This is a genomic window from Denitromonas halophila (assembly GCF_007625155.1).
Classification (GTDB): domain Bacteria; phylum Pseudomonadota; class Gammaproteobacteria; order Burkholderiales; family Rhodocyclaceae; genus Nitrogeniibacter; species Nitrogeniibacter halophilus.
The window spans coordinates 112327-166642 of record NZ_VMNK01000003.1 but is presented as its reverse complement, the minus strand read 5'-3'; the positions used below and the strand labels follow the sequence as shown (position 1 = coordinate 166642).

Below are 54316 nucleotides of genomic sequence, written 5' to 3'. Positions count from 1 at the left end.
CGCATCTCGGGGTTGTCGGTGATCCAAGCCGGCTGCGGCACTTCACGGAAGAATTTGACCCAGCCGTAGACGCCGGCGGCGATGCCGATGATGAGCAGCAGGCCGAGCACGGCGAGCCAGGTGCGGCGGGGTTTGGGTTGGGTGCTCATGGGCGGCTCCTTGGGGCGTAGCCCGGATGCAGCGTAGCGGAATCCGGGATCGGCGTATCGAGCGCCAATGGTTCCTGGAAGATCCGACTGTCCGCGTCAGACCGTAGCCCGGATGCAGACCGAAGGCCGGAATCCGGGAGCCGCGTGCCGAGTCCCAAAGGCTTTTGGGTCATCCGATGCCTTGCGTTGACAGCGGGTGTGCCCGCTCGGGCGGATGCTCCCGGATTGCGCTGCGCTGCATCCGGGCTACGTTTTTGTGGGAGGGTGTTCATTCTCCGGCCCTCAGAAGGTCTTCAGATATTCGACGATGGCGTCCTTGTCCTCGGGCGCCAGCGTGGTGCCGTAGGCCGCGCCTTCGTGGCCGCCGTTGCCGTTGCCGGGTTCGGTGGTGTCGAACAGGAAGTAGCTGCGGGCGGGTTCGGCGGCCACGTCGGAGACAAAGCCGAGGCGGTCGCGGTCGATGATGTCGTTGCCGCGCCAGAAGGTGGTGGGGCGCAGGGTGGCCGGTTCGAGCAGGTCGCGCACGGTGGGCACCGAGCCGTTGTGCAGATAGGGGCCGCGCAGCCACAGGCCGTCGAGCGGCATGTTGGCGTAGCCATGGGTTTTGCGGAAATGCTGGAAGCGGTGCGGGTAGCCGGCGTAGAGCGTGCTCTGGTTCACCGCCAGGGTGTAAGTGTAGGAGTCGAGTCGGGCGCGATCGGTGGCGATGTGGGCAATCGGCGTGACATGGCCGACATACTCGCCCGCAAAATCGCGCCCGCCCGCGCCATGGCAGGCGGCGCAGGTGGCGGTGTAGAGGGCTTTGCCGCGTTCCGCCTTTTCGGCGTCGATGGCATAGGGCCAGGGCGGCGGGGAGAGATTGAGTAGCCACTGCTCGATACGGCCGATGGCGCGCAGGTCGAGGGTGGGCGGGGTGGTGCCGGTGCCGAAGGCGGCGCTCTTGTTGCGCTCTTCGGTGCGGGTGTTGTTGCCGTCCCAGTGCAACTCCATGCGCTGGCCGTCGTCACGCTTCATGCGTGGGCCTTGCAGCCAGATGGAGGGGAAGTCCGAGGCGCCGAGCAGCTCTTTTTTGGGCAGCTGGTGCATGGGGAAATTGAACAGGATCTTGGCCGAGTTGAAGGTGTCCACCCGGCCCGGCCCCCAGTCGGGCTGCGCGAAGGCGAAGGCGAAACGCTCGCGGAGCATCAGCAGGCGCTCGCGCATCAGGCTGATCGCCACCGGGTACACCACGTAGCGGTCGAGCGGGCTGAGGCCGCCGGCGGCTTCTTCGATCTCGGGGACGATGAACTCGCTGCGAAACTTCGGCCCCGCCGCACAGTTGAAGAAGAAGGTCTCGAAGCCTTTCAGATCGAGCCGGTGTGCCGGCATGCCGAGGTAGATGTTGGGCGCGGCGCCCGGCGCATCGCGCACGGTGCTGGCGTGGCAGGCCGCGCAGTTGAGGAAGACGCGGTCGATGCCGAGGTTGAAGCGCTTCGATACGCCAATGGGCAGATCCTTGCCCGGCTCGTAGGTGAAGCCGATCGAACGGTAGCCGTCGCCGGGCAGGTGCTCGGAGCAGACCTTGGGCAACACCTTCCAGATCCAGTACGGAAAGCCCGACTCGCGCTCACCACCGGTCGAGCCGTACTTGAAGTGGCTGGGTGCGTCGGCATAGGCGACCGGGATGTCGGCGGTGAAGCGGCCGAGCGCGTAGATGCCGCCGACCAGACCAAGCACCCAGGGCAGCCACAGCAGGCTGCGGCCGAGCCAGTGGGGGCGGCGGGGCGGGGTATCAGTGTCGAGATGGGCCATCGCGTCGTCTCTCAGAAGACCGCACAGTCGGGCAGGTCGGCATAGGGGCGGGTGGCCAGTTGTGCCGGGTTGTGGCCGTTGGCCTGCAGCCGGCCGTCAAGCCATTGGCGCATCGAGGCCAAGTCGCCGCTGTGCTGGATGTCGCCGGCCTGCGGGGTGGCTGGTGGCGGCATGGGGGTTTTCTCGCGTGCGCCGGCGGCGGCCGACCACATGGCCAGCCGGCGGGCCATGCGTGGCGCACAGCGGTCGACCGCCGCGCGCACGGCCTCGCGGGTGCCGTGCAAAAAGCCGGGCGGGAAGGCCTCGGTGCTGTCGTGGCACAGGCCGCAGTGTTTGTAGAAGGGCGCCAGTTCGGGGTCGTCCGGGCTGCTGCGTTCGGCCAGGGTGGGCACCGGGGCGGGGTGTTCGACTGGCATGGGCAGCAGCGGCGAGAGCACGGCGGCGCGGCGCAGCGGGGCGTCGGCCAGTGCGTCGCTGCGCCCGGCGAGGGTGTCGGCGACGAGGCGGTCCACATGGGCGCGGACGGTGGCGAGGTCGTCGGTCAGCAGCACGCGCACGCGCTCCGGCGTGATCTCGATGCGCCGCAGCGCTGCGCCCTCGGGGGTGCGCGGGGCGGCGCCGGTGGGGTGAAAGTGGCCGTCGGCGCCACGGCGAAATGGTGCGGCGTTGCGGGCCGGGCCGGCGCCGAGTACGAGGCGGTCGATCTTGAGCAGCTCGGCGCTGCGCCGGGCGCTGAGGGCGAGACCGCTGGCATGGTGGCAGTCGAGGTCTTCGCGGTCGGGGCGGGGGCGGCGGCTGCACTCGAGGGTGAGGGCTTCGGCGTGCATGCCGGCCGCACCGCGCAGTGCGTTATCGAGTGCGGCGATGTCGACATCGGCAATGAACTGGCCGAGTGCGTGGATGACATTGGGCAGCGTGGCGGCATCGTTGGCGCGCCAGTGGCCCAGCGGTGGGCGCAGGGCGAGCGGGTCGAAGCGCTCGGCCACGTCGGCGACGCGGCGCAGCTCGGCGGGATCGGTCGGCAGTGCCTGCCAGGGCAGGGTGGCGGCGAAGGGTTGGCGGTTGGGGATGTCGGGGTTCGGCACCGGCAGGCCGTCGGGCCAGTGTTGGGTCCAGTGGGCGGCCAGCGGGCCCAGCGCGGGATCGTCGGCGATCCGTCCGCTGGCTCGGCTGCCGAGGCGGTCGAGCAGGGTGCGCCACAGCAGGCGGGCGCGGCAACGCACGGCGGTGGGGCGGTCGGTGTGGGCGCAGCCGTGTTGCCAGACGGTTTGCGCGATGGACAGCAGGTTGGCGCGGTCGGTGGCGTCGTCGATGGCATTGGCCACGTCCACGCCGTGACGCCAGGGCAGACCGTAGAAGTCGCGGCCGGCGGCAGTGAGTAGGCGCGCGATGGCGGCGTTGCCACTGGTTTCGTCCCAGGTCTGGCGCGAGAACAGCGGCGCGGCGTTCTGATGGCAGGCCAGGCACAGGCCGCGATTGCTGGCGCGCAGGCGGGGCGTGGCGCCGTCGCGGTAGTCGTCCACGATCTCGAATTCAAAGCGGCCGGCGCTGTCGTTGTAGCTGATGACCTCGAGCACGCCGGCGGCTTCGTGATAGCCGAGGTAGAGCCGGTCGCGCAGCAGGGGGCGGTCGGTGCGCGTGGGCTCGCCGGTGACGGCGACGACCACGCGGGGGGCTTCGAAATAGTGTGCGGCACCGGCGGTGTGGCGTTGCAGCGAGCGGCCGAGCGGAATCAGCACCAGCGGCAGGCCATCGCCGGCCTCGCCGCCACCGCTCGAGACCTGCCCGCGCAGTTGCGCGACCAGTGCTTCGATCGGGTAGGTGATGCGCGCGACGGGCTGGCCGGGCGGGGTCATCAGTTGCGCGAACAGCGAGGCGCCCTCGGCCCAGGCGGCGGACGGCGCCAGCCACAGCCAGCACAGCACCGGGAGGCCGAGCGTTCGCCACGCGCTGCGCATGGGCGCGGCCTCATTTCGCCGCGGCGACGAGTTGCCGGTGCTGGGTGCCGGTCCAGCAGTCTTCCGCCGTCTTGCCTGTGGCCAGGTAGCCGGCCTTGCCGGCCTCGTCCACGGCCTTGTTGTAGAGCACGAAGTTCACCACGAAGGCACGGTCGATATAGGCGCGGCCAAGGTACAGCCCGGGGCGGATCATGCGGATTTCGTCGCGGATGGCAAAGCCGTCGCGCCCGGCCATCATGTCGGGCATGCGGCGGTAGCCGGGCAGCTGGTCGGTGAAGGCGTAGTCGATGATGATGGACTCGCGCCGGCCGTCGAGCAGGCTCTGGCCGCAATACAGCTGCGCGGGGAAGAGCAGCCACTGGTCCTTGCCGTTGACGGTGATCTCCTGCAGCGGGTTGGCGTCGCTCTCTTCGATCAGGCCGACGGCCTTGAGGGTCTTGAGGTCTTCGATGCGGTTACGCAGCAGACGCTCGTCGCGGTAGAAGACCTTGCCCTTCCACAGGATCTCGCCCATCAGGTCGAGCTTTTTGCCGGCCACGTTCACCAGCAAGCCCTTGAGCCCGCCGCCGGCAATCTCCGACAGGCGCAGCTTGCCGCTGCCGCCCTTGGGAAAGAACAGGTCGCCCTCGTACGGACCCTCGGGGATCGGTCCGGCGGACAGGCGCGCGTAGATCTGGTCGACCTGTTCCTGCTCGAGCAGGGCGAGGTTCTTGGGTGTGATCTTGTACAGCTCTTCGACCGACAGCGGGTGTTGCGCTTCGAGTTCGGCGAAATCGGGCTTGGCGTTGTGGGCCTCGCCGTAGGGCGCGAAGCTGATCGCTGGCGGGGTCTTGTCTTCCTTGGCGCCGCAGCCGGCGAGCAGGGCGAGGGCGGCGGCGATGGCGAGGAGGCGGGCGGTGCGGTGCGTTGTCATGGCGATCCTCCTCGCTTACAGGGTGGCCAGGAAGGCGGTGAGTGCCTTCTTGTCGGCGTCGGAGAGGTCTTCGCCAAAGCGGTGACCGGCGTTTTCGATCTCGGCAAAGCAGGAGGAGTAGATCTGCTTGACCAGGTAGGGCCGCTTCTTCAGCGCCTCGACCAGACCATTGGGCTGGCTGCTCACCTCTTCGGTGATGCCCTTGAGGTCGGTGAAGATGCGCTTGCCGGCATCCGGCCCCCATTGCTTGACCAGCCGTGCCTCGACCTCCTTGGGCTTGAACTTGGCCTGCACCAGGTCGACCACGAAGGTCTTGTGCTGGAAGTTGCCCACCGTGCCGGCATTGACGCCGCGCCCGTCGATGACCGCCGGGATGGTGAGCGAGAAGCCGACCAGCTTCTCCTTCTCGGTGCCGTCCCACAGCCGCGGGCCGACGCGCAAGGTCACGTCTTCATTGAGCAGCGTCACCTTGGGGATGCGCTTGGCTGGGTTGAGCAGCTCGTCCATGCTCGCCTTGTAGAGTTTGTAGCGACCCTCGACGCTGGGGTCGTACTCCCAGCAGGCCGGTTGCTGGTCGGGCGGCAGCAGCGACAGGGTGTCGCCGTCGACATAGCGCGGGCGCATGGCGTAGAAGGCGTTGGCCTTGTTGGCCGGCTTGCCGCACAGCTCGGGGCCGAGCGCGTTGTTGTGCAGGAAGGGAGCGTGCGCCCACAGGTTGAGCAGCGAGATGTTGCGGTAGTAGCTGCGCCCGCCGTCGGCCGGCTCGGCCAGGTTGGGGTCGGGCGGCTGGGCGCGCAGGGTCTCGGAGCCGTACTCCTGCCAGATCTTGCCGGTCATGTGATTGCTGTGCAGGGCGCGGCAGCGGAAGGTGCCGACCTCGGAGACCAGCGTGGGCGCGTCATTGCCCAGCCAGTCGGTGCGCAGGCCGCTCTTCTCGTCCATCTTGTAGAAGTCCAGCGCGTCGAACTGCCCGGCCGCCGCTTCGGGCTGGCTGGAGTGGCAGCGTGCGCAGGTGGTGGCAAACACCTGTTGCCCGCGGGCTACGGCGCCGTCGCCAAACTCTTTTTCCAGGTCGGCGATCAGGTCTTGCGTGGCGTAGGTGGCGGCCGGGTCGGCCTTGCGCAGGCCGGTCTCGCGCGCTTCGCGCAGGTCGGTGTTGCGTGCTTCGGCCGACATGAAGAAGTCGAGGATATTGCCGAGCCGGTCTTCAATCGCGCGGAAATTCGGGCAGTCACGCCGGCACTGGCCAATGTTGAAAGGCGTCTGGCCAAAGCCGCGTTGCTGCGGGTCGGCCACCCGCAGGTCGGTCAGGTGATTGACCCAGCATTGCTCCGAGCACGAGCCGATGTTGAAATACACCCGCTGGATGGCTTCAAGCGCGCCGATTGAATCCTCGCCGCCCTTGAGGATGTGATGCACGGTTTCCTCCTTGAGCGACTTCTCCCAGCACTTGCCCTCGCGCCCCGGCTCGCACCAGCAAGTCGCACCCGCCTTGCCCTCGCAGCTGTTCGTCTTGCGCCATTTGAGCACCTTCTCGCCCATGAACACCGGCCGCTGCGGGATGTTGATCAGCGCGTTCATGGAGCCAGGGTTGTTCACCTGGTCGTTGGGGATGGCGGAGGTGTCGGAGGTGCCCGGCCTGGCGTGGGCAAACATCTGCCATTCGAGCGTGTTGCTGGCCATGCCCGAGACCATGATCTCGGAGATGCGCGAGTACTGATTGCCGAGCAGGCCCTTGATGTTTTCCCACTTGGGATTGGCCGGGTCAGCCGGCGGGTTGAGCGGGTCGAAGGAAATATGGCAGGAGCCGCAGGCGGTGCCAATCAGGTAGGGTGGCTCGACCGCGCCGTCGAGCAGGCGGCTCTTGGCCGGTTCGTCCGAGCCGCCGGCGGCCGGGATCTTGCGGTTGTAGCCTTCCCAGCTGCCGGCGCTGCCGTTGAGTTTGACCCACTTGTCGCGGTCGAAGCGCGGGTTGGGAAACTTGCGGATGCCGAGCATGCCGGTGGAGGTGCCGAACTTGAGGTCACAGGCGCTCTGGCGCTGGTCCTTGGGGCCGTGCACATCGCCCTCGGCCAGCGGCGCGTCGTGAAAGTCGCAGGCCGGGTCGGTGTAGCCGGCCTTGCCCACATACTTGAGCAGTTCCTCGTCACCTGGGCACCAGTCGAGGCCATAGGTCTCGTCCAGGCTCTTGGCTGGGCAGTTGGCGTCGCCCGGCGTACAGCAGCTCGGGTCGTTGATGCCGCCCCAGGCGCGGAAGCGTTCGCCGCGCTCATCGGAGCGCAGCACGCGGAACCAGTCGATCAACACGCCCACGCGCTGCTGGAACACATAGGTGTGGAAGCGATCGTTGCCTGCGGTGGCCTTGAACCAGATCAGCCGGCCGGCGCACTCCGAGGCGTTCAAACCCTCGCGTGCACAGGAATCGAAGTAGGGAATGTCCTGCTCGTGCACCACCGGTGCGGCATGAGCGAGGCGGCCCACAGGGGCAATGAAGCTGGCAGACAGGGCGATGACAAGCAGAAACAGGCGGACCATGTCGGGCCTCCGTGACACGCGGTGACGACCGGCCCAAAACGGCGCGCGCAGTGAAGCGCTTTGCCGCGAACCCCCGAAAACGTTCGGGGTAAAGGGGCTCTGATCGGGAGATGGCGCCGCCTCGCAGCAAAGTCGCGCGCCATCGTCATATTTTTCTGGTTCTGTGTACTTGGTGTAGCACCCCAGCGGTCGATTGCAAGACGGGCGTGGTGTCGTCCGTGCCGCCCGGCGGGCCGTTCCTGGCGGTTTTTTGCCTTGGACGCGCGACTCGAGGCCACCGTATGATGTGGCCATGCGTCCGCTCGAAATCCCCCTGCCCCGACTCGCCCGTTCATGCCTCTGTCTGGTGTTGCTTGCAGCCCTCGCCGCGTGCCAGAAAACCTCGCCGGAACAAGCCATTGGCGAGGCCATTGGCCGTATCGAACAAGGCATTGCCGAGCATCAGAACGCCACTGTCCGCGCCGAACTCGCCGACGCCTTTCGCGGCGGCCCCAGCACCGATCCCGGACAGCTCGACAAGAGCGGCGTGCAGCGCCTGCTCGCGGGCTATTTTTTGCGCTACAAAAATATTCACGTGGTGATCACCGGCGTGACGGTCGAGCCGCTCTCGCACACGCCCGACCAAGCCTGGTCGAATGCGTCGGTGGTACTCACTGGCGCCGACGGACTGATCCCCGAGGCCGGGCGGATCTATCAACTGCGGGGCTTGTGGGTGCGTGAGGATGGCCAGTGGCGACTGCGCGAGCTGCAGTGGGAGTGAGGCGCGCGCGATCACAGCCCGCCGGCCATGTCGACATGCGCGCCGCAGACATACGACGCCGCCTCGGAGAGCAGCCAGACGATGGTCGCGGCCACTTCCGCCGGCTGCCCACCACGGCCCATCGGTAGTTGCGGCGCGATGCGCGCAACCCGACCCGGCTCACCGCCGCTGGCGTGCATTGCGGTCTCGATGAAGGCCGGGCGCACCGCATTGACGCGGATGCCCTCCGGCCCCACCTCCTTGGCCAGCCCGGTGGTCAGCGTGTCGATGGCGCCTTTCGAGGCGGCGTAGTCGACATACTCGCCGGCCGAACCCAGCCGCGCCGCCGCTGAGGATACATTGACGATCACGCCGCCGGCACCGCCGTGGCGGATGGACATGCGGCGGATCGCCTCGCGGCAGCACAGGAAGCTGCCTATCACATTGCAGGCGAGCACCCGCTGCAAGCGCGCCGCGTCCATGTCGGCCACACGCATCTGCGTCTCCAGCACGGCGGCGTTGTTGACCAGGTGGGTGAGCGGGCCGAAGCGCTGGTCGATGGCGGCGAACATTGCCACCACCGCGGCCTCGTCGGCCACGTCGGCGGCGTGGATCATGGCCTCGCCGCCGCATGCCGCGACGCGCGCCTGCACCGCTTCGGCGGCTGCGCGGTTGCGTTGGTAGTTGATGCAGATGCGGTAGCCGTCGATGGCGGCCCGTTCGACCACCGCGGCGCCAATGCCGCGGCTGCCGCCGGTGACCAGTAGTATCTTGTCGTGTGCCATGGGGCGTCTCCCGTCGTGCGATAGTGTCAGCCTAGTAAATGAGCAGCACGCGCACCTCGATGCTGCGCCGCGGCGGCGTGCCTGCGGGGATGTCCGGCTCGTCGAAGGCGGCGTGCGGGGTGAAGCGCGCCACGTCGGTGGCCGAGTCATAGGACTTGAAGGCCAGTACCTCGTGGCGGCCCATGCGCGGGGCGTAGTACCAGCGGTGGGCGGGTGAATAGGTGTGCAGGTAGATCTCGCCGCTGCGCTGCGGGTAGTGGATGTCGGCGGCGACGCGTTCGGTGGCGCGCACGCTGCGCGCATCGCACACCGCCAGCGGGGTGTCGCGCACCTCATCCACCAGTGGCCGCCATAGGTTGACGATGGCGAAGCGGCCGGCGAATTCGCCGGCGTCCATGCCGCGGCACTGGCGTTCCAGCCGGCGCCGGCCGGAGGCGTCGGTGTAGTCGTTGTGCACCCGGCCGACGGCGGCCGGCGCCGCGCCCTCGCGGCCGAAGCCCAGCGCCGGCCGGTCGGGCTCGCGCTCGCGCACCAGATGGTCGAAGACCATGGCCAGCCGGGCACCGGTCAGGGCGCGCGCCAGCAGGGCGCATTCGCGGTAGTAGGTGTCGGTGAGCTCGCGGGTGTCGAGGAAGTCTGCCATCTGGCTGTGGTGCTCGATCAGGCGGAAGCCTTCGACGTCGAGCGAGGTGGCGCCGGCGCGGCGCAGATCGGCCACCGGGCAGCGTTGCTCGACATAGCGGCCGTTCTCGCGTGCCACGCCGGCTGGCGGCGGGTACAGATAGGCATAGGGTTTGTCGGCCATTGCGTGCAGATAGCTGAAATGGGCGTGGTCGGTCATGGCGTGTCCTCCGGATCAGGCCTGCGCGTGGCGCAGTGCGGTGTCGAGGCGGTCGGTGCCCCAGAACAGGGTGTCGCCGGCGAAAAAGCTGGGCGCGCCGAACACCCCGCGCGCGACGGCCTCGCCGGTGGCAGCGCGCAAGCGTGCGCGGATCGGCGGCGCGCTGGCGTCGGCCAGGATGGGGGCGGGGTCGAGGTCCAGATCGCGCAAGACGCGGGCCAGGCCGTCGGTCGTGGCGATGTCGACGTCCTCGCCGAAGTTGGCCCGATACATTGCCATCACGAAGCGCTTGCCCCAGCCGGCATCCAGCCCGACCAGGGCCACGCCGGCCGACAGCACGCTGTGGCGCGGGAAGCGGCTCGGCCGTTGCAGCGGCAGCTGGCGCTCGGCGCACAGGCGGGCCAGATCGCGCCACATGTAGTCGCCCTTGGCGGGGTAGAGATTGAACGGCGAGTCGGCCCAGCCCTGGCGGGCGAAGATCGGCCCGAGCAGGAAGGGGCGGTAGTCGACGTGGGCGCGCCCCTCAGCCTCCAGCCGGGCCACGTCGGCCGCCGCGATATACGAATAGGTGCTGGCCGGGTCGAACCAGAATTCGATGCGCGGCAGCTGCGCTTGTGCAGATGTCATGGGGCCTGCTCCGTCAGTGTCGGTGACAGGCATGGTGCCGTCGGTGGCGCCGCCTCAAGTGAGAACTGCTGCGTGCGCGCCCAGCAGAATTCAATGCTCGGCCGACGGGCATGTTTAGTCTGGCCTTGTCCCATCCCTCCCTTGGCGTTTCGCCTTCGGGTGCGTCAGCAACGGCCCGGACCCGCCCCCACGGGGGCGGCCTTTTTCCGGCACCGGGACGATGGGATCTCGTGGAGGACAAGACAATGCTTGCCAGAGATGATGTGCAATGGACGGTCGAGCTGAACCCCGGCGCGGTGCTGCGCTTGCCGCCGGGGACGATGGTGGAATGCCGGGCGGGCAGCGTCTGGCTGACCGAGTATCGCCCCGGCCGGGATGTGCTGCTGCGTGCGGGCGATGTCCACACGGCCGGCGGCGCCGGGCCGGTGGTGGTCTCCGGGCGGGGCGAGGCCTGGCTGGTGCTTGGCGTGGCCGATGATTCAGTCGGGCGGCAGATCCTGCGCGCTCTGGGGGAGGCCTGTGTCCGACTCGGCAACGGGCTGCGCCAGCGCGGCGAGCGCGTCGGCACAGGCCTGCACCACCGGCCGGGCCTGCCCGCGCGCTGACACCAGCAGCACATAGCTCTTGTCGGGCAGGCGCAGCGGGTGCACGGTTTTGAGGCCGTGGCGGGCGCAGAAGTCCTGCGTCAGCTGCACTGGCATCAGGGCCAGTCCGTCGCCGCGCGCGCAGGCCAGCAGTGCGGCGTACAGATCATGACAGACCAGCACCGGCTGGCGCGGCAGTTCGGCAAGCCCGAGCTGCCGCGCCAGCCGCGTCCACGGCAGGAAGGCATGCTCGATCAGCGGCTCGCTGGCCAGCAGTTCAGGCAGGGCACGCAGCCCAAGCGCCAGTGCGCGGCTGGCCGGGGCGAGCACGCCGAGCGTTTCTTGCCACAGGATGCGGCTGTCTTCATGGTCTGCCGGATGACAGTAGCGAATGGCAATGTCACACTCGCTGCGATCGAGGTCGGACAAGGACTCGCTCGCCGACAGGGTCAGCGCCACGCCGGGGCAGGCCGCGCGCAGGGCATCGAGCTTCGGTGCCAGCCACAGCCGCGCCACGCCCGGGCTGGCGGCGATGCGCACCTCGGTGGCAAAGCCGCTGCCCAGCCCGTGCAGCCAGTCGGCCGCGCCGCGCGCAAAGGCCGCCGCCGCATGGTAGTAGGCCAGGCCCTCGTCGGTCAGCTCGACGGTCGGGCTGTGGCGGATCAACAACTGCATGCCGGTGCGCGCTTCGAGCAGCGCCAGCGAGCCGGTCAGCGCGGCGCGGCTGACCCCCAGCTCGCTCAGCGCCCGCGCCACGGAGCCGTGGCGCACCAGCGCTTCGAAGGCGGCCAGCGCATGCAACGGTGGCAAGGGGGCGGGCGGTGTCGACATTCAAGGAGGCTCCAGTCGATGAGTCGTTCATTATTGCGTGATCTGCCCTTGCGGGAACTGCTGGCACTCGAGGCCAGCCTGCGCCTGGGCTCGCTGGCGCGGGCGGCCGACGAGCTGTCGGTGACGCCCTCGGCGATCAGCCATCGCATCCGCCAGCTCGAGCGCACCCTGGGCATCGCCCTGCTGGCGCGGCGCGGGCGTGGCGTGGCGCCAACCGCTGCGGCCGCCGCCTGCCAGCATGAACTGAGCGCGCTGGTGGCGGAGTTTCGCCGTGCCACCCACGCCCTGCGCCACAATGCCCAGCAGACGCTGCACATCGATGTCACGCCGGTGCTCGGCGCCACCTGGCTGACCGCCCAGCTGGCGGCCCTGCGCCAGGCCCTGGATCTGCCCCGGCTGCAGGTGGAACTGAGCGCCACGCGATTGCCCAATGCCCCGGCCGACCCGCGCACCGACATTCTCATCGAGCTGGTCGCCGATCCGCTCGCGTCCGGCCTCACCCGCCTGTTCGGCGCCCGCATTGGTGCGTATGTCGACGCCCGTTCACCGCTGTCCAGTCCGGTGAGCCTCGGCGAGCTCCAGCAGCAGACGCTGCTGCGGCAAACCGTGGTCGAGTGGTCCGATTGGTGTGTCACCGCCTTCGGCCACAGCGCGCCGCTGCATTACGGCGTGATGCTGGACGACCCGCTCAGCGCGCTCGAAGCCTGCCTGGCCGGCGGCGGCCCCGCCTTGCTCAGCACCTTGAGCGTGGCGCCCTATGTTGCCAGCGGTCAGCTGCGTCCGCTCCACCCAGCGCAGATCGATGCCGGCCACTACGCCATCACGCTCACCGAGCGCGGCCAGCGCAAGGAGCTGGCGCGCCGCGCCGCCGCTGCGCTGGTGGCGCTGGCCGTGGCCTAACGGCACAGCGCCCCCAGCGACTGCAGCGCCAGCAGCAGATCGGGCGAGGTCCAGGCGCGGGCGGCGAGCAGTGCCACCGCCGTCATCGCCAGGGCCAGCCAGAGGCCGGGGTGTTTCACGCGGCGCGACCCGCCGGCACTGGGGTGGCGGCCGGCGTGCGGTCGTCGATCGGGTAGTGCAGCAGCGCGGCCAGCACGCCAAGGCCGACCGACAGCGTCCACACCACGTCGTAGCTGCCGGTGGCGTCGAACACCAGGCCGCCCAGCCACACGCCGAGGAAGCTGCCCACCTGGTGGCTGAAGAAGACGAAGCCGAACAGCGTAGAGATATAGCGCACGCCGAAGATCTGCGACAGCACGGCGCTGGTCAGCGGCGCCGTGCCCAGCCACAGAAAGCCCATGCCGGCAGCGAACACATAGGTGGTGGTGGCGGTGACTGGCAGGACCATGTAGGCGGCGGTCAGCCCGGCGCGCAGCAGGTAGAGAATGCTGAGCAGATTCTTGGCCCGCCAGTGCACCCCCATCTGGCCCCAGGCCCAGGTGCCGAGCACGTTGAACAGACCGACCAGCGCCAGCGCGCGCATGCCGACATTGGCGTTCAGCCCCTGGTCTGTCAGGAAGGCCGGCAGGTGGTTGCCGATGAAGGCCAGCTGGAAGCCGCAGGCCAGAAAGCCCAGCCCGAGAAGCCAGAAGCCGCGGTGAGAAAAGGCCTCGGCCAGCGCGCTCCACAGGCCCTGCGGCGGTGTGGCCGAGGGGGTGGCGGCGGCGCGCGGCTCGGCCATGGCCACCGCCAGCAGCAGCGCGACGGCCACGGTGGCGGCCAGCACCCACAGCGCGTCGGCCCAGCCGGCACTGCTGATCAGGTGCTGCGCGAAAGGCAGCATGGCGAACTGGCCGAGCGAGCCGAGCGCGCCGGCCGTGCCCAGCGCGGCGGTGCGTCGGTGCGGCGGCACCGTGCGGCCGATGGCCCCGTAAATGATGCTGAAACCGGTGCCGCTAAGCCCCAGGCCGACCAGCAGGCCGGCCGACAGGCTGAGCGTGACGCCGCTGTCGGACAGCGGCATCAGCACCAGCCCGGCCACATAGGCCAGCGTGCCGAAGACCACCACGCGGCCGGCGCCGAAGCGGTCGGCGATCATGCCGGTAAAGGGCTGGGCGATGCCCCACAGCAGGTTCTGCAGGGCAATGGCAAAGGCAAAGGTTTCGCGCCCCCAGCCATAGTCGAAACTCATCGGCTGCAGAAACAGCCCGAAGCTGTGGCGCATGCCCAGCGCCAGGCTGAGGATCAGCCCGCCACAGACGATGACCAGCGCGGGCGAGCGCCAGGATGGGGTTGTCATTTTATTCTCCAGAGGAGGTTGGGGTGATGACACCCTAGCGCCAGCGCCGCGCCCGACTGGCGAAGAATGCTGTGCGCGCCGCCAGCGCATTTCATGTGTGCGGCGGCGCTGTCTCGCCGCCCCGGCGCGACTCGGCTATGCTTGCCTCCCTCTGAATCCTGCGGCCTATCGATCATGCTCAACGCCCGCTTCTTTCTGGCCATCGCCATTGCGTTGGTCTATCTCCTCGCCGTGCCCGGCACCTCGCTGTTTCGCGCCGCCGTCTCGGGCGACGCGCTGACCCTGCGGGTGAGCTTCGGCACCCCGATGCTGTGGCTGACCACGGCCGTCATCGTGCTGATCATCTTTGGCGTGTGGAAGCGCTTCGCCTGGGCCTGGTGGCTGGGCGTCGCCGCGGCGGGGTTTCAGCTCGTGCGCATGGGGCTATGGGTGTCGCAGCACTATTCGCTGTCGCGCCTGCCGGGCGAGGGCACGCTGCTGGTGCTCGGGTTGCTGGTGAGTTTTCTGGTGCTGATGCTGCTGCCGGGCACGCGGATGGCGTGTCGACGGTGAGGGGTAAGGCGGGTTGAAACCTGTCGCGAACTCCCCGGCCCCGTAGGGCGGATAAGCGCCGCGCATCCGCCGAACAACGCCCCGCGGCGAGCTGCCTTGCCGCTCAGCTCGAACAACTCACCGACAGCGACTGCGCCCAGTCTGGCGGCGGGGCGGCGAATTCTATGTTTTCGGGCTGTTCGTCGAAGGGGCGCTGCAGGCAGGCGTGAATGCGGTGCAGGGGGGCGAAATCACCGGCCTGCGCGGCGCGGATCGCGGTCTCGGCCACCCAGTTGCGCAACACATATTTGGGATTGACTGCGTGCATGGCAGCGCGACGTTCGGCGTCGGGTCGTGGCGTTTGCGCCAGCCGGGCACGCCAGCTTGCGAGCCACGCATCGCAGGCGGCACGGTCAGCGATGAGGTCGCGCACGGGCGCGTCTTGCGCGGGCGTGCCGGCGACGGCTGGCAACTCACCGAGGGCGCGGAAGAACAAGGTGTAGTCGGTGTGATGGGCGTGGAGCAGGCCTAAGAGCCGGCCGATGAGTACTTCGTCGTCGTCGCGCGTGTCGGTCAGTCCCAGTTTGGCCCCCTGTCGGGCGAGGAACTCGCGGTTGTAGGTCTCCACAAAGGGGGTGTCGATGGCCGTGTCCAGTGCGTCGGCGTCGCCGATCAGCGGCATCAGCGCGTGGCCGAGGGCGTGCAGGTTCCAGTGCGCGATGTGCGGCTGTGCGCTGTAGCGGTAGCGGCCGCCGCGGTCGGTGTGGTTGCAGATGTGGTCGGCGTCGAAGCCATCCATGAAGGCGAAGGGGCCGTAATCGAGCGTGAGGCCGAGGATGGACATGTTGTCGGTGTTCATCACCCCGTGCATGAAGCCCACCGCCTGCCACTGCGCCATCAGCGTGGCGGTGCGGCGGCTGACCTCGGCGAGCATCGCCACGGCCGGGTTGGCGGCGTCGCGGGCGGCGGGGTAGAAGCGGTCGATGACGTAGTCGGCCAGCTGCTGCAGTTCGTCGGTGCGCTTGTTGGCGGTCCAGTGCTCGAAGGAGCCGAAGCGCACGAAGCTCGGCGCCATGCGCGTCACCACCGCGGCGGTTTCCATGGTCTCGCGCGGCACCGGCAGGTCGGAGGCGACCAGACTCAGCGCGCGCGTGGTGGGGATGCCGAGCGCGGCCATGGCCTCGGAGCAGAGAAATTCGCGGATCGACGAGCGCAGCACCGCGCGGCCGTCGCCCATGCGCGAATAGGGCGTGCGCCCGGCGCCCTTGAGTTGCAGCTCCCACGGGCCGTGCGGCGTGCGCACCTCGCCGAGCAGGTGGGCGCGCCCGTCACCGAGCTGGCCGGCCCAGGCGCCGAACTGATGGCCCGAATACACCGCCGCCAGCGTGTCGCTGCCGGGCAGCGGCGTGTTGCCGGCCATGGCGGCGACGAAGGCTGGCGTGGCGGTCTCCTCCGGGTGCAGGCCGATCAGCGCGGCGGCTGCATCGCTCACCGCCACCAGGCGGGCCTCGGGCAGGCCCCAGGGGGCGAGGCGGGTGTAGAAGGCCCCGGGCAGGCGCGCGAAGCTGTTGTCGAAGGGCAGGGCGTCGAGGCGGTGCGCGCGTGCGGGCGCATCCGGATGGGGGGCGTTCATGGGCTCACTCTGTCGGGTTCTCGGGCGGCCGGTCTGTGCCGGCATCGGTAGACAGTGTGACAGCGGATGCGTTGCCGTGCGCGCTGGTAGCATGGTCCACCCGTGCGCCACTGCAAGCGCGCACCGAACCGCACAAGGAGCCGCCATGCCGATGTTTGTCGATACCTCGCCCCCCGGACAGTGCATCTTCTGCCGCCTGGTGGCGGGCGAGATCCCTGCCGAGCGTGTCTATGAAGACGCGCTGACCATCGCCTTCATGGACATCGGCCAGGTCAATCCCGGCCATGTGCTGGTGGCCAGCAAGCGCCACGCCGCCACGCTGTTCGACCTCACCTTTGATGAGGCCGGCGCCCTCATGCAGACCGCCCAGCGCGTCGCCTTCGCCGTGCGCGAGGCCTTCGACCCGCCCGGCCTGACCCTGCTGCAGGCCAACGGCAAGGAAGGCGACCAGACCGTCTTCCACTGCCACATGCATGTCGTGCCGCGCCATGGCGACGACGGCATCGCGCTGTCCTGGCCACGCAAGGATCCGCCGGCGGCAGTGCTGGCGGAGTATGCGGAGAAACTGCGGGCGGTGATGAAACCGGGGTGAACTGGTTGTCGGAGAGGTCCGCTTCAACCGCCCTGATCTAGTGGGCGGTAAGTTGGACTGACGTTTCGGCATCGTTGTTCGACTTGATGGGCCGCTTGCCGGACGAGTTGGGCATCAACTGCGGGCGCGCTTCTCTGACTCAATAGCTTTCGGATTTCTTTTCCGCTAAAGACCCAGACCGAGCCACGTCCCGCCCTTTCGACAAACCAGCCTGGAAGCGCTAATACAGGTGTTACAGAAACGGACGTACCGACTGCGTTTGACAGCCATTTTTTTAGCCACGCTGCCTGCCGCTCGGCTTGTTCGAGCGGTTTGGTCGTCGTCCAGTTGGGGAAGTGCAGTGCATGACCATCAAAACCGACTTTTGCGTTCTCCGCGCCGCGTGAGCGATTGGGCTTTGAATACCCCTTGGTCTCGATCGCGTAAATTCCGCTGGGTGAGATGACAACATGGTCAATGTTGAATCCCTCGGCGGGAAAATCGTGGAAGACTGCTGCGCCCTCGCGCATGAGTTGATCGAGTTCTTGACCAACGGCGATTTCGGCATCTAGTCCGAGTCGCGCAAAGTCGAGCGATCTTGAACGCTTGTAGAGTCGTCTAGCGCTCCAGAGCGTCATTCCGATCGCTGCTACGGTTGTAAATCCGATCCTGAAAGTGCTTTCGGGGGCTCCTAGCAAGTAGGACTGCGCAAGATGAAGCCCTACCAGCATGAGTGGCATTGTCATCATCATTGCCAAGTCGGCCATGAGGTCTACGCGTGACTCCTCAATATGATCTCGGAGCGTTTGGCCGGGCCCCCTCAGCAGCTTCGTCGTCAGCGGCGACCGTCGGGAAGCTCGTGCCTTTTGCTTGCGCCAAATCAGAACGCCGCCGCCAATCGCTGGGCCGGAAAGCATGACAACCGCCACGCCGATGAGTAGAAGCGCCTGACGCAGGAGGGTTGTTTCGATTCCAGTCATGAGTGTTTTCAAACTCTAAGCTAATGAGACGTATGGAGATTGAGTTTTGGGTAGGCGTTGAAACGGTTGTCGAATCGTGACTTTGGTACGTCGCCATTTTATGCTTTTCGTAATGCAGCTAAGCTGCGCTTCATGGGCATGTTGGCACGGAATATGGATATTCCCACTCAAATCGACGCCCTCTACCGCACCGAGTCGCGCCGCATCCGCGCCACGTTGATCCGTCTGCTGGGCGATTTCGATCTGGCCGAGGAGGCGGTGCAGGAGGCCTTCACCGCGGCCATGGCGCAGTGGCCGCGCGACGGCGTGCCGGACAACACGCGTGCTTGGCTGGTGTCGGCGGGGCGTTTCCGGGCCATCGACCGCATTCGTCAGCGCGCCCGGTTCGATGCCTCGCTCGCCGAGTTGGCCTGGCGGCTGGCCGAGGACGAGCAAGACGTTGCCGAGCCGGCCAGCGGCATCGAAGACGACCGGCTGCGACTGATCTTCACCTGCTGCCACCCTGCACTGGCGCCCGAGGCGCAGGTGGCGCTGACCCTGCGCGAGGTGTGCGGGCTGACCACCGAGGCTATTGCCAGCGCGTATCTCACCGCCACGCCGACGCTGGCGCAGCGCATCGTGCGCGCCAAGGGCAAGATCCGCGATGCGCGCATCCCCTACGAGGTGCCCGAGGGGCCGGCGCTGGCCGAGCGGCTCGACAGCGTGTTGCGGGTGATCTACCTGATCTTCAATGAGGGCTATCTCGCCTCCAGTGGCGAGGCGCTGACCTGTGCGGACCTGTCCGATGAGGCCATCCGCCTCGGTCGGCTGCTGGTCGAGTTGCTGCCCGAACCCGAGGCGCAGGGCTTGCTGGCGCTGATGCTGCTCACCGAATCGCGCCGCGCGGCGCGCACGACGGTCGATGGCGAGCTGGTGTTGCTCGACGCGCAGGATCGCGGCCGGTGGGATCGCGCGCTGATCGCCGAGGGTTGCGCCTTGGTGGAGGCGTCGCTGCGCGCACGCCGTGTCGGCCCCTACGCCCTGCAGGCGGCGATTGCCGCGGTGCATGCCGAGGCGCCGACCGCCGCCGACACCGACTGGCCGCAGATCGTCGGGCTCTACGAGGTGCTGATGCGCGCCGAGCCCTCGCCGGTGGTGGCGCTCAACCGCGCAGTGGCAGTCGCCATGCGCGACGGGCCGGCGGTCGGTCTGGCGCTGATCGATGCGCTGCTCGCGGATGGCGAGCTGGCCGACTACCGCCTGGCGCACGCCGCCCGCGGCGAGCTGCTGCAGCGCCTGGGCGAGCGCGACGGTGCCCGCGATGCCTACCGCCGCGCGCTGGCGCTGACCCGGCCGGGGCCCGAGCAGCGCCACCTCGCGGCACGGCTCGAGCGCCTGCGTTGATGGCGTTCCGACGAACGGCTGTCGAATCGGCACCAGCGCGGGCGACTAAGCAATGACCGATACACGTTCCCTACGTCAGGAGCCTGCCCCATGAAATATCTGTGTCTGGTGTATGCCGATGAAGCCTTGCTGCACAGCCTGCCCGACAGTCCCGAAGATGCCGAATGCCAGGCCTACGCCGAGCAGGTGGCCGGCAGCGGCCGCATGCTGGCGGCCGAGGCGCTCGAGCCGGTGGCCGCCGCCACCACCGTGCGCATGCGCGGCGGCAAGGTGTCGATCACCGACGGGCCGTTTGCCGAAACCAAGGAGCAGTTGGCCGGTTTCTATCTGGTCGAGGCGCGCGATCTGAATGAAGCGATCCAGGTTGCGGCGCAGATTCCGGCGGCGCGTGTCGGCAGCGTCGAGGTGCGGCCGGTGCGTCAATTGCAGGTGTGACGACCCAACCCAACAGGAGCGATGACATGACAACACAGAACGATCCGGCCGACGAAGCCGCGGTGCGCGAGATGTTCGCGGCCTGCCGCGAGGCCGTGGCCGCCCGTGACGTGAAGCGTCTCATGGGCTATTACACCGCGTCGCTGGTGGCCTTCGATGCCATTGGCCCCCTGCAGTTTACCGACCGCGCGGCCTACGACACGCACTGGCGCAGCTGCCTGGAGATGTGTGCCGGTCAGATGGTGTTCGACATGCAGGACTTGTCGCTCACGCTCGGCGAGGACGTCGGCTTTGGCCACTATCTGGTGTACTGCGGCGCCACCGATCCGGAGGGCAAGACCCAGGCCGGCTGGATGCGTTGCTCGATCGGGCTGCGCAAGGTCGATGGTCAGTGGCGAATCGCGCATGAGCATTTTTCGGTGCCTTTCGAGCCCGAGACCTGCAAGGCGCAGTTTGAACTGACGCCCTGAGCGGGCGCGCGTCGTCACGACACAGGAGGATGCGCATGGATATGCGTGCCGATTCACGCCGCGTCGCGTTTGCCCTGACCCATTGCGTCGCAGCGCCGCGCGACAGGGTCTGGGCCGCGCTGTCGGATGCCGGTCACCTCACGCAATGGTGGGCCCCGGCGGGGGCGCAAATGCGCGCCGCATCGTTGAGCTTCCATCTGGGCGGGCGTTTTCTCTACGTGATCGAGCGGCCGAACGAGCCGCCTCGCTGGGGGCGCTGGGTGTATCGCGACATCATCGAGCCGGCGCGGCTTGTGTTTGTTGGCTCGTTGCTGGATACCAAGGGCGGCGTGACCCGCCACCCGCGCGTGCCGCACTGGCCGCGCTACGTGCATCACACATTGGAGCTGGCCGACGCGCCCGTTGGCACCGAACTTCGCCTGTGCTCGCGACCGGTCCACGCGAGTGACGCCGAGATTCGCGCTTTTGAAGACGGGCACGATCGTCTGCGCCGCGATGTCCTTGATGCCTGGGTGCGTCTCGATGCGTATCTGGCCGGCGAGATCGAAATCCAAACAGAGAAGGAGTCACATCATGCGAGTTGAACCCTATTTGTTGTTCCGCGGTGACTGCGAAGCCGCGCTGAGTCTCTACACCGAGGCGCTTGGCGCTGAAGTGACCGCGCTGATGCGTTTCAGCGACGCCCCGCCGGGGGCGATGCCGGAGATGCCTGGCATGGCCGACAAGGTGATGCATGCCAATCTCAAGATCGGTGACACCATGGTGATGGCCTCGGACGGGATGTGCGGTGAGGCGGCCGGCTTCGACGGCTTTGCCTTGTCGGTCGACGTGGCCGACGACGCGGAGGCGCAGCGCGTATTTGCAGCGCTGTCCGAGGGGGGCGAGGTGCGCATGCCTTTGGCGCCCACCTTTTTCGCCCGGCAGTTCGGCATGCTGGTGGATCGCTTTGGCGTGCAGTGGATGGTGATTGAGCAGATGCCCGAGGGCTGACGCCGGGCGAGTGGCTTGACGGCGCGATGGGGTATTCGGTGGGTGGCGAGCCACCCACCAGACTTCGTCATCGATACCGTTACTTCACCCAGAACGGCTTGCGGCCTTCAAAGTCCGCCTGGCTGCGGCTGATGCCGACATCGCGCAGCACATGTTCATCGAGCTCGCGCAGCTCGCGGCGGGCGGCGCTGCGCTTGCGCCAGACGGTGATGGTGGTGCGCAGTGCGTGGCCCAGTTGGCGCAGCACCGAGGCAATGTCGGTGCGGGCGACGGCAGGGGCGCAAGCTTTGTGTGTCAGGCTGCTCATGATGCGTCTCCTTGAGTGGGGCTTTGGTGAGTTGAAGCTTGGCCGCTCAGGACAAATGCATCCAATCGTTTATTCGGATTCGCGTCTTCGGAAATTGTGATGGCGTGGTGTGGCGATCTGCGGTGTACTGTGGGTCAGCCGACGTCACAGGACCGTGTCATGGAGCTCTATCACCTCAGAACCTTCGTTGCCGTCGCCGAAGAGAAGCACCTCACCCGTGCCGCCGAGCGCCTGTTTACCAGCCAGCCGGCGATCAGCGCACATATCAAGGCGCTGGAAGAAACCCTGGGCGTGACGCTGTTCGACCGCACCCCGAAAGGCATGCGGCTGACCCCGGTGGGCGAAGAGCTGCTGCCCCGCGCGCGTCAGGCGCTGGCCGCGGCCAGCGCGGTGATGCAGCACGCCAAGGGCTTGCAGGATGAATTGATCGGCAGCGTGCGCATCGGCCTCAATACCGACGCGCGCTTTTTGCGCCTGACCGCGCTGCAGGCCGGGCTGGCCGAACACTATCCCCGTCTTGAAGTGGCCATGCTCACCGGCTCGACCGGCACCAATCTGCCGGCGGTGCGCGTCGGCAAGCTCGACGCCGCCTTCGTCACCGGCGAGATCGACGACCCGAGCATGAGCGTGTGCTTCCTGTGCGACGAGCCGCTGGTGATCGGCGCGCCGGTCTCGCTGCGCGATCAGATCATCTCTACCGACGTGGCCGATCTGGCGCGTCTGCCCTGGGTGTATACCTCGCCCGACTGCTCGCACTTTGCGGCGATGCGCGCGCTTTTCGACGCGCACTGCTGCGAGCCCACGCGGACCCTGATCGCCAACCAGGAAGACGCGCTGGTCGAGATGATTCGCGCCGGTGTCGGCCTGGGCATTGTGCGTGCCGGGGTATTTTCGAACGACGACCACGCCTATGAACTGCCGGTGGCGCTGCCCTCGGTGCCGCTGCAGTTCGTTTATCTGCGCAAGCGCGAGAACGACCCGCTGATCCGGGCGGTGATGCACCAGCTCTGCGCGGTTTGGGGCATTGCGCCGCCCGCCGATGCGGCGCGCGAGGCTGGCTAGACGGCGCGGCGGCTTATCCACGGCTGCCGTGGGCAGGCTTGTGGACAAGCTGTGAGAGGCGGGGCTATCTCCTTGAGGCGATGGCGTTTTCTGCGGCTGCCTAAAAATGAGGCAATCGCGGTTGGTCGGGCCGATACCAGCCGATTCGCATGAAACCCGCGCCGGCTGGGCGTTTCGGACCCGTGGGGCGGGGTTTTATCCCCGTTCGCCGTGGGCGAAGGTGTGGATAAGCTGTGTGGCAGGCACCTATCCGACTGAGACGACTCAGGTTTTTTGCACTGCCGCAAAATGAGGCAAACACGGGGTGGCGGGGCGAAAACAGGCGATTGGCATGAAAGCCTTGCGGGCTGGACGTTTCAGCGGCATTGGTGTTGGCGCTTATCCCCGGCTGCCGTGCGTCAGTCTGTGGATAAGCTGTGTGCGGGCAGCTTATCTGACTGACGCGGCAGGACTTTTTTGCGCTGCCGCAAAATGAGGCAGTGCCGACGCGCTCAGGGGGTGGCGATGCGCCGTTCGGCCAGCGCGAGCAGGCGATCGACGCCGACCGGTTCGTCCTGCAGCAGCGGCACCACGGCGTAGCGGCGGGCGTGCTCGTGCGCCACGGCCTCAATCTCGCGCAACTCGTTGTGTGCGCGCTGTCGCAGCAGGGGCGCTTCGCTGCCGGCGGCGGCGATGCTGTTGTTGATGACCCAGGCCCAGGGCTCGATGCCGGCGCGGCGCAGGTCGGATTGCAGGTGGGAGGCTTCGAGCACCGGCGTGGTCTCGGCAAGCGTCACGAGCAGCACCTTGGTTTGCTCGGGGTCCTGTAGTTGCTGCATGGGAGTGATCTCGGCCTGCGTCTGCGCGCCACGCTGACGGAGCATCTCGCGGTGATAGGCGCCGGTGGCGTCGAGCAGCAGCAGCGAGTGGCCGGTGGGTGCGGTGTCCATCACCACAAACTGCTTGCCGGCCTCGCGGATGACGCGCGAGAAGGCCTGGAAAACGGCGATCTCTTCGGTGCAGGGCGAGCGCAGGTCTTCTTCGAGCAGGGCGCGGCCTTGCGCGTCGAGTGCGGCGCCGCGGGTGGCGAGCACCTGCTCGCGGTAGCGCGCGGTCTCGGCCACGGGGTCGATGCGGCTGACGGTCAGGCCGGGGAGCGAACCGGCCAGCGTGTCGGCCAGATGTGCGGCAGGGTCGGAGGTGGACAGGTGCACCGGCAGGCCGCGCTGCGCGAGTTCGAGCGCCAGCGCGGCGGCGAGCGTGGTTTTGCCGACGCCGCCCTTGCCCATCAGCATGATCAGGCCGTGGTGGTCGGCGGCGATGTCGTCGATCAGCGCGGCGAAGTCGGGCGCGTCAAATGCCGGGGTGGTCGGCGCGTTGGCAGTGGCCGGCGCCGGGGTGTCGGCGAGCAATTGGCGCACGGCGTCCAGCCCGACCAGATTGAAGGCCTTGAGCGCGACAGTATCGGTCGGCAGGGCGTGCAGGGCTTCGGGCTGTGCGGCCAGTGCGGCGTCTTCGCGGTCGCACAGGGCGCGAGCCAGCGGGTCGTCGCCGGCGTCGGCCCGCGACAGAATGCCGTTGATCACGAGGTGTTGTTGCAACAGGCCGATGGCGGCCAGCTCGGCGTGGGTGCGCGCCACTTCGCGCAGCGTCGATTGCTGGGCGCGGGCCACCAGCACCAGGCGTGTGCGGGTCGGGTCGGCCAGCGCGGCGACGGCGGCTTTGTATTGCGCGCGCTGCTTCTCCAGCCCGGCCAGCGGACCGAGGCAGGAGGCGTCGCCCTTGCCTGCGTCGAGAAAGCCAGTCCACGCGCCGGGCAACTGCAGCAGGCGGATGGTGTGGCCGGTGGGCGCGGTGTCGAAGATGACATGCTCGAAATCGGCGGTGAGGCTGGCGTCGGTGAGCAGGGCGGTGAATTCGTCGAAGGCGGCGATTTCTGTGGTGCAGGCGCCCGACAGCTGCTCTTCGATGCTGCGGATCACCGCGTCGGGCAGCACGCCGCGCACCGGGCCGACGATGCGGTCGCGATAGGCCTGGGCGGCTTGCTGGGGGTCGATCTCCAGCGCCGACAGGCCGGGCACCTCGGCCACCGGCACGATGCGGTTGCCAATCTCGATACCAAACACCTGCCCCACGTTGGAGGCCGGGTCGGTGCTGACCAGCAGCACCCGCCGCCCGGCGTCGGCCAGCCGGATGGCGGTGGCGCAGGCCAGCGAGGTCTTACCGACGCCGCCTTTGCCGGTGAAGAACATGCAGCGCGGCGCTTGGTCGAGAAAGTGCATGGCGGTGCTCAGCCGCCGCAACGGCCGCCGGAGCAGCAACCGCTGACTTCGGGCTCGGGCTCGGCCGGTGCCGCTTCGGCGGTGCCCAGCCAGTGGGTCAGTTCGGCGCGGCTGGGGTAGCGGCCGGCCATGGCGATTTCGCCGTCGAGCAGAATCAGCGGCAGGGCGTCGGGGCCGGAGCGATCGAGAAAGCCCTTGACCGTGGCGTTGCCGGCAAAGGCCAGCGGCTGCTGACCGAGGTTGAAGCGGTCGATACGGGCGCCGTTCTGCGCGGCCCACTCGAGGTCGGCGGCGAAGGTAATCAGCGCCTGGTCGGCGTCAACGCCGCACACACCGGAGCTGCAGCACAGGGCGGGATCGAACACTTGGATGCTTTTCATGGACGGGTTCCTTGAACAGATAAGGGGGGTTAAAAATCAGCGTTGGCCGGCGGCGGCGCGCAGCTCGATGCATTTTTCGGGCTGGTCGGCGCAGCAGGATTCGGTGAGGTAGGCGATGGTGTCGAGCATCAGCGGGATATTGGCCCGGTAGCGCTGGTAGCGCCCCTCGGGGGTGACCGTGATGAGCCCGGCGCGGGTCAGCGCTTTGAAATGGAAGGACAGGTTGGTGGGCGGCACATCGAGCGCAGTGGCGATGTCGCCCGCCACCAGGCCATCGGGCGCCTTGCGCACCAGCAAGCGATACACCTCCAGGCGCAGGCCGGAGGCGAGAGATTCAAAAACGGCGGTAGCCGTGTCGGTATTCATGACGCGACTCTACAACAGATGTTGAAGAGTCAAAATGATCTGCGTCATGTGTGGCGGTGTCAGGTGGCCGCGGCTTGGGGGTCGGTGAGTGGCAAGGGGAGGGTGCCCGAAGCCTTGTGGTGATACATCGCCAGGTCGGCGCGGTGGATGATGTCGTCAGCCGTGGCGCCGGGGTAGGGGAACAGGCACAGCCCGACGCTGGCGCTGAGTGCGATGTCGCTGGGCAGGTCGTCATCGCGGCGGGCGACCATGGCCTGGATGCGTTCGGCCTGAAGGTGCGCGGCGGTGGCGTCGGGCATCTGGGCCACCAGCACCACGAATTCGTCACCGCCCAGCCGGGCCACCGTATCGGCGTCACGCACCGCCTGGCGCAGCCGCGCGGCCACACGCTGAAGCATCTGGTCGCCCACGGCGTGGCCGTGCACATCGTTGATCGGCTTGAAGTCGTTCAGATCCACAAAGTACAGCGCATGTTGTGCCGTCGAGCGGGGGGCGCCGGCGAGTAGCTGGTTGATGCGGTCATAGAGCAGCTCACGATTGGGCAGGCCGGTCAGGCTGTCATGCAGCGCGCGCTCCAGGTGCAAACGCCGCTCGTCCTCCAGTGCCTGTTTGTGGACGAACAGGCGCCGCCGTTGCAACTCCACCATATAGCCCGCGCCGCCGCCGATGAGGTTGGCACAGATGATGAAGAAATCCTGGGTGGCCAGCAGGTAGCCGGGGTAATCGGCCACGACGCCAAAGCACAGGTTGTAGGTCACCAGCAGCACCACATCGACCGCCACCGCATAGATAAAGCGGGTGCCGCTGAAGTTGTAGGTAAAAAAGGTGACCACCACGACCACCGGGTAATACTGCGCCACCACCTCCAGCGGCATGAGCTGCATCATCGCGATCAGCCCGAGCCCGCCCGTGAGCCCGTTGAGTGCCGGCAGCAGATAGGCGCAGCGCCGGTAGTGGCGCGTCAACGTGATGGCGATGAAGGTGATCGGGACGATCAGCGAACCCAGCCGTATCGCCCACAGCGCGCCGCGCTCTGCCTCGGGGATATACCAGCCGTCGAGCACAAACAGCAGCACATACAAAGCCGGCCCGATCACCAGCGCCGCGCGCCACTGCACCAGCATGCGCGGGTAGACGTAGTCGTCGTAGGCGTTTTCAAGCGCAGGGTCGTGAAACCGGAGTGTCAGCGGATGAAGCCGGGGCATTGGGCGCTCATCGATCGGGAAAAAGGTATCCGGCGCCATCATGGCGCACGCAGATCGCTGTCGAGCCTACGGCGTGGCGGCGTGGTTCTTGAGGGCGGGGTGGGTGGAAAAAGACGGGGAGCATGAAAAACTGCACACTGGCGGCGCCATCTGATGGCGATCGGCGAGGGGCGGACGGTCGATGTCGGGCGGATCAGCGAAGCGTCATCCGCCGAATGCCACCACACCAATCACCTCATGTGGTGGAAGGTGCTTCGGTTTTTCAATCTATGCGAGCTGCTCAAGCCGGTCGAGGTCGTCGTCTCCCACGCCAAAGAACCCGCCACCGAGGGCGGCAAGGTCAAGTCCGGCATGCGCACGGAAAGCCTCTATAAGGCCACCAAGGAGCCGGTTCATGTGCCGCTTTCGGGGAAGACGATGGAGTTTGATCGGGCGGCAGTTGAGTTGTTGGTTGCTGATCGGGTGATGTAGCGATGCTCACGGGGCGGCGTGGATGGAGGCGCCGCTCCGTGCGAGATTGTGCGGTCCAAATAAAAACGATCGACAGTCGCTGTGCAGCTGACCGCTTGCCTCCCGAGCGAGGATTGGTCATGTCGGCAAACCAGCATTCGGCGCAATGCCCTTCGATTCAAATCCCGTAGCGCAGCTTCAGGGCATCCCGTCGGTACCGACTGATCTCTTTAGCAGTGTCCGATTTGAGTAATCCGCCGAACGACCAATTTGCCAGCGCGCCTCCAGCTGCGGCGCCTGCGAGTCCGCATCCGGCCGAAGCCCAAGGGTTAGCGGTCGCAAGCCCGCACACCGTCGCACCCGCATAGCCCCCTCCCGCCGCAGAGGCTGCGATCGCCGATTTGGCAGTTGCTATTTGCCACATGCGGACTGAGGAAATCATGCCACGGCGATATTCCATCCAGTCCGTCGCAAGATCTGCGGCAAAAATAGTGGCGGTAGCTAAGGCCAAACCTGATGCAATGCGTGGCGCTTGGCTATTCGACAAGCGATTGCTTACGCTGCCCCATGCTGACCGCCCAGATGATGCTCGAACTATGCCGTGGCGTAGGGCCGGTGCAGCGGCGGCCCTGCGAACCAAATTGTTTGAATTGACGGTGGCCAGGCGAACGACAGGGAAGCCTCCCTGGATACTCCACCGTGATGTGCTCGCCGGTGTCGGGGCAACAGATCGCTCAATACGTGTTAGCGCGTCGGCAAACCGTGTCGTCCCGATCGGCAATTGACGCCCTGTGCCCACGTTGGAGAGCACCATAACCCCGCGCCGGGTGGCGTACCGGTGAATTTCGGGGGTCACCGAACGCCGGTTGATCCAGACTTGCTGCTCACCAGTCAATCGAGCTTCTTTTGTCATTTTCGAAATCTGGTGCTTGAGCTTGGCCTCATTAGTCACTTGAGAACGCAGCGAGTAGTCTTTGACCTCCAGCCGAACGACACGGGCCGTTTTTTTGTGTCGAAACAGGATGTCCGCATCTGTCTTGCCCCACGGACGATCGAGCTTTCGGCCCATCTCGATCAATTCAAAGCGGCGATCTGCGTGAATGTTGGCTGCGTACAAAACCTCACGCACATAGCCCTTGCGCTGGGACTTGCTCGACGAAGCCAGCAAGCGCGCATTGCGCTCGACTCCGGGGATGCGCGGGTCGAGCGCCAACCTGCCTTCAAAGTTGTTGAAGATGCGCTGGAGCCCACGTTGGCCAAGAGGGCCTGAACGAACCACCGCGCGCATGCCCGCCTGACGCTGACTCAGGCTCGGCGCAGTTGTCAGAAGGCGCTCGTGCCAGGTCTTGATCTCCTGGTACGTACCGCCTACCGGTGGTTTGGCAACGTTCTGTGCCAATGCAACGCTGCTGACGAACACCGCAAGACAGGTCAGCAAGGTTTTCGAAAAATGCGGCATCAGGTGGCCCCAAGTGACTTCTTGCTTGAATTGGCAAACGCATCCACCACGCGTTTTTTGTGAGTCATGTCGAGACTGGCGAAGCGCTCACTGAATATTTCCTGGTACCACTCTGCGACGGCCACATCGAGGAGATGAACATCAATGACGCTGAGATGCTGGATCATGTCCCGAGTGAGCGCGTCTTGAGCACTTGAGGCAGCGCTTTTCACTTTGTTACCAAGAGCTCGTTTGAGCCCCTCTTTGGCTTTTGTTTCTAGCGAAACCTCCTTGAGCGGCGAAACTGCGTCAATTTGAGTGAGCGCCCAACGCTGATAGTCGTTGAATTCAACCTTGCTACGCTTATTCGCCGCATCCGCCAGTTCCGACAAAGCGTTCTCGACGCTCTGGCGCAAACTGTCGATCTGAGTTTCTAGCTGAGCATCCTGAATCGAAGCACTCAATGCGTCGAGCTGCAGCATCTGAAGCTCTACCCGAAAGCCGGTGGCAAATCGCTCCTTCAAGTCAGGCGCCGAAATTTTTTCGAGCACCGGCCATTGCTGTGTCAGCGCTTCGGCTCGACGCTTCAGTCCAAGCATCTGGCGTCGATTGTTCAACTGAGCACGCAGTGCTTCCAAAACCGGGCTCTCAAAATCTGCAAGCAACGCCAGTGCTTCTTCGGGATCGGACTCCCCCTTGAGCGCCTTTTCGGCGACCAGCACGGCCTCCTGCTGAAGCTTGGCGCGCAGCAAACGGACCATTCCCGCCTGACGGTCGTCTAACTGTGTGACTAGCGCATCAGATGCATTCATCGGGCGACTGGCAATGAGCAACTCAGCCTGCTCGATACGTCCATCCAATGCCTCGACATCTTCTGGCAACAGCTCCCGAACAAGCGCCAGCACTTGCAACGACCAATGTGCAGGCACGAGCCTCGGTAGCAACGCTTCCTGAATCCACGGCGGCGAAGCTTCCAGCACCGCTTGCAGTTCGCTCATGCGCGCCTCGACCGTGGCAGCATCCGTAGGCCAAGACTCAGGGCTAGCCAATTGCCGTTCAACCTCGTCGAAAACACGTGTTGTCTCCGCGGGAAGCTCTAGAGGCAAGACTTTGCCAAGACTGCGATGGAGCAAGGCGTTGTGTTGAGAAGAGGTGGCTGTGACGGCAGCCACCGCAGCGTTCAGCTGGTGCAATTCAGCTATAAGCCGTCCTTCGCGATCGTTTTGGACGCTGGCAAGCGCGTCGAGGCGCTCCTGAAACCGATGCTGTTGATAGATCAGCCCCCCGCACAGAACCGCGACCAGAAACAGTAGTACGGTGTGTAGTCCGCGCCAATTCTGCTGTGCCTTTGCTGGCTGGTTCGATTCGGTCATGCGGCATTCCCCATGCATTTTTCTTTATAGTAACGACGGCTCGGGGCGAACGGTGATGACTTGCTTCACGCACGACGCAGGATCGCTTCTCTCACTCATGCATTGTTACGCGATGACAGGCCCAGGAGATGAGCGACCTCAAAGCGAGCGTAGCCTGGACAAGGCCCGAAGGGCCGCCTCCGGGACTCATCGGTTAATCGACCGTGGCCCCCGGATTCCGCTTCGCTGCATCCGGGCTACGAATCCAACGCCCACTCCGCCATCGCACCGAAGGCGGCGCCGGGGCGAAAGCCGCTATTGAGCATCGGTCTCGCGCCAAAAAAAACGCCAGCCCGGCAAAACCGGCTGGCGTTTTTCTTTGCGGCGAGCGCTTGGCTTACAGCGCCTTCACCGACAACCGATGCGCGTGCAGCAGGGGCTCGGTGTAGCCGCTGGGTTGCTGGCAGCCTTTGAAGACCAGGTCGCAGGCGGCTTCGAAGGCGATGCCGTCGTAGGCCGGGGCCATGGGGCGGTAGAGCGGGTCGCCGGCGTTCTGGGCGTCCACCACCTTAGCCATCTTCTTGAGCGTTTCGAGCACTTGGTCGATCGAGCACACTTCGTGGCGCACCCAGTTGGCGATGTGCTGGCTGGAGATGCGCAGGGTGGCGCGGTCTTCCATGAGGCCGACGTTGTTGATGTCGGGCACTTTGGAGCAACCGACGCCCTGGTCGACCCAGCGCACGACGTAGCCGAGGATGCCCTGGGCGTTGTTGTCGAGTTCTTTCTGGATCTCGTCGGCGGTGAGTTGCTGGTCGCCGAGCAGCGGGATGTCGAGGATGTCGTCCACATTGGCCGGGGTGCGGCTGCGCAGCTCGGCTTGCACGTTGGCGACGTTGATCTGGTGGTAGTGCAGGGCGTGCAGGGTGGCGGCGGTGGGCGAGGGCACCCAGGCGGTGTTCGCGCCGGACTTGGGATGGCCGATCTTGGCGGTCATCATGTCGGCCATGTTGTCGGGCACCGGCCACATGCCTTTGCCGATCTGCGCGCGGCCGGGCAGGCCGCAGGCGAGGCCGACGTCGACGTTCTGGTCTTCGTACGAGAGGATCCACTTCATGGTCTTGAGCTTGGCCTTGGGCGCAAACGGGCCGGCCTCCATGCTGGTGTGGATTTCGTCGCCGGTGCGGTCGAGGAAGCCGGTGTTGATGAACACCACGCGTTCCTTGGCGGCGCGGATGCATTCCTTGAGGTTGACCGAGGTGCGGCGCTCTTCGTCCATGATGCCGACCTTGAGCGTGTTTTTCGGCAGGCCGAGGGCTTGCTCGACGCGGCCGAAGAGCTCGACGGTGAAGGCGACTTCTTCCGGCCCGTGCATCTTCGGCTTGACGATGTTCACGCTCTTGGCGGTGGAGTTGCGCACTGGGCCATTGCCTTTCAGGTCGTGGATCGCGGCGCAGGCGGTGAACATGGCGTCCATGATGCCTTCGGGGATCTGATGGCCGTCGGCGGCGACGATCGCCGGGTTGGTCATCAGGTGGCCCACGTTGCGCACGAACAGCATGGCGCGACCCTTGAGGGTGAGCTTGCTGCCGTCGGGTGCGGTGTAGACGCGGTCGGGGTTCATGCTGCGGGTGATCGTCTTGCTGCCCTTGGCGACCTGCTCTGAGAGCGTGCCCTTCATCAGGCCTAGCCAGTTGCCGTAGGCCAGTGCCTTGTCTTCGGCATCGACGGCGGCGACCGAGTCTTCGCAATCCATGATGGTGGTCAGCGCGGCTTCGACCAGTACGTCCTTGATGCCGGCCGGGTCGGTCTTGCCGATCGGGTGGTTGCGGTCAAACTGGATTTCGAAGTGCAGGCCATGTTGCTTGAGCAGCACGGCGGGCGTGTCGCCCCCGTGGTAGCCGGCAAACTGTGCCGGGTCGGCCAGGCTGGTGGTGGTGCCGTCCTTGAGCGTGACCACCAGTTTGCCGTCGACCACGGCGTAGTCGGTGGCGTCTTTGTGGCTGGCGTCGACCAGCGTGGCGGCGTCGTCGAGGAAGTCGCGCGCGTAGGCCACCACTTTGGCGCCGCGCACCGGGTTGTAGCTGCTGCCTTTTTCGGCGCCATCGGTTTCGGGCAGCACGTCGGTGCCGTACAGCGCGTCATACAGGCTGCCCCAGCGTGCGTTGGCCGCGTTCAGCGCAAAGCGCGCATTCATCACCGGCACCACCAGCTGCGGGCCGGCCTGCTGCGCAATCTCGGGCTCGACGTTTTCGGTCTCTATCTTGAAGTCCGGGCCTTCGGGCACCAGGTAGCCGATCTCGGTCAGGAAGGCCTTGTAGGCGGCAAAGTCGCCCTTGCCGTTGGCCTGGTGCCAGGCGTCGATCTTGGCTTGCAGATCGTCGCGCTTGGCGAGCAGGGCGCGGTTCTTCGGGGCCAGGTCATTGACGATGGATTCGAGGCCCGACCAGAATTGATCAGCGCTGACGCCGGTGCCCGGCAGGATGTCGCGCTCAAGCAGCTGCTGGAGCGTGGTGGCGACTTGCATGCCGCCGATCTGGGTATGTGAGCTCATGGTTTAGGCCTCTGTGAAGCACCGGCCGCGAGGGCCGGCAGAATTCCAAATGATCGTTTTCCCCGAAGGGAACTGACCGCCATTCTAAAACGTTGCAATAAATTTATCTAATGTCTTATATATAACTTGATTCGGTATCGGCTGGCCGCATGTGCACCGCCAGCCAGACGGTGGCCGCGTCGGTGCGCGCCACCCGGTGCTTGCAACCGGCCGGGAGCAGCACCCAATCACCCGGCGCCATGGCTTGCTCGCGCCCGTCGTCAAAGGCCAGCACCGCCGCGCCGCTCACCAGCAACACCCACTCGTCGTCCGCCTGCGCGTACCAGAAGCCCGGCGGGCTGGCATGGTGATGCGAGACGATGCGCTCGATGCGCACCGCGCCGTTGTCGAATAGCGGGCGAAAGTCTTCGTCCGCACCCGCGGCAGGCAGATCGGTGAGCAGTGAGCCGTGAGTCGGTCGGGTCATGAGCCTCGCAAGCGGGTCGTGTGCCGGGATGATGCACTGCAAACACTATAGACAGGATTCAAGAATAGCGGCGGGTCGCGCGCAGGGGAATTCCTGCTAGAGTCGTTTCTGTCGATACCTGAGGTATTGAGCCGGGCCGCCGCGTCGGCCGCTTGTGCCGATGGACGAGGGATTGAGCATGCGAAAAACCTCGACCTCGAGACCGCCCGTCACGCGCGCACGTCGCCGCGTTTAAACACGGATGCTTGAATGGACCGCTACACCGAAATCCGCAGTTTTGTCCTCACCGCCGAAAAAGGCAGCTTTGCCGCCGCCGCGCTGGTCGAAGGCGTCACCCCCGTGGTGATGGGCCGCCGCCTCGACGCGCTGGAGCGACGTCTCGGCGTGCGCCTGATGCACCGCTCCACGCGTGGCCTGACCCTGACTGATCTGGGCGAGCAGTTTGTGGAGCAATGCCGGCAGTTGCTCAAGGACTTCGACGCCGCTGAGAGCAGCGTCAGCGCGGGGCGCAGCGATGTGCGTGGCCACCTGGTGGTGTCCGCCCCCGCGGGGTTTGGCCGTCAGCACATCGGCCCGCACGCGCCGGCCTTCAAGGCCCAGCATCCGGCGCTCAAGCTGTCGTTCAACTTCACCGACAGCGTGGTCGACCTGGTCAGCGAAGGCTACGACATGGCGATCCGCATCGGTGACGCCGTGCCGCCCGACTACGTCGCCATTCCGCTCTACCCTAACCGCCGCGTCGTCTGCGGGACGCCCGCTTACTTCGAGCAACACGGCGTACCGCGCACGCCCGAAGACCTCGCTCACCACAACTGCCTCGCCTTCAATCTGCACGGCGGGCAGCAGCGCGGCTGGGCCTTCGTGCGCGAGGGCAAGCGCGTCACCGTGCGTGTGGACGGCGACCTGGACTGCAATGATGGGGAGTTGCTGTTCGACTGGGTGCTTCAGGGGCTCGGCATCGGCTGGCGCTCCACCTGGGAGATTCAGTCCGATCTTGCCTCCGGCGCGCTGGTGACCGTGCTCGATGATTTCGCCGTGCCCAGCAACGCCATCCAGGCGGTCTATCCGCAGCAGCGCTATTTGCCGGCGAAGGTGCGGTGCTTTGTGGACTACCTGAAAGCGGTCTATAACCAGCCGGGCTATTGGGAGGGGCAGAAGGGGTAGGTGTTACCGATTTTTGAGCTTAAATTGCACCTGGCATATGCGATATGATTGGCCGACATTGCTGCGTGTTTGAGAATTTCCTCATGATGACCGAACGAACCCTGTCCAGACTGATCCTCGCTGCCGTCGTAATTTTTGTTCTGAGCCTCAGTGTCAGCCGAACAGCAATGTTCGCCAGCCACGCTTCGAGCGTCAATTTGAGTTGGGTGATCGCGATCACGTTTGCCTTGGCCCCCCTATTGTTGATGCTGAAAATCATCTCCCGGCTTTTTCTGAGCGGCGTCAAAGGGCAGCCCCTTCCATTAGTCGAGCAGATGTTCATTGTCTGCTACCTGTTTCTAACCATGGAAGCCCGAAAAGAATGGCGTGACTACATCCGTGCGCGAGAAAAGGCGGAAGGTGCCGAGCAGGCGTCGTCCGGACAGGGGGCGCAGGAGCAGTAATCCGTGTTTTGGTAAAACTTGTGGGTGCGGTGCGCATCGGTTGGTGGAAGCTGTCGTTCAAACCTCGTCTTTCCCTTGCGGGCGAAGTGTGAAAGACTGAGCCGCAGAAACACGCAGTAATAATAAGTTCGGCCAGGCTTGCTGATTGAAGTCATGGATCGAGCACCGGGATCGTTCTGGTTAGTGCGCGCAAGGGCAACTGGCAGCGCCAGGGTCCCCGGCCGCATTCGCGACGTTCGCGGCTGCAAGGTTTGCCTCCGCATCGACGCTTTTTAGCCGGGCGATCGGACGTTGCAAGCTTGAGAGAGAACGCCCCATGCAAAGAGAACACTACACCCCCTTGAATCTCGTCCCGATCGTCGCCGATAGTTGCGCGGTTGAGGACGCCGCCTACGCCCGCAAAGTCACCGCCGATTCACCCGCCGTCGATGTCATGACCGATCTTCGACTGGTGGCGGCTGCGACCATTGGCCCCGATCTTCCCCTGCCTGCGGCCACGCAAAGCATGATCCAGCGCGGCGTGCGATCGCTGTTTGTGGTCGATGACACCCACGCGATGCTCGGCTTGCTGTGCGCCGATCAGGTGCTGGGCGAGGCGCCGGTCAAGATCGCCACCGCACGTGGCATTCCGCAAGCCGAGCTGACCGCGCGCGACCTGATGGTTGCCGCGGACCGGGTTGAAGCGGTCGACATGGACGATGTGATGCGATCTGAGGTTGGTCACATCGCCGCCACGCTCAAGCGCTCCGGACGGCACCACCTGCTGGTGGTGCAACGGGATGCGGCCGGCAAGGCATCGGTCCGCGGCGTGTTTTCGGCGACACAGATTGCGCGTCAGCTCGGGATTTCCATGCCCTCCGGCACCATCGCGCAGACCTTTGCCGATATCGAGGCCGCCTTGGTCGCCTGAGCGCACCGACGCGCCGCGTTGCGTGGCGCCGTCGCCGGCACGGGCTGGGTGACCGAAGGGACGCTGCCGGCGTGCAAGCCCAAGGATGCAGCGGAGGGCGGTGCTTCGTCGAAAGGACGGTAGGAGGCCGGTCGCTCAACCCACGCGACGCTGTGTTGTGGCCGCCTCGCGCTGAGACGTTTCGTTCTGCCAAAAGCAAAAGGCCCGCTGGATGCGGGCCTTTTGCTTATTGAGTGAGCCGGTTCATGGGGTGGGGCCGGCGTCTGCACATTTCGGGTCGAAATGCCATCTCGGCGAACGGTGGCGGGGTGGGCCTAGGGCCGGCGGCGGGTAGCTGCCGGGGTTCGCGTTGATCTGTTGGATGCATTTGACCTGAAAGCGGAGTATCTGAAAAACACTGTTTTGAGATGTTTAAATCGCAAAACACGATGGGTGTGTAAGACACCCCGGGTAGGTGCGGCGTCACTTGCGCGGGGTTTCGGTCATTGCCCGACACCCTGTTATTGAAAGTAGCCGAGTCGGTTTGGGGGTGCGCCAGTTGTGGCGCAATGCTCTTCGGCTATGGCGCCCTGCGCCCGAAGCGCTCAACGGCGCTGCGAAAACCACGCATGGATCAATCCGGCCTGATAGAACATCACCGGAGTATCGAAACCGCCGGCCGCGATGATGGATTCGATCTGTGCTGGCGGAAGGACGGCGACGTCTCGACGATAGGCTTCGCGCATCTGTGCTATTCCGGCTGCGGGGATACCGGCGGCGAGCATCATGTTCAGCCAGATGTTGAGCAGCGCGGTGTAGGCGTTCGAGTCGACGTCGGAGGCGAGGTCGGAACTGGCTAATAGGCCGTTCGGGCGGAGTCGGGTGGCAATGGTGCGGAAAAGGTCGACGCGTGCGTCGCGGTCGGTGATGAACTGCGACACCAGAAAGCAGGTGGCCGCGTCAAAGCGGTCCTGGTCTGGCAATGAGGCGAGGTAGCCTTCATGAAATTCGCAGCGTGACAGGTAGCCGCCTTTGTCTGCCTTGCTGCGGCTGACATCGAGCATGGCGCCGGAGGGTTCAATGGCGGTAAAGGTCCATTGGGAAAAGCGCTTTGCGAGGTAGTCGATTTCTTCGCCCGTACCGGCGCCGACGCACAGGATGCGCGCATGGGCCGGGAGCCCGGCAAACACGGCGTCGAGGAGGAAATGCAGCGCGTTTCGAATGGGGGCGGTCTTGGCCCAGCGCGCGTCGTAACCGGCGGCCTGCTGATCGAAGATGGCTTTGATGTCGTCGTGTTGCATGGGCGGGCTCGGGCTGTCATTGCGCCTGATTGTAGGCCATCAGCATTGCAGGATGCGCTGCGTCCGGCTACGGATTGAGGGCCGTTTGACCGCTGAGGGGGTAAGGCTCAGGGGCCTCACAGCCGATCGAAGTGTTCGGCCATGCTTCGTCGCAGGGCCGCATCCGGCAATGGCCCGTGCAGCGCGCCCATGTTTTCGTGCATGTGGGTGGGCTGCGAGGTGGCGGGGATGGCGCAGGTGACGGCGGAGTGCGAGATCACGTACTTGAGGAAAACCTGCGCCCAGTGGGTGCAGCCGATCTCGGCGGCGTAGCCGGGCAGGGGTTTTCCGCGCACCCGGTCGAACAGATGGCCGCCGTCGAAGGGGCGGTTGATGATGACAGCGCAGCCGCGCTCGGCGGCCAGCGGCAGCAGGCTGCGGTCGGCGGCGCGATGGGCGAGGTTGTAGGTCAGTTGCACGAAGTCGAGCGATTCGTTGCGGATCAGCGCGGCGAGCTCGTCATGCCGACGGCCATGCGAGGTGGTGATGCCGAGGTAGCGGATCTGCCCCTCGGCTTTCATGCGCCGCAGGGTGGGCAGGTGGGCGTCCCAGTCGAGCAGGTTGTGCACCTGCATGAGGTCGAAACGCGGCAGACCCCACAGGTCGAGCGAGCGGGCCATCTGCTGTTCGCCCATCCATTGCCCCGGGGTCCAGACCTTGGTGGCCGAGAACAGTGCCGCGGCGCCGGGGCTTTGTGGCAGCAACTCGCCGAGCACCGCCTCGGCGCTGCCGTACATGGGCGAGGAGTCGATGAGTCGGCCGCCGGCAGCGAAGAAGGCTTGCAGCACCTGCCAGCGGGTGGTGAGTGCGTCGCTGGGGGTGACGGTCTGGCCGCGAGCGACATCAAAGGTGATCCAGGTGCCCATGCCGATGGCGGGCAGGCGCTCGCCGCTGGCGGGGATGGCTCGCGTGTGAACGCGCGGGGCGGCCGCCGCCAGGCGCGGGGTGCCGAGCGCGGTGGCGAGTGCCAGCGCAAGAAACTGGCGGCGCGTGGTGGGGTGGGTGTCGGGCATGGGGCGTCCCGCTCCGTGTACTCGGAACCGGGTAGACCGCGTCGCGGGGGTGGGGTTTCGGTTCTGCGGCGCCGAGGCGTGTGCGATCGCGCTGGTGTGGGCTCACGTTGGTTGCCAGGCGCGGGAGAGCGAGTCGAGCCAGGCGAGGTAGCGCTTCATCGGGCCGGCGCCATGAACTTGGTGGCGATCTCGGGATTGCCGAACTCGGGATTGCCGAACTCGGGGCGCTTGCGCCGCGTACGCGCGCTTCATCCTGCCGGGTGCGCGAGAGGAAGATGTCGAATAGGGTGTCGTCCTTTTCGGCCCCTGCCTGGCCTTCGAGCGTGTATCGGCGTTCGGTTCGCTAAAGGTACGTCGTGGCGTCCGGCCGCAATTCGTCCGGGGCGGCGTTCTGTGTTGCCCAAAACAAAGGCCCGCGTCCAGCGGGCCTTTGTTTTGTTTGTGAGCCGGTTCAGGGGTGGGGCCGGCGTCTGCACGTTTCGGGTTGAAACGTCATCTCGGCGAACGGTGGCGGGGTGGGCCTGGGGCCGGCGGCGGGTGGCTGCCGGGGTTCGCGTTGATCTGTTGGATGCATTTGACCTGAAATCCGACTATCTGAAAAACACTGATTCAAGATGTTTCTATCGTGAATTGAGATGCTTGGCGTATCATCCGCCGCATGGAGCTACGACAGCTGCGCTACTTCTCCGCCATTGCCAAGCACGGTAGCTTTTCGAAAGCGGCCGAGCAGGTGTTTGTGGCGCAATCGGCACTGAGCCATCAGCTCGCGCAGCTTGAGACGGAGCTGGGGGCACGGCTGTTTCATCGATCGCGGCGCGGCGTCGAATTGACCGAGGCCGGGCGCATTTTTCTGGCGCACGCAACGGCCATCTTGCGGCAGGTGGAGGACGCCCGTGCGAGCGTGATGAATGTGGCCGGCGAGCCGAGCGGCAAGGTGGTGTTTGGCGTGCCGCACAGCGCTTCGAACGCGCTGGCGCTGCCCCTGCTGCAGGCGGTGCGCGAGCAGTTACCCAAGGTGGAGTTGGAATTGACCGAGGAGCTGACCGGCAATCTGGTGCCGCAGCTGCGCAGCGGTCAGATCAATCTGGCGGTGTTGTTTGACGATGGTTCGCTCGACGAGTTTGAGCAGACCGCCCTGCTCGATGAGCACCTGTCGCTGATTTCGTCGGCCACGGCGGCGGATCGCCCGCAGGCGGCGGTGAGTCTGAAGCAGGCGCTGGCCTTGCCCTTGATTCTCCCCGCGCATCCGCATGGCGTGCGTCCGATTATCGAGACGGCGGCGCGCGAACACGGGCTACCGGCGCCAAATGTGGTGGCCGATATCAGCTCGATCAGTATCTTGCGCACCACGCTCCTGGCCGGCATGGGGCACACGCTGCTGCCGGTGATGCCGCTGCAACACGATCTGGCCAGCGGCGCGCTGTGCGCCGTGCCGGTGGCGCCCGCGCTGACACGCCGGCTGGTGCTGTGCGCGTCCAAACACATCCCGCTGTCGGCGGCCGCCACGGCGGTGTCGCAACTGGTGGTGGCGATGACGCAGACACTGTGCACGAGCGGCGCGTGGCCAGGCGCGGCGCTGATTTCGCGCGAGGCGTGATCCCGAGCCTGAGTGGCGAGTATGCCGCCGCGTTCGGCGTAGGGTGGATAAGCGAAGCGCATCCGTCGTTTCTCTTGCCACGACCGATGGCGGATGCGCCTGCGGCTTATCCGCCCTGCGACATACCACACACGGCGTCCCGCCCGCGTCGCAGTCCATATCCCCGGTATCGACAGAACTGATCGCGGTGGGAATTCCGCCGTCGGTCGGGATCGTCTACTGTGGAAGCATCAAGGAAGCGTCGGCCGATGCCGGTGCGCCAGCCCTCAGGAGAAGTCCATGCGCCATCTCGGCATTGATGTCGGCCCCCATCGTTTTGTCGCGCGGCTCGAAGAGGCCGCCGCACCCAAGACCTGTGCGGCCTTTCTCGACCTGCTGCCTTTCAACAACCAGGCTATCCATTCGCGCTGGAGCGGCGAGGCGGTGTGGGTGCCGCTGGGCGAGTTCGACACCGGGTTGGGCTTCGAGAACCACACCAGCCACCCCTCGCGCGGTGATGTGCTGTTGTATCCGGGCGGCTTCTCCGAAACCGAAATCCTGTTTGCCTACGGCAGTAGTTGCTTCGCCAGCAAGATGGGGCAACTGGCCGGCAACCACTTTCTCACTGTGGTCGAAGGCGCGGAGCAGTTGATGGACATGGGGCGGTTGATTCTGTGGCAGGGCGCGCAGGCGATTCGCTTTACCGATCTGGGCGAGGCGTGACGATGGCCGACCCCCGCACCCTGCTGGCCGACATGTTTGCCGCGGCCGTGAACGCGGCCCAGCCCGAGCATTGTGTGCCGCGCTTTTTGCCACCGCCGCCCAAGGGCCGCACGCTGGTGATCGGTGCCGGCAAGGCCTCGGCGGCCATGGCGCAGGCGCTGGAGCAGCACTGGCCGGGCGACTTGAGCGGGCTGGTGGTGACGCGCTACGGCTATGCCGTGCCCTGCGAGCGCATCGAGATTGTCGAGGCGGCGCACCCGGTACCCGACGCAGCGGGTCAGGCCGCGGCCGGTCGGCTGCTTGCGTTTGTGCGCGACCTGATGGCGGACGATCTGGTGATCTGCCTGATCTCGGGCGGCGGCTCGGCGCTGCTGCCGCTGCCGGGCGAGGGCGTGACGCTGGAGGACAAGCAGGCGATCAGCCGCGCGTTGCTGAAATCCGGCGCGACGATTGCGGAAATGAATTGTGTGCGGCGCCATCTGTCGGCCATCAAGGGCGGTCGGCTGGCGGCGGCCTGCCATCCGGCGCGGGTGGTGAATCTGCTGATTTCAGATGTGCCGGGCGATAACCCGATGGACATCGCCTCCGGTCCGACGGTGGCCGATTCGAGCACCTGCGCCGACGCGCTGGCGATCATCCGGCGTTACGACATCGCGCTGCCCGACGGCGCGCGGGCCCTGCTCGACAGCGGCCGTGGTGAAACCGTGAAGCCTGGCGATACGCGCCTGGCCGGCGTCAGCACGCACCTGATCGCCACGCCGCAGATGGCGCTCGAAGCCGCCGCCGAAGTGGCGCGCGCGGCGGGCGTGACGCCGATGATTCTCGGCGACAGCATCGAGGGCGAGGCGCGCGACGTGGGCAAGGTGCACGCCGGCATCGCCTGGCAGGTGCGCAATCACGGCCAGCCCATCGCGCCGCCTTGCGTGTTGCTGTCGGGCGGCGAAACCACGGTCACCGTGCGCGGTGGCGGCCGGGGCGGGCGCAATGTGGAGTTTCTGCTGTCGCTGGCGGTGGCGCTCAATGGCGCGCCGGGGGTACATGCCGTGGCCGGCGACACCGACGGTGTCGATGGGTTGGAAGAAATCGCTGGCGCCTTCATCGGCCCGGATACCCTGGCGCGGGCCTGGGCTGCCGGCCGACCGCCGCACGACAGCCTGGATAACAACGACGGTCACGGGTTTTTCGACGCGCTGGGCGACGCCCTGATCACCGGCCCCACGCGCACCAATGTGAATGATTTTCGCGCCATCCTGATTGAATCAGCGTGAGCGCAAGGAAGGCACAATCATGAAAACCACCAACATGCTCACCCTTCACGATGTGAAGCAGATCGCCGCCGCGGCCGAGACGGAGGCCCTGGCCAATGGCTGGGCGGTCAGCATCGCCATCTGCGATGCGGGCGGTCACGCGCTGTGGTTGCAGCGCATGGACGGTGCGCCGCTGATGAGTGCGGCCGTGGCGCCCGAAAAAGCGCGCACCTGCGTGCTCACCGGCAAGCCCAGCAAGGTGTTTGAAGACATGGTCAACAAAGGCCGCTTCGCCGCGCTGGCCATGCCGGTGGTACCGCTCGAAGGCGGTGAGCCCATCGTGGTCGATGGCGCGGTCATCGGCGCGGTTGGCGTGTCGGGCGTGACGGCCGGTGAAGACGCGCAGGTGGCGCGTGCCGGGGTGGCGGCCTTGGGCGGGGTCTGACCCGATCCGACGGCATCGAGACATCAGGTAGGGCGGAAAAGCGAAGCGCCTTCCGCCGAACAAGGCCCCAAAGCGGCACCGATGGCGGATGACGCTGCGCTCTTCCGCCCTACGACGGCGGTCAGGCGTTTTTCTTGAGGTCCACTAGCGGCACCACGCTGTCGTCGAAGCGCAGCCGTTCGCGGCCGGGTTCCATCTCGGTCAGCGGCGCGCAGGGCTTGAGCGTGGCGTGGCAGCGCTCGGTCAGTTCCTGATAGGTGCGGGTGCCGTCGCTCTTCCAGGCGATTTCCTGGTCGGAGAGTTCGCGCACTACCTTGGCGGGCATGCCGGCGACCAGTTGCCGGGCCGGGATCTGCATGCCGGCTTTGACGAAGGCGCAGGCGGCGACGATGCTCGCCTCGCCGACCACCGCGTTGTCCATTACCACGGCGTTCATGCCGATCAGCGCGTTCTTGCCGATCCGGCAGCCGTGCAGCACGGCGCCGTGGCCGACATGGCCGTCTTCTTCGACTACCGTGTCGGTGCCGGGGAAGCCGTGCATCACGCAGGTGTCTTGCACATTGGAGCCGGCTTCGAGGACGATGCGGCCGAAGTCGCCGCGCAGGCTGGCCAGCGGGGCGACATAGCAGTGCGGGCCGACGATGACGTCGCCGATCAGCACGGCGTCGGGGTGCACGAAGGCGGTGGGGTGAATGACCGGTTTGAGGCCGTCGATTTCATAGCAGGGCATGGCGGGGTCCTTGGGTGGGGCGGAAAAGCGAAGCGCCTTCCGCCATCGGTGTCGCGTCGGGGCGTTGTTCGGCGGAAGGCGCTACGCTTTTCCGCCCTACGGATCGCAAGGGGCGGGCGGGGTGCCAGCCCCGGTGCATCACTCGGCGACGTGGTAACGGCGCTGGATGACGCGGAAGCGGTTGGCGACGAAGGCCGCGTCCGAGTAGCTGGCGTTGGCCGAGGGATTGGCGCCGGTGCCGTGGTAGTCGGAGAAGGCTGCCGACTGGTTCACGAACACGCCGCCGGTCAGGTTGATCGATAGCGCGACGCCGGCGCGCAGGGTGGCATCCGTCATGGCGTCGATGACGTCCTGCCGGGTCGAATACAGGCCGACGGTGAGCGCGCCATGCTCCTTGACGATGCGCTCCGACAGGGCAATCGCCGCTGCGCCGTCGGCGACCTTGACCACGAAGCTGATCGGGCCGAAGCGCTCTTCCATATAGCTCTTTTCGTCCGCCGCGTCGCAGGTGAGCAGTACCGGGGTGTAGACCGTGGCATCGGGGAACTGCGGGTGCACCAGTTTCTTCGAGTCGAGCACGATGGTGCCGTGCGCGCCGGCTTCGTTGATGCGGTCGACCGTGGCGTTGGACTGGATCGCGCCGAGCACGGCCGTGGCTACGTTGATGTCGCCGAGGAATTTTGCGATCGCCGCACCAAGATCGTGCGCCACGTCGTCAAAGCTCTTGTGGCCCTGGTCGGTCTCGATGCCGCTGGCCGGGACCAGGATGGCCTGGGTGGTGGTGCACATCTGGCCCGAATACAGGCTGAGCGTGAAGGCCATGTTGCGCAGCATGGCCTTGTAGTTGTCGGTCGATTCGATCACCACGTTGTTCACCCCGGCCAGCTCGGCATACACATTGGCCTGGCGGGCATTGTCAATCAGCCACTGGCCGAAGACGTTGCTGCCGGTGAAGTCGATGGACTTGATCGCCGGGTGGGTGGCCAGCGCCTGGGTTTCGGCGCGCTTTTCGACTACGGCGAGGCTGATCAGATTGGCGTCCAAGCCAGCCTCGGTCAGCACTTCGCGCGCGATGCGCACGGTGATGGCGGCGGGCAGGATGGCGTTGCTGTGCGCCTTGATGATCACCGGGTTGCCGGTGGCCAGCGCGGCGAACACGCCGGGGTAGGTGTTCCAGGTGGGGAAGGTGCCGCAGCCGATCACCAGCGCGACGCCACGCCCGACGATCTCGAAATGCTTCTTCATCACCAGCGGTGGGTTCTTGCCCTGCGGTTTCTCCCAGCGGGCTTCGGGTGTGATGCGCGATTGCTCGTCCCAGGCGTAGGCCACGGCTTCCAGGCCGCGATCCTGCGCATGCGGGCCGCCGGCCTGGAAGGCCATCATCCAGCCCTGACCGGTGGTCAGCATCACCGCGTGGGCGATCTCGAAGCTGTGTTTGTTGAGGCGGTCGAGAATTTCCAGACACACGCCGGTGCGCCCGGCGGCACCCAGTTTCTGCCAGGCGGGCATGGCGGCCTGGGCGGCGTCGATCAGCGCTTCGGTGTCGCAGACCGGATAGCTCACATTCATCGCCACGCCGTAGGGCGAGGTTTCGGTGGCGGCGGTGCCGCGCTGGCCGGGCTGGTTCAGGGCGAACTCGCGGCCAAAGCAGGCCTCGACCGCCGCTTTGCCGTCGGTGTCGGCGGTTTCGCCATACACCCGCGGGCTGGGCATTTCGTTGAAGGGTGTCCAGTAAGCGCGGCTGCGGATGGCGCCGAGCGCCTGTTCCAGCGTGGCCTGATGCTTCTCGAAAAGCGGGTGCGACATGGTGTCTCCTTCACGGGGCTGGCGGCCTGCCACGGCGTAGCGTGTGTGCGTAGCGACCGGTTTTTGATCTCAGGGGGCTTGCTTTTTTGACGTATATCAATTTTACTGTTGATCGACCGGTCGGTCAAACAAAGAAAATCATTCTCCCCGACCGGAACAGTACAGCTTGCCGACGGCGCTTGCCCAGTGGGGCGAACGCGGCCGGGTGGTGGAGACAACCGCAGGCCGGGGCCATGGCCCCGGCAGCCAAAGGACGACACGATGGCGCAAGACTTCGAGACGATTGCCCTGAACATCGAGGACGGCGTGGCCACGCTGACCCTCAACCGGCCCGACCGATTGAACAGCTTTACCGATGCGATGCACGCCGAAGTGCGCAGCGCGCTGGAGCTCATCCGCGCCGGACGCGCCGATGGCTCGGTGCGCGCGATGGTGCTGACCGGTGCCGGCCGCGGCTTTTGCGCCGGGCAGGATCTGTCCGACCGCAGCGTGTCGGCCGGCGATGCCGCGCCGGATCTGGGTGTCTCGGTCGAAAAGAACTACAAGCCGCTGGTGATGGCACTGCGCGCGCTGGACATGCCGGTGATTGCCGCCGTCAATGGCGTGGCGGCCGGTGCAGGGGCCAATCTGGCGCTGGCCTGCGACCTGGTTTTTGCCGCGCGCTCGGCCAGTTTCATTCAGGCCTTCTGCAAGCTCGGGCTGATCCCCGATACCGGCGGCACCTGGATTCTGCCGCGACTGCTCGGTCCCGCACGGGCGATGGGGCTGGCGATGCTGGGCGACAAGCTGCCGGCCGATCAGGCCGAAGCCTGGGGGTTGATCTGGAAGTGTGTAGATGATGACGCGCTGATGCCGACGGTGAGCGCGCTGGCCAAGCAGATGGCGGCCGGCCCGACGGTTGGCTTCGCGCAGACCAAGAAAGCCATCTGGGCCAGCTCGACGCAGGATTTTTCGACCCAGCTCGACATGGAGCGCGACATGATGCGCGCCTGTGGCCAGTCGGACGACTATCGTGAGGGCGTGGCCGCCTTCATGGAAAAGCGCACGCCGCGCTTTACAGGGCGCTGAACGATGGACGCACTGAAAACGTCCAGCCGGGTGCTGGTGATTGGCGCCGGTGCGATGGGCAGCGGCATTGCCCATGTGGCCGCCGTGGCCGGGCATACCGTCTATTTGTATGACATGCAGGCCGAGGCGGTCGAGCGCGGTCGCGCCGGCATTGCCAAGGATCTGGCCTTTCTGGTGAGCCGCGACAAGCTTACACAGGACGCTGCCGACGCGGCGCTGGCGCGGGTTGTTCCGATCAGCAGTCTGGCCGACGCCGCCGACGCGATGCTGGCGATTGAGGCGATTGTTGAGCGGCTGGATGTGAAGCAGACCTTGTTCGCCGAGCTCGAAACCGTGCTCTCGCCCGAGGCGATTCTCGCCACCAACACCTCTTCCTTGTCGATCACTGCCATGGCGGCGCCGCTGGCGCGCCCCGGTCAGGTGGTCGGCATGCATTTCTTCAACCCCGCGCCGCGCATGAAGCTGGTCGAAGTGGTGTCTGGCCTGGCCACCGATCCGGCCGTTGCGCAGACGGTGCACGCCACCGCCAAGGCCTGGGGCAAGGTGCCGGTGTTTGCCAAATCGACGCCGGGCTTCATCGTTAATCGCGTGGCCCGCCCCTATTACGGTGAAGCGCTGCGGGTGCTCGCCGAGCAGGCCGCGACGCCGGCGACGCTGGACGCGGTGATGCGCGAGGGCTGCGGTTTTCCGATGGGGCCGTTCGAGTTGATGGACCTGATCGGCCATGACGTGAATCACGCGGTCAGCCAGTCGGTGTTTGCCGCCTGCTTCAATGACAGCCGCTACACCCCGCATCTGATCCAGCAAGAGCTGGTGCACGCCGGGCGCTTCGGTCGCAAGAGTGGGCAAGGTTTCTACGCTTACGGCGAAGGCAAAAGCCTCCCCGCGTCGGCCGATTTCGCGCCCGCCTCGCCGGTTCGCCGTGTGCGCGTGGTCGGCGACCTGGGGCCAGCCGCGGCATTGATCGGGCGCATTGAGCAGGCCGGCATCACGGTTGAGCGCACCGCCGGCAGCGGTCATGGCTGGCTGGAAATCGGCTCGGCGCGGCTGATGATGAGCGATGGCCGAACCGCCACGCGCCGTGCGGTCGACAGCCGTTACGACCATGTGGTGCTGTTCGATCTGTGCCTCGATTTTGCCAAGACGCCGCGCCTGACGCTGTGCGCGGCGGACCGTTGCGGCCGTGGCGCGCTGACCGATGTGGTTGGCACCTTGCAGGCCGCCGGCCTGGCAGTCGCGCAACTGGATGACGTGGCCGGCATGCTCGGTCTGCGCACGGTGGCCATGCTGGCCAACGAGGCGGCCGATGCCGTGCTGGCCGGCATCGGCTCGGCGGCCGACATCGACACCGCCATGCGCTACGGCACCAACTACCCGCTCGGCCCGCTGGCCTGGGCGGACCGCCTGGGCCCGGCCTTTATCGCCGAAGTGCTCGATCACTTGCGGGCGCACTATGTCGACACCCGCTACCGACTCTCGCCCCTGCTCCAGCGCAAGGCGCTGACCGGCGCGACTTTTCATGCGAACTGATGTGAGCCCCATGGATACCAAAGCACTCGACCCCCAGCAAATCGCCGAACAGGTGCGCGACACCATGTTCGCCAACGACCAGGCCTCGCGCGGCCTCGGCATGACATTCGTCGAGGTCGGCCCCGGCCGCGCCACGCTGACCATGACCGTGCGCGCCGACATGCTCAACGGCTTCGCCATCATCCACGGCGGCTTTGTGACCACGCTGGCCGATTCGGCTTTCGCCTTTGCGTGCAACAGCTACAACGAACAGACGGTGGCCTCGGGCATCAGCGTGGACTTCATTGCGCCGGCGCGCGAGGGCGATGTGCTGACCGCCACGGCGCGCGAAGTGGCGCTGTCGGGCCGCACCGGAGTGTACGACATCACCGTGACCAATCAGCACGGCGCCACCATTGCCGTGATGCGGGGCAAGAGCTATCGGCTGAAAGGCCGGGCAGTGTTCCCGCAGTAGACTAAACGCCTGGCGGCGCGACATAAAAAACAGATGCGCCGCCGACACCGGATATAGGGAAGAGGAGACAAACCATGACCTGCAAGGTGCCCGCCCCGGGCGATCTCGACGCCATCGAAACCGCGAGCCGTGACGAGCTGCAAGCCACCCAGCTCAAGCGAATGCAGTGGAGCCTGCAGCACGCCTACGACAACGTGCCGCACTACCGTGCGAAGTTCGACGAGAAGGGCGTGCATCCGAGCGATCTGAAAACCCTGGCCGATCTGGCCAAGTTCCCCTTCACCGGCAAGCAGGACCTGCGCGACAACTACCCCTTCGGGCTGTTTGCCGTGCCGCGCGAGAAGGTGGTGCGGGTGCATGCCTCGTCCGGCACCACCGGCAAGCCGACGGTGGTCGGCTACACCTCGCGCGATATCGACACCTGGGCGCGCGTGGTGGCACGCTCGATTCGAGCCGCGGGCGGCCGGGCCGGCGACATTGTGCATGTGTCCTACGGCTACGGCTTGTTCACCGGCGGCTTGGGGGCGCACTACGGCGCCGAGAAGCTCGGCTGTACGGTGATCCCGATGTCGGGCGGTCAGACCGAGAAGCAGATCCAGATCATTCAGGACTTCAAGCCCGACATCATCATGGTGACGCCGTCCTACATGCTGACCATTCTCGACGAGATGGAGCGCATGGGCATCGACCCGAAAGAGACTTCGCTCAAGGTCGGCATCTTCGGCGCCGAGCCCTGGACGCATGCCATGCGCCTGGCGATGGAAGCGCGCTCCGGCATGGACGCGGTGGACATCTATGGCCTGTCGGAAGTGATGGGGCCGGGCGTGGCCAGCGAGTGCATCGAAAGCAAGGACGGTCCGGTGATCTGGGAAGACCACTTCTACCCCGAGATCATCGACCCGATCACCGGCGAAGTGCTGCCGGACGGCGAAGAGGGCGAGCTGGTGTTCACTACGCTGTCCAAGGAAGCGCTGCCGGTGATCCGCTACCGCACCCGCGACCTCACCCGCCTGCTGCCGCCGACCTCGCGCAGCATGCGCCGCATGGCCAAGATTACCGGCCGCTCGGATGACATGCTGATCATCCGCGGCGTGAATGTGTTCCCCACCCAGATCGAAGAGCTGATCTGCAAGATGCCCAAGCTGTCACCGCAGTATCTGCTGGAGGTGGACAAAAAGGGTCACATGGACACCTTGACGGTAAAGGTCGAGACCAACCCGGACGTGCCGGTGGGCCGTCACCCCGAACAAAAAGAAGCGCTGGCCAAAGAGCTGACGCACCACATCAAGAGCCTGATCGGCGTGTCCGCCACGGTGATTGTCGGCGACCCGTTCAGCATCGAACGGGTCACCGTCGGCAAGGCCAAGCGGGTGATTGATCGCCGCGCCAAAGAGTAAGCGCCCCGACGCGCAAGGAGAACCGCTATATGTATACCCAAGCACTCGATATCCCGCCCGGCGAACAGCCCAAGCGCACGCCCGATGCCGTCGAGAACGCCGCCTACCAGGCCGAGTTCGACGCGCGCATCGACGCCGGTGCGACCATCGAAGCCAAGGACTGGATGCCCGAGGCCTATCGCAAGACGCTGGTGCGCCAGATCAGCCAGCACGCGCATTCCGAGATCGTCGGCATGCTGCCCGAGGGCAACTGGATCAGCCGTGCGCCGAGTCTCAAGCGCAAAGCCATCCTGCTGGCCAAGGTGCAGGACGAGGGCGGTCACGGCCTGTATCTATACGCCGCGGCCGAAACCCTGGGCGTGTCGCGCGACGACCTGACCGAAGCGCTGCTCTCGGGCAAGGCCAAGTACAGCTCGATCTTCAACTACCCGACGCTCAACTGGGCCGACGTAGGCGTGATCGGCTGGCTGGTTGACGGCGCGGCGATCATGAACCAGATCCCGCTGTGCAAGTGCAGCTACGGCCCCTATGCCCGCGCCATGGTGCGGGTGTGCAAGGAAGAATCCTTCCACCAGCGCCAGGGCTACGACGCCTTGCTGGCGATGATGGGCGGCACCGACGAGCAGCGTGAGCTGGTGCAGGACGCGGTCAATCGCTGGTGGTGGCCGTCGCTGATGATGTTCGGCCCGCATGATGCCGACTCGCCCAACTCGGGCCAGAGCATGCGCTGGGGCATCAAGCGCATCTCCAACGACGACCTGCGTCAGAAGTTTGTGGACGCCACGGTCAAGCAGGCCGAAGTGCTTGGCGTGACCCTGCCCGACCCGGAACTCAAGTGGAATGAAGCACGCGGCCATTACGACTTTGCCGCCATCGACTGGGACGAGTTCTGGAATGTGGTGAATGGCCACGGCCAGTGCAACGTCGATCGGCTCGCGGCCCGCGTCAAGGCCTGGGAAGACGGCGCCTGGGTGCGCGAAGCCGCAGTCGCCCACGCCGACAAACAGGCTGCCCGCGAGAAGGCAGCCGCCTGATGACACCAACGGAGAACACCATGGAACGCAAAGAATGGCCGCTGTGGGAAATTTTTGTCCGCAGCAAGAACGGCCTCGATCACAAGCACTGCGGCAGCGTGCACGCCACCGACGCGCGTATGGCGCTGCAGGTGGCGCGCGATGTGTACACCCGGCGTCAGGAAGGGGTGTCGATCTGGGCCGTGCGCGCCGAAGACATCGTGGCCTCCGACCCGGATGCCAAGCCCGAGCTGTTTGACCCGGCCGAGGACAAGATCTACCGTCACCCGACCTTCTACAAGCTGCCCGACGAAGTGGACCACATGTGATGGGGGCACCAGCGATGACACAAACCACCCCCGCGCATCTGGAGTACGTGCTGCGTCTGGGCGACGCGGCGCTGATCCACGGCCAGCGCCTGTCTGAATGGTGCGGCCATGCGCCGGTGCTCGAAGAAGATCTGGCGCTGGCCAACATGGCGCTCGATTTTGTCGGCCAGGCGCGCATGCTGCTCAGCCATGCCGGCGTGCTCGAAGGCAAGGGGCGCGACGAAGACACACTTGCCTTTCTGCGCCATGAGGGGCAGTACCGCAATCCGACGCTGTGCGAGATGCCGAACACCGATTTCGCCCACACCATGATCAAGGGCTTCCTGCTCGGCAGCTTCAACCTGCTGATGTGGAGCCGGCTGTGCGGCTCGAGTGACGAGGCTTTGGCGGCGATCGCAGCCAAGAGCCTGAAAGAAGCGCGCTACCACGTAGAACACACCGGCGATTGGGTAATCCGTCTTGGCGACGGCACCGAAGAGAGCCATCGTCGTGCGCAGGCCGCGCTCGATATGCTGTGGCCCTACACCAACGAGTTGTTTGCCGCCAACCCCACCGATGACGCCGCTGCGGCGGCCGGCGTTGGCCCGGCGTGGTCGGATCTGGCAGAGGACTGGGAAAAGGCGGTGTTGGCGGTACTCAAGCACGCCACGCTCACCGTGCCGGCGCGTACGCCTTTCCAGAGCTATGGCAAGTTCGGCCGCCACAGCGAGCATCTGGGCCATCTGCTGGCGGTGATGCAGCATCTGCCGCGCAGCTTCCCCGGCGCGACGTGGTGACCGGTATGCTGACTGAAGCCCAGGCTTGGCAGGCGCTCGACGCGGTGGAAGACCCGGAGATTCCGGTGGTCTCCGTGACCGAGCTGGGCATCGTGCGCGAGGTGATTCTCGGCGAGGACGGCCTGCGGGTGGTGGTGACGCCCACCTACAGTGGCTGCCCGGCCACCGAGATGATCGCCGAGAGCATTGTCGATGCGCTCAAGGCGGCCGGTGCGGGCAAGGTCAGCGTCGAGACGCGGCTTGCTCCGCCCTGGAGTACCGACTGGATCGCCGAGAGCGCGCGTGAGAAGCTGCGCGCCTACGGCATCGTCCCGCCCCAGCCCGCGCTGCCTGATGGCGCGCAGGTGGTGCGTTTCATGTCGCGCAAGCTGCCGTGCCCACGCTGCGGCTCCAGCCACACCACACGATTGTCGGAATTCGGTTCGACCGCCTGCAAGTCGCTGTATCGCTGTGAAGACTGCCGCGAACCTTTCGAATACTTCAAACCGATCTGAACCGGACCGGGAGATCACACATGAACCCCAAATTCCACGCCCTGACCATTGCCGAAGTGCGCCGCGAACTGGCCGATGCCATCAGCCTGCGCTTCGACGTGCCGGCTGAACTGGCCGACGATTACCGTTTCGTGCAGGGCCAGCACCTGACACTGAAAGCCGAGATCAACGGCCAGGAAGTGCGTCGCTCCTACTCCATCTGTTCCGGTGTCGAGGACGGCGAACTGCGCGTGGCCATCAAGCAGGTGGGCGGCGGGCTGTTCTCGACCTGGATCAACGGCGGCGCGATCAAGGCCGGCGATACCATCGAGGTGATGACGCCGGAAGGGCGCTTTCATGCCCCGCTTGACGCCGTCAACGCCAAGCACTACGTGGCCTTTGCAGCGGGCAGCGGCATTACGCCGATCCTGTCATTGATCAAGACGACGCTGGCCACCGAGCCGAAGAGTCGCTTCACGCTGGTATACGGCAACCGCGGCACCAAGAGCGTGATGTTTGGCGAGGCGCTCGAAGACATCAAGAATCGCTACCTGACCCGCTTTTGCTTCTACTCGCTGTTCTCGCGCGAGGCACAGGATGTGCCGCTCTTTAACGGCCGGCTCGACCAGGCCAAGGTGGCCGCGTTTGTCGACACGCTGATTCCGGTGGGCGACATCGACGAGGCCTTCATCTGCGGTCCGGGTGCGATGATCGACGAGGTCGAAGCCGGCCTGCTGGCGGCCGGCATGAGCGCTGATCACATCCATCTGGAGCGCTTCGGTGTGCCCGATGCCGGCCCGGCGCACCGGGTCGAGCCGGGTGACGCGGCGACCGCGACGATCACCCTGATCCAGGATGGCCTGCAGCGCGAGGTGGCCTTCCGCAAGGAGGACCCGTCGATTCTCGACGTGGCGCTGGCCGCCGGCATGGACCTGCCGTTCGCCTGCAAGGGTGGGGTATGCTGCACCTGCCGCGCCAAGGTGCTCGAAGGTCGTGTCCGCATGGACAAGAACTTCGCTCTTGAGCAGTCCGATGTGGACGACGGCTATGTGCTCACCTGTCAGGCCCATCCGCTCACAGAGCGGGTCGTCATCAGTTTTGACGAGCGTTGAGATGGCCGCCCGGACGGTGAGCGTTTTGCATTCAGACGGGCATCACACTCATGGCACGAACCAAAGCAGCGACTCACGACCAGCAACGCCAGGCCATTCTCGACATGGCGGCGAAGCTGTTTGCCGACAAGGGCTTTCACGCCACCTCCATGTCGCAACTGGCGGCCGCCTGCGGCGTGTCAAAACCGCTGCTCTATCACTACGCCAAGGACAAGGCGGAGATGCTGTTCAGTGTGGCCGACAGCTACATGGACACGCTCGAAGCGCTGGTGGACACCGTCGAAGCCGAACAACTACCACCCGATGCGCACCTCAAGCGCTTGATTGCCCGCTTTCTCGAGACCTACGCCAACGCCCACAACCAGCACCGGGTGCTGGTGCAGGACGTGCGGCATCTGGACGACGCGCCGCGTCAGCAGGTGGCCGACAAGGAGCGGGCGGTGGTGGCGGCCTTTGCGCGGGCGATTGCCGCCGTCGAGCCGAGGGTGAGCGAGAAGGGGCTGGACAAGGTCGTGGCGATGATCCTGTTCGGCATGATGAACTGGACCTTTACCTGGCTGCGGGCGAATGGTCCGCTGACCTACGAAGACATGGCGCCGCTGGTGACCGGCATCCTGCTCAATGGGGTGCACGGCACTTTGGGAGCGGCCAGCAAAAAGACAAACAACGCGCCCGGCTGACGATCGCAGGCGCCGGCCCATCGGCCGGTGACGCCGCACGTCATCAGGCGCATCGAGGGAGAGCGATGTGTTGCACGACGTGTTGATCTGTGACGGCGTTCGTACGCCGTTCGGCCGCTACGGCGGCGCGCTGTCCGGCGTGCGCGCCGACGACCTGGGGGCCATCCCCATCCGCGCGCTGATCGAGCGCAACCCCGGCGTCGACTGGACGGCGGTGGACGACATCTACTACGGCTGCGCCAATCAGGCCGGCGAAGACAACCGCAACGTCGCCCGCATGGCTGGCCTGCTCGCCGGCTTGCCCATCGAGGTGCCCGGCGCCACGCTCAACCGCCTGTGCGGCTCGGGGCTGGATGCCATCGGCACCGCGGCGCGCGCCATCCGCTGCGGCGAAGCGCAGCTGATGATTGCCGGTGGCGTCGAGAGCATGAGCCGCGCGCCCTTCGTGCTGGCCAAGGCCACCAGTGCCTTCTCGCGCAGCGCCAAGATCGAAGACACCACCATCGGCTGGCGCTTTGTTAACGCCAAAATGAAGGCCGAGTACGGCATCGACTCCATGCCCGAAACGGCCGAGAACGTCGCCGACGAATTCAAGATCAACCGCGCCGATCAGGACGCCCTCGCGTTGCGCAGCCAGCAGCGCTATGCCGCGGCGGCCGCGCGCGGCTTCTTTGACGGTGAGCTGGTGCCAGTGACGATTCCGCAGAAGAAGGGTGACCCGGTGGTAGTCAGCGTGGACGAGCATCCGCGCGAGACTTCACTCGAAGCGCTCGGTCGGCTCAAAGGCGTGGTCCGCCCCGATGGCTCCGTGACCGCCGGCAACGCGTCCGGCGTGAATGACGGTTCGGTCGCACTCTTGCTGGCTTCGGCCGAGGCCGCCAAAAAATACGGGCTCACGCCGCGCGGTCGGGTGGTGGCTATGGCCACGGCCGGCGTCGCGCCGCGCATCATGGGTATCGGTCCGGCGCCGGCGGCGGTCAAGGCGCTCGCGCTGGCCGGCCTCTCCATTGACCAGATGGATGTTATCGAACTCAACGAAGCCTTCGCTGCGCAAGGCCTGGCCGTGCTGCGCCAGCTCGGTCTCGCCGACGATGCACCGCAGGTCAATCCGAACGGCGGGGCGATTGCGATCGGCCATCCGCTGGGTGCCTCGGGCGCGCGTCTGGCGCTCACCGCGCTACGACAGCTCGAAGCCACCGGCGGTCGCTACGGCTTGGCCACGATGTGTATCGGGGTCGGACAGGGCATCGCGATGGTGATCGAGCGGGTTTAATATCAACTAACG

The 54316-nt window shown here is 66.1% G+C and carries 55 protein-coding genes and 1 pseudogene (1 of these 56 cut by a window edge); 30 read left to right on the top strand and 26 right to left on the bottom strand.

Going from position 1 to position 54316, the window contains the following annotated elements:
* The 5 genes from FHP91_RS02835 to FHP91_RS02815 all read right to left on the bottom strand — a co-directional run.
* A protein-coding gene (locus tag FHP91_RS02835; RefSeq protein WP_144308153.1) for a c-type cytochrome crosses the window boundary here: on the bottom strand, positions 1 to 149 show its 5' end (the start). The gene continues 1315 nt to the left of window position 1, outside the view; 149 of the gene's 1464 nt are visible here — the first part of the coding sequence; it begins with the start codon at positions 147 to 149; the stop codon falls past the left edge of the window.
* 282 nt (positions 150 to 431) lie between these two features.
* Positions 432 to 1940, bottom strand: coding sequence for a c-type cytochrome (locus FHP91_RS02830; RefSeq protein ID WP_144308152.1), 1509 nt, complete (start codon positions 1938 to 1940; stop codon positions 432 to 434).
* Between the two features lie 11 nt (positions 1941 to 1951).
* A complete protein-coding gene (locus FHP91_RS02825; protein ID WP_144308151.1) occupies positions 1952 to 3898 on the bottom strand; it encodes a hypothetical protein in 1947 nt (648 codons plus the stop codon).
* A gap of 10 nt (positions 3899 to 3908) precedes the next feature.
* On the bottom strand, positions 3909 to 4811 hold the full coding sequence (locus FHP91_RS02820) for a hypothetical protein (protein WP_144308150.1): 903 nt from the start codon (positions 4809 to 4811) through the stop codon (positions 3909 to 3911).
* A gap of 15 nt (positions 4812 to 4826) precedes the next feature.
* Positions 4827 to 7346, bottom strand: coding sequence for a cytochrome c (locus FHP91_RS02815; RefSeq protein WP_246116200.1), 2520 nt, complete (start codon positions 7344 to 7346; stop codon positions 4827 to 4829).
* A gap of 292 nt (positions 7347 to 7638) precedes the next feature.
* On the opposite strand from FHP91_RS02815, the gene FHP91_RS02810 reads away from it, so the two are divergent.
* Positions 7639 to 8106, top strand: coding sequence for a hypothetical protein (locus tag FHP91_RS02810; protein WP_144308149.1), 468 nt, complete (start codon positions 7639 to 7641; stop codon positions 8104 to 8106).
* 11 nt (positions 8107 to 8117) lie between these two features.
* Here the strand turns inward: FHP91_RS02810 and FHP91_RS02805 are convergent, their stop codons facing one another.
* The 3 genes from FHP91_RS02805 to FHP91_RS02795 are packed head-to-tail and all read right to left on the bottom strand — an operon-like array spanning position 8118 to position 10338.
* Complete coding sequence (locus FHP91_RS02805) at positions 8118 to 8870, bottom strand: SDR family oxidoreductase (RefSeq protein WP_144308148.1); 753 nt, start codon at positions 8868 to 8870, stop codon at positions 8118 to 8120.
* A gap of 31 nt (positions 8871 to 8901) precedes the next feature.
* Positions 8902 to 9711 (bottom strand): CmcJ/NvfI family oxidoreductase, encoded by an 810-nt coding sequence (locus FHP91_RS02800; protein WP_144308147.1) that lies wholly within the window; start codon positions 9709 to 9711, stop codon positions 8902 to 8904.
* Between the two features lie 15 nt (positions 9712 to 9726).
* Positions 9727 to 10338, bottom strand: a complete 612-nt coding sequence (locus tag FHP91_RS02795; protein WP_144308146.1) for a 2-hydroxychromene-2-carboxylate isomerase — start codon at positions 10336 to 10338, stop codon at positions 9727 to 9729.
* Positions 10339 to 10448: 110 nt separating this feature from the next.
* Here FHP91_RS02795 and FHP91_RS21660 point away from each other — a divergent pair.
* Positions 10449 to 10766, top strand: a pseudogene (locus FHP91_RS21660) (DUF2917 domain-containing protein); the annotation flags it as partial.
* 51 nt (positions 10767 to 10817) lie between these two features.
* Here FHP91_RS21660 and FHP91_RS02785 read toward each other — a convergent pair.
* Positions 10818 to 11753, bottom strand: a complete 936-nt coding sequence (locus FHP91_RS02785; RefSeq protein ID WP_144308144.1) for a LysR family transcriptional regulator — start codon at positions 11751 to 11753, stop codon at positions 10818 to 10820.
* A gap of 18 nt (positions 11754 to 11771) precedes the next feature.
* On the opposite strand from FHP91_RS02785, the gene FHP91_RS02780 reads away from it, so the two are divergent.
* Positions 11772 to 12653: a LysR family transcriptional regulator gene (locus FHP91_RS02780; protein WP_186301423.1), complete on the top strand. Its 882-nt coding sequence runs from the start codon at positions 11772 to 11774 to the stop codon at positions 12651 to 12653.
* On the opposite strand, the gene FHP91_RS21585 is transcribed toward FHP91_RS02780, so the two are convergent.
* Both FHP91_RS21585 and FHP91_RS02775 read right to left on the bottom strand, forming a co-directional pair.
* Positions 12650 to 12772: a hypothetical protein gene (locus tag FHP91_RS21585; protein ID WP_260851462.1), complete on the bottom strand. Its 123-nt coding sequence runs from the start codon at positions 12770 to 12772 to the stop codon at positions 12650 to 12652. The genes FHP91_RS02780 and FHP91_RS21585 overlap by 4 nt on opposite strands.
* On the bottom strand, positions 12769 to 13992 hold the full coding sequence (locus FHP91_RS02775; RefSeq protein ID WP_144308142.1) for an MFS transporter: 1224 nt from the start codon (positions 13990 to 13992) through the stop codon (positions 12769 to 12771). Before FHP91_RS02775 ends, FHP91_RS21585 begins: the two co-directional genes overlap by 4 nt.
* A 174-nt stretch (positions 13993 to 14166) precedes the next feature.
* Between FHP91_RS02775 and FHP91_RS02770 the strand changes: the two genes are divergently transcribed.
* Positions 14167 to 14544, top strand: coding sequence for a hypothetical protein (locus FHP91_RS02770; RefSeq protein WP_144308141.1), 378 nt, complete (start codon positions 14167 to 14169; stop codon positions 14542 to 14544).
* A gap of 103 nt (positions 14545 to 14647) precedes the next feature.
* Here FHP91_RS02770 and FHP91_RS02765 read toward each other — a convergent pair whose 3' ends face one another.
* Positions 14648 to 16156 carry a protein adenylyltransferase SelO gene (locus tag FHP91_RS02765; RefSeq protein WP_144308140.1) on the bottom strand — a complete coding sequence of 503 codons (1509 nt, stop codon included), beginning with the start codon at positions 16154 to 16156 and terminating at the stop codon, positions 14648 to 14650.
* A gap of 145 nt (positions 16157 to 16301) precedes the next feature.
* Between FHP91_RS02765 and FHP91_RS02760 the strand changes: the two genes are divergently transcribed.
* Positions 16302 to 16748, top strand: coding sequence for an HIT family protein (locus tag FHP91_RS02760; protein ID WP_144308139.1), 447 nt, complete (start codon positions 16302 to 16304; stop codon positions 16746 to 16748).
* A 23-nt stretch (positions 16749 to 16771) separates the two neighbouring features.
* Here FHP91_RS02760 and FHP91_RS02755 read toward each other — a convergent pair whose 3' ends face one another.
* Positions 16772 to 17707 (bottom strand): nuclease-related domain-containing protein, encoded by a 936-nt coding sequence (locus FHP91_RS02755; RefSeq protein ID WP_144308138.1) that lies wholly within the window; start codon positions 17705 to 17707, stop codon positions 16772 to 16774.
* A gap of 153 nt (positions 17708 to 17860) precedes the next feature.
* On the opposite strand from FHP91_RS02755, the gene FHP91_RS02750 reads away from it, so the two are divergent.
* The 5 genes from FHP91_RS02750 to FHP91_RS02730 all read left to right on the top strand — a co-directional run bounded on the left by FHP91_RS02750 (position 17861) and on the right by FHP91_RS02730 (position 20985).
* On the top strand, positions 17861 to 19090 hold the full coding sequence (locus FHP91_RS02750; protein ID WP_222105092.1) for an RNA polymerase sigma factor: 1230 nt from the start codon (positions 17861 to 17863) through the stop codon (positions 19088 to 19090).
* A 90-nt stretch (positions 19091 to 19180) separates the two neighbouring features.
* On the top strand, positions 19181 to 19525 hold the full coding sequence (locus tag FHP91_RS02745) for a YciI family protein (protein ID WP_144308137.1): 345 nt from the start codon (positions 19181 to 19183) through the stop codon (positions 19523 to 19525).
* Positions 19526 to 19551: 26 nt separating this feature from the next.
* On the top strand, positions 19552 to 19995 hold the full coding sequence (locus FHP91_RS02740) for a YybH family protein (RefSeq protein WP_144308136.1): 444 nt from the start codon (positions 19552 to 19554) through the stop codon (positions 19993 to 19995).
* 35 nt (positions 19996 to 20030) lie between these two features.
* On the top strand, positions 20031 to 20579 hold the full coding sequence (locus FHP91_RS02735) for an SRPBCC family protein (protein ID WP_186301422.1): 549 nt from the start codon (positions 20031 to 20033) through the stop codon (positions 20577 to 20579).
* Positions 20569 to 20985: a VOC family protein gene (locus FHP91_RS02730; RefSeq protein ID WP_144176280.1), complete on the top strand. Its 417-nt coding sequence runs from the start codon at positions 20569 to 20571 to the stop codon at positions 20983 to 20985. The genes FHP91_RS02735 and FHP91_RS02730 overlap by 11 nt, the downstream gene beginning before the upstream one ends.
* 79 nt (positions 20986 to 21064) lie before the next feature.
* Here FHP91_RS02730 and FHP91_RS02725 read toward each other — a convergent pair whose 3' ends face one another.
* Positions 21065 to 21292, bottom strand: a complete 228-nt coding sequence (locus FHP91_RS02725; protein WP_144308134.1) for a DUF1127 domain-containing protein — start codon at positions 21290 to 21292, stop codon at positions 21065 to 21067.
* A gap of 159 nt (positions 21293 to 21451) precedes the next feature.
* Here FHP91_RS02725 and FHP91_RS02720 point away from each other — a divergent pair, with 159 nt between their 5' ends.
* Complete coding sequence (locus tag FHP91_RS02720; RefSeq protein WP_186301421.1) at positions 21452 to 22354, top strand: LysR family transcriptional regulator; 903 nt, start codon at positions 21452 to 21454, stop codon at positions 22352 to 22354.
* Positions 22355 to 22845: 491 nt separating this feature from the next.
* Here the strand turns inward: FHP91_RS02720 and arsA are convergent, their stop codons facing one another.
* The 4 genes from arsA to FHP91_RS02700 are packed head-to-tail and all read right to left on the bottom strand — an operon-like array spanning position 22846 to position 26566.
* Positions 22846 to 24615, bottom strand: a complete 1770-nt coding sequence (gene arsA, locus FHP91_RS02715) for an arsenical pump-driving ATPase (RefSeq protein WP_144308132.1) — start codon at positions 24613 to 24615, stop codon at positions 22846 to 22848.
* A gap of 8 nt (positions 24616 to 24623) precedes the next feature.
* The gene (gene arsD / locus FHP91_RS02710; protein ID WP_144308131.1) at positions 24624 to 24995 is read right to left on the bottom strand and encodes an arsenite efflux transporter metallochaperone ArsD; all 372 of its coding nucleotides are present in this window, start codon (positions 24993 to 24995) and stop codon (positions 24624 to 24626) included.
* Between the two features lie 36 nt (positions 24996 to 25031).
* Entirely contained in the window at positions 25032 to 25361 is a 330-nt protein-coding gene (locus tag FHP91_RS02705; RefSeq protein WP_144308130.1) for an ArsR/SmtB family transcription factor, read from the bottom strand.
* A 59-nt stretch (positions 25362 to 25420) separates the two neighbouring features.
* Positions 25421 to 26566, bottom strand: a complete 1146-nt coding sequence (locus tag FHP91_RS02700; RefSeq protein WP_186301420.1) for a GGDEF domain-containing protein — start codon at positions 26564 to 26566, stop codon at positions 25421 to 25423.
* A gap of 153 nt (positions 26567 to 26719) precedes the next feature.
* Here FHP91_RS02700 and FHP91_RS02695 point away from each other — a divergent pair, with 153 nt between their 5' ends.
* Entirely contained in the window at positions 26720 to 27037 is a 318-nt protein-coding gene (locus tag FHP91_RS02695; protein WP_144308128.1) for a hypothetical protein, read from the top strand.
* Positions 27038 to 27194: 157 nt separating this feature from the next.
* On the opposite strand, the gene FHP91_RS02690 is transcribed toward FHP91_RS02695, so the two are convergent.
* From FHP91_RS02690 to FHP91_RS02675, 4 genes are all read right to left on the bottom strand, one after another.
* On the bottom strand, positions 27195 to 28475 hold the full coding sequence (locus tag FHP91_RS02690) for a hypothetical protein (RefSeq protein ID WP_144308127.1): 1281 nt from the start codon (positions 28473 to 28475) through the stop codon (positions 27195 to 27197).
* Positions 28475 to 29827, bottom strand: coding sequence for a hypothetical protein (locus tag FHP91_RS02685; protein WP_144308126.1), 1353 nt, complete (start codon positions 29825 to 29827; stop codon positions 28475 to 28477). The genes FHP91_RS02690 and FHP91_RS02685 overlap by 1 nt, the downstream gene beginning before the upstream one ends.
* A gap of 376 nt (positions 29828 to 30203) precedes the next feature.
* A complete protein-coding gene (locus FHP91_RS02680) occupies positions 30204 to 32357 on the bottom strand; it encodes a malate synthase G (protein ID WP_144308125.1) in 2154 nt (717 codons plus the stop codon).
* A 115-nt stretch (positions 32358 to 32472) separates the two neighbouring features.
* Positions 32473 to 32823 (bottom strand): cupin domain-containing protein, encoded by a 351-nt coding sequence (locus tag FHP91_RS02675; protein WP_144308124.1) that lies wholly within the window; start codon positions 32821 to 32823, stop codon positions 32473 to 32475.
* Positions 32824 to 33072: 249 nt separating this feature from the next.
* On the opposite strand from FHP91_RS02675, the gene FHP91_RS02670 reads away from it, so the two are divergent.
* The 3 genes from FHP91_RS02670 (at position 33073) to FHP91_RS02660 (ending at position 35340) form a co-directional block, all read left to right on the top strand.
* Positions 33073 to 33987 carry a LysR family transcriptional regulator gene (locus FHP91_RS02670; RefSeq protein ID WP_144308123.1) on the top strand — a complete coding sequence of 305 codons (915 nt, stop codon included), beginning with the start codon at positions 33073 to 33075 and terminating at the stop codon, positions 33985 to 33987.
* A gap of 83 nt (positions 33988 to 34070) precedes the next feature.
* Positions 34071 to 34430 carry a hypothetical protein gene (locus tag FHP91_RS02665; protein ID WP_144308122.1) on the top strand — a complete coding sequence of 120 codons (360 nt, stop codon included), beginning with the start codon at positions 34071 to 34073 and terminating at the stop codon, positions 34428 to 34430.
* 316 nt (positions 34431 to 34746) lie between these two features.
* A complete protein-coding gene (locus tag FHP91_RS02660) occupies positions 34747 to 35340 on the top strand; it encodes a CBS domain-containing protein (RefSeq protein ID WP_144308121.1) in 594 nt (197 codons plus the stop codon).
* Between the two features lie 584 nt (positions 35341 to 35924).
* On the opposite strand, the gene FHP91_RS02655 is transcribed toward FHP91_RS02660, so the two are convergent.
* Together FHP91_RS02655 and FHP91_RS02650 are read right to left on the bottom strand one after the other, a co-directional pair.
* The gene (locus FHP91_RS02655) at positions 35925 to 36620 is read right to left on the bottom strand and encodes a class I SAM-dependent methyltransferase (protein WP_144308120.1); all 696 of its coding nucleotides are present in this window, start codon (positions 36618 to 36620) and stop codon (positions 35925 to 35927) included.
* Between the two features lie 116 nt (positions 36621 to 36736).
* Positions 36737 to 37672 (bottom strand): aldo/keto reductase, encoded by a 936-nt coding sequence (locus FHP91_RS02650; protein WP_144308119.1) that lies wholly within the window; start codon positions 37670 to 37672, stop codon positions 36737 to 36739.
* 658 nt (positions 37673 to 38330) lie between these two features.
* Between FHP91_RS02650 and FHP91_RS02645 the strand changes: the two genes are divergently transcribed.
* The 4 genes from FHP91_RS02645 to FHP91_RS02630 all read left to right on the top strand — a co-directional run bounded on the left by FHP91_RS02645 (position 38331) and on the right by FHP91_RS02630 (position 41663).
* On the top strand, positions 38331 to 39269 hold the full coding sequence (locus FHP91_RS02645; protein WP_144308118.1) for a LysR family transcriptional regulator: 939 nt from the start codon (positions 38331 to 38333) through the stop codon (positions 39267 to 39269).
* Positions 39270 to 39548: 279 nt separating this feature from the next.
* Positions 39549 to 39971, top strand: a complete 423-nt coding sequence (locus FHP91_RS02640) for a DUF3830 family protein (RefSeq protein ID WP_144176264.1) — start codon at positions 39549 to 39551, stop codon at positions 39969 to 39971.
* 2 nt (positions 39972 to 39973) lie between these two features.
* Positions 39974 to 41239 (top strand): glycerate kinase type-2 family protein, encoded by a 1266-nt coding sequence (locus FHP91_RS02635; RefSeq protein ID WP_144308117.1) that lies wholly within the window; start codon positions 39974 to 39976, stop codon positions 41237 to 41239.
* Between the two features lie 19 nt (positions 41240 to 41258).
* Positions 41259 to 41663, top strand: a complete 405-nt coding sequence (locus FHP91_RS02630; protein WP_144308116.1) for a GlcG/HbpS family heme-binding protein — start codon at positions 41259 to 41261, stop codon at positions 41661 to 41663.
* 121 nt (positions 41664 to 41784) lie between these two features.
* On the opposite strand, the gene paaY is transcribed toward FHP91_RS02630, so the two are convergent.
* Positions 41785 to 42393, bottom strand: a complete 609-nt coding sequence (paaY, locus tag FHP91_RS02625; protein ID WP_144308115.1) for a phenylacetic acid degradation protein PaaY — start codon at positions 42391 to 42393, stop codon at positions 41785 to 41787.
* 138 nt (positions 42394 to 42531) lie between these two features.
* Positions 42532 to 44199, bottom strand: a complete 1668-nt coding sequence (gene paaN / locus FHP91_RS02620) for a phenylacetic acid degradation protein PaaN (RefSeq protein WP_144308114.1) — start codon at positions 44197 to 44199, stop codon at positions 42532 to 42534.
* A gap of 261 nt (positions 44200 to 44460) precedes the next feature.
* Between paaN and paaG the strand changes: the two genes are divergently transcribed.
* The 11 genes from paaG (at position 44461) to pcaF (ending at position 54304) form a co-directional block, all read left to right on the top strand.
* Positions 44461 to 45267: a 2-(1,2-epoxy-1,2-dihydrophenyl)acetyl-CoA isomerase PaaG gene (paaG, locus tag FHP91_RS02615; protein WP_144308113.1), complete on the top strand. Its 807-nt coding sequence runs from the start codon at positions 44461 to 44463 to the stop codon at positions 45265 to 45267.
* Positions 45268 to 45270: 3 nt separating this feature from the next.
* Positions 45271 to 46797 carry a 3-hydroxyacyl-CoA dehydrogenase PaaH gene (gene paaH, locus FHP91_RS02610; protein ID WP_144308112.1) on the top strand — a complete coding sequence of 509 codons (1527 nt, stop codon included), beginning with the start codon at positions 45271 to 45273 and terminating at the stop codon, positions 46795 to 46797.
* A gap of 10 nt (positions 46798 to 46807) precedes the next feature.
* Complete coding sequence (gene paaI / locus FHP91_RS02605) at positions 46808 to 47251, top strand: hydroxyphenylacetyl-CoA thioesterase PaaI (RefSeq protein WP_144308111.1); 444 nt, start codon at positions 46808 to 46810, stop codon at positions 47249 to 47251.
* A 74-nt stretch (positions 47252 to 47325) separates the two neighbouring features.
* Positions 47326 to 48648 (top strand): phenylacetate--CoA ligase PaaK, encoded by a 1323-nt coding sequence (paaK, locus tag FHP91_RS02600; protein WP_144308110.1) that lies wholly within the window; start codon positions 47326 to 47328, stop codon positions 48646 to 48648.
* Between the two features lie 29 nt (positions 48649 to 48677).
* Positions 48678 to 49682 carry a 1,2-phenylacetyl-CoA epoxidase subunit PaaA gene (gene paaA, locus FHP91_RS02595; protein ID WP_144308109.1) on the top strand — a complete coding sequence of 335 codons (1005 nt, stop codon included), beginning with the start codon at positions 48678 to 48680 and terminating at the stop codon, positions 49680 to 49682.
* Positions 49683 to 49702: 20 nt separating this feature from the next.
* The gene (gene paaB / locus FHP91_RS02590) at positions 49703 to 49990 is read left to right on the top strand and encodes a 1,2-phenylacetyl-CoA epoxidase subunit PaaB (RefSeq protein WP_144308108.1); all 288 of its coding nucleotides are present in this window, start codon (positions 49703 to 49705) and stop codon (positions 49988 to 49990) included.
* A 14-nt stretch (positions 49991 to 50004) separates the two neighbouring features.
* Complete coding sequence (gene paaC, locus FHP91_RS02585; RefSeq protein WP_144308107.1) at positions 50005 to 50766, top strand: 1,2-phenylacetyl-CoA epoxidase subunit PaaC; 762 nt, start codon at positions 50005 to 50007, stop codon at positions 50764 to 50766.
* Between the two features lie 5 nt (positions 50767 to 50771).
* Positions 50772 to 51260 carry a 1,2-phenylacetyl-CoA epoxidase subunit PaaD gene (gene paaD / locus FHP91_RS02580; protein ID WP_144308106.1) on the top strand — a complete coding sequence of 163 codons (489 nt, stop codon included), beginning with the start codon at positions 50772 to 50774 and terminating at the stop codon, positions 51258 to 51260.
* A gap of 20 nt (positions 51261 to 51280) precedes the next feature.
* Positions 51281 to 52351 (top strand): 1,2-phenylacetyl-CoA epoxidase subunit PaaE, encoded by a 1071-nt coding sequence (gene paaE, locus FHP91_RS02575; protein ID WP_144308105.1) that lies wholly within the window; start codon positions 51281 to 51283, stop codon positions 52349 to 52351.
* A gap of 50 nt (positions 52352 to 52401) precedes the next feature.
* Positions 52402 to 53031 (top strand): TetR/AcrR family transcriptional regulator, encoded by a 630-nt coding sequence (locus FHP91_RS02570; RefSeq protein WP_144308104.1) that lies wholly within the window; start codon positions 52402 to 52404, stop codon positions 53029 to 53031.
* A 70-nt stretch (positions 53032 to 53101) separates the two neighbouring features.
* The gene (gene pcaF / locus FHP91_RS02565; protein WP_144308622.1) at positions 53102 to 54304 is read left to right on the top strand and encodes a 3-oxoadipyl-CoA thiolase; all 1203 of its coding nucleotides are present in this window, start codon (positions 53102 to 53104) and stop codon (positions 54302 to 54304) included.
* The last annotated feature ends 12 nt before the right edge of the window (positions 54305 to 54316 follow it).

Bases quoted from the DNA above. Each gene is read 5' to 3' on its own strand.
- FHP91_RS02830 (WP_144308152.1), bottom strand. From the start codon at position 1,940: ATGGCCCATCTCGACACTGATACCCCGCCCCGCCGCCCCCACTGGCTC.
- FHP91_RS02825 (WP_144308151.1), bottom strand. From the start codon at position 3,898: ATGCGCAGCGCGTGGCGAACGCTCGGCCTCCCGGTGCTGTGCTGGCTG.
- FHP91_RS02820 (WP_144308150.1), bottom strand. From the start codon at position 4,811: ATGACAACGCACCGCACCGCCCGCCTCCTCGCCATCGCCGCCGCCCTC.
- FHP91_RS02815 (WP_246116200.1), bottom strand. From the start codon at position 7,346: ATGGTCCGCCTGTTTCTGCTTGTCATCGCCCTGTCTGCCAGCTTCATT.
- FHP91_RS02810 (WP_144308149.1), top strand. From the start codon at position 7,639: ATGCGTCCGCTCGAAATCCCCCTGCCCCGACTCGCCCGTTCATGCCTC.
- FHP91_RS02805 (WP_144308148.1), bottom strand. From the start codon at position 8,870: ATGGCACACGACAAGATACTACTGGTCACCGGCGGCAGCCGCGGCATT.
- FHP91_RS02800 (WP_144308147.1), bottom strand. From the start codon at position 9,711: ATGACCGACCACGCCCATTTCAGCTATCTGCACGCAATGGCCGACAAA.
- FHP91_RS02795 (WP_144308146.1), bottom strand. From the start codon at position 10,338: ATGACATCTGCACAAGCGCAGCTGCCGCGCATCGAATTCTGGTTCGAC.
- FHP91_RS02785 (WP_144308144.1), bottom strand. From the start codon at position 11,753: ATGTCGACACCGCCCGCCCCCTTGCCACCGTTGCATGCGCTGGCCGCC.
- FHP91_RS02780 (WP_186301423.1), top strand. From the start codon at position 11,772: ATGAGTCGTTCATTATTGCGTGATCTGCCCTTGCGGGAACTGCTGGCA.
- FHP91_RS02775 (WP_144308142.1), bottom strand. From the start codon at position 13,992: ATGACAACCCCATCCTGGCGCTCGCCCGCGCTGGTCATCGTCTGTGGC.
- FHP91_RS02770 (WP_144308141.1), top strand. From the start codon at position 14,167: ATGCTCAACGCCCGCTTCTTTCTGGCCATCGCCATTGCGTTGGTCTAT.
- FHP91_RS02765 (WP_144308140.1), bottom strand. From the start codon at position 16,156: ATGAACGCCCCCCATCCGGATGCGCCCGCACGCGCGCACCGCCTCGAC.
- FHP91_RS02760 (WP_144308139.1), top strand. From the start codon at position 16,302: ATGCCGATGTTTGTCGATACCTCGCCCCCCGGACAGTGCATCTTCTGC.
- FHP91_RS02755 (WP_144308138.1), bottom strand. From the start codon at position 17,707: ATGACTGGAATCGAAACAACCCTCCTGCGTCAGGCGCTTCTACTCATC.
- FHP91_RS02750 (WP_222105092.1), top strand. From the start codon at position 17,861: ATGGATATTCCCACTCAAATCGACGCCCTCTACCGCACCGAGTCGCGC.
- FHP91_RS02745 (WP_144308137.1), top strand. From the start codon at position 19,181: ATGAAATATCTGTGTCTGGTGTATGCCGATGAAGCCTTGCTGCACAGC.
- FHP91_RS02740 (WP_144308136.1), top strand. From the start codon at position 19,552: ATGACAACACAGAACGATCCGGCCGACGAAGCCGCGGTGCGCGAGATG.
- FHP91_RS02735 (WP_186301422.1), top strand. From the start codon at position 20,031: ATGGATATGCGTGCCGATTCACGCCGCGTCGCGTTTGCCCTGACCCAT.
- FHP91_RS02730 (WP_144176280.1), top strand. From the start codon at position 20,569: ATGCGAGTTGAACCCTATTTGTTGTTCCGCGGTGACTGCGAAGCCGCG.
- FHP91_RS02725 (WP_144308134.1), bottom strand. From the start codon at position 21,292: ATGAGCAGCCTGACACACAAAGCTTGCGCCCCTGCCGTCGCCCGCACC.
- FHP91_RS02720 (WP_186301421.1), top strand. From the start codon at position 21,452: ATGGAGCTCTATCACCTCAGAACCTTCGTTGCCGTCGCCGAAGAGAAG.
- arsA (WP_144308132.1), bottom strand. From the start codon at position 24,615: ATGCACTTTCTCGACCAAGCGCCGCGCTGCATGTTCTTCACCGGCAAA.
- arsD (WP_144308131.1), bottom strand. From the start codon at position 24,995: ATGAAAAGCATCCAAGTGTTCGATCCCGCCCTGTGCTGCAGCTCCGGT.
- FHP91_RS02705 (WP_144308130.1), bottom strand. From the start codon at position 25,361: ATGAATACCGACACGGCTACCGCCGTTTTTGAATCTCTCGCCTCCGGC.
- FHP91_RS02700 (WP_186301420.1), bottom strand. From the start codon at position 26,566: ATGCCCCGGCTTCATCCGCTGACACTCCGGTTTCACGACCCTGCGCTT.
- FHP91_RS02695 (WP_144308128.1), top strand. From the start codon at position 26,720: ATGGCGATCGGCGAGGGGCGGACGGTCGATGTCGGGCGGATCAGCGAA.
- FHP91_RS02690 (WP_144308127.1), bottom strand. From the start codon at position 28,475: ATGCCGCATTTTTCGAAAACCTTGCTGACCTGTCTTGCGGTGTTCGTC.
- FHP91_RS02685 (WP_144308126.1), bottom strand. From the start codon at position 29,827: ATGACCGAATCGAACCAGCCAGCAAAGGCACAGCAGAATTGGCGCGGA.
- FHP91_RS02680 (WP_144308125.1), bottom strand. From the start codon at position 32,357: ATGAGCTCACATACCCAGATCGGCGGCATGCAAGTCGCCACCACGCTC.
- FHP91_RS02675 (WP_144308124.1), bottom strand. From the start codon at position 32,823: ATGACCCGACCGACTCACGGCTCACTGCTCACCGATCTGCCTGCCGCG.
- FHP91_RS02670 (WP_144308123.1), top strand. From the start codon at position 33,073: ATGGACCGCTACACCGAAATCCGCAGTTTTGTCCTCACCGCCGAAAAA.
- FHP91_RS02665 (WP_144308122.1), top strand. From the start codon at position 34,071: ATGATGACCGAACGAACCCTGTCCAGACTGATCCTCGCTGCCGTCGTA.
- FHP91_RS02660 (WP_144308121.1), top strand. From the start codon at position 34,747: ATGCAAAGAGAACACTACACCCCCTTGAATCTCGTCCCGATCGTCGCC.
- FHP91_RS02655 (WP_144308120.1), bottom strand. From the start codon at position 36,620: ATGCAACACGACGACATCAAAGCCATCTTCGATCAGCAGGCCGCCGGT.
- FHP91_RS02650 (WP_144308119.1), bottom strand. From the start codon at position 37,672: ATGCCCGACACCCACCCCACCACGCGCCGCCAGTTTCTTGCGCTGGCA.
- FHP91_RS02645 (WP_144308118.1), top strand. From the start codon at position 38,331: ATGGAGCTACGACAGCTGCGCTACTTCTCCGCCATTGCCAAGCACGGT.
- FHP91_RS02640 (WP_144176264.1), top strand. From the start codon at position 39,549: ATGCGCCATCTCGGCATTGATGTCGGCCCCCATCGTTTTGTCGCGCGG.
- FHP91_RS02635 (WP_144308117.1), top strand. From the start codon at position 39,974: ATGGCCGACCCCCGCACCCTGCTGGCCGACATGTTTGCCGCGGCCGTG.
- FHP91_RS02630 (WP_144308116.1), top strand. From the start codon at position 41,259: ATGAAAACCACCAACATGCTCACCCTTCACGATGTGAAGCAGATCGCC.
- paaY (WP_144308115.1), bottom strand. From the start codon at position 42,393: ATGCCCTGCTATGAAATCGACGGCCTCAAACCGGTCATTCACCCCACC.
- paaN (WP_144308114.1), bottom strand. From the start codon at position 44,199: ATGTCGCACCCGCTTTTCGAGAAGCATCAGGCCACGCTGGAACAGGCG.
- paaG (WP_144308113.1), top strand. From the start codon at position 44,461: ATGGCGCAAGACTTCGAGACGATTGCCCTGAACATCGAGGACGGCGTG.
- paaH (WP_144308112.1), top strand. From the start codon at position 45,271: ATGGACGCACTGAAAACGTCCAGCCGGGTGCTGGTGATTGGCGCCGGT.
- paaI (WP_144308111.1), top strand. From the start codon at position 46,808: ATGGATACCAAAGCACTCGACCCCCAGCAAATCGCCGAACAGGTGCGC.
- paaK (WP_144308110.1), top strand. From the start codon at position 47,326: ATGACCTGCAAGGTGCCCGCCCCGGGCGATCTCGACGCCATCGAAACC.
- paaA (WP_144308109.1), top strand. From the start codon at position 48,678: ATGTATACCCAAGCACTCGATATCCCGCCCGGCGAACAGCCCAAGCGC.
- paaB (WP_144308108.1), top strand. From the start codon at position 49,703: ATGGAACGCAAAGAATGGCCGCTGTGGGAAATTTTTGTCCGCAGCAAG.
- paaC (WP_144308107.1), top strand. From the start codon at position 50,005: ATGACACAAACCACCCCCGCGCATCTGGAGTACGTGCTGCGTCTGGGC.
- paaD (WP_144308106.1), top strand. From the start codon at position 50,772: ATGCTGACTGAAGCCCAGGCTTGGCAGGCGCTCGACGCGGTGGAAGAC.
- paaE (WP_144308105.1), top strand. From the start codon at position 51,281: ATGAACCCCAAATTCCACGCCCTGACCATTGCCGAAGTGCGCCGCGAA.
- FHP91_RS02570 (WP_144308104.1), top strand. From the start codon at position 52,402: ATGGCACGAACCAAAGCAGCGACTCACGACCAGCAACGCCAGGCCATT.